Below are 54,667 nucleotides of genomic sequence, written 5' to 3'. Positions count from 1 at the left end.
GTTGCCGGCGCGATCCGGCTCATAGGTGAGCACACGCGTCAGTTTCAGGGTCTTCATGCCGACATCGATGCTGTCGCCGATCTTCAGATCCAGCGCGGTCAACAGACGCGCCTCGACCCAGGCTTCACCGGGTTGCGGTTCGCCGCCGACTTCTTCCTGGGCAAATGGCGCGGGCGCACTTTTCAGCTCGCCACGCAATGGATAGGCGCGGTCGACGGCTTTGATGCTCGACAGCTGAATGCCGTTGTCGGTGGCAATGACGCTGGAGAATTCCACCACTTGCGCATGCTTCAGGCGCAGTTCGGTGCCGCTGCGGATTTGCTCCTCGCGGGCCTGCGAGCTGCCTTCAAGAACCAGGTCGGCGCCAAGAAACTCGGTAGCGCGCAGCATCATCGCGCCGTTCAGGCGGGCACCGAAATAGCCAATCGCGGTGCTCGCCGCGACGGCCACCACCAGCGCAAAGAACAACACGCGCAATTCACCGGCGCGGGCATCGCGCATGAGCTGGCGCAGGGCAAGGCTGAACAGACGCAACAGCGGCAGACGTGCCATCAAGGCTCCAGAGGGGCGACCATCAGCCCGGCTTCAAGACGGATCAGGCGCCGGCAGCGATGGGCCAGGCGTTCATCGTGGGTCACCAGCACCAGGGTGGTGCCGCGTTCCTTGTTCAATTCGAACAGCAAGTCGCTGATGCGCTCGCCGGTGTGGCTGTCGAGGTTGCCGGTCGGCTCGTCGGCGAACAGCACGTCCGGTTCGGCGGCGAAGGCGCGGGCGATGGCCACACGTTGCTGTTCACCGCCGGAGAGCTGGCGCGGCGAGTGGGTCAGGCGCTGGCCGAGGCCGACGCGCTGAAGCAATTGCGTAGCGCGCTCGCGGGCATCTTTGCGGCCATCGAGTTCAAGCGGCAACATGACGTTTTCCAGCGCATTGAGGCTGTCGAGCAATTGAAACGACTGGAAGACAAACCCGACGTGCTCGGCGCGGATTCGTGCGCGCTGGTCTTCGTCGAGATTGCTCAGAGCCTGGCCGGCGAGGGTGACTTCGCCACTGCTCGGCAGGTCGAGGCCGGCGAGCAGGCCGAGGAGGGTGGATTTGCCGGAACCGGACGCGCCGACGATGGCCAGGCTGTCGCCCTTGTTCAGTTCCAGGCTGAGTTCGTGCAGGATAGTCAGTTCACCTTCCGCGCTAGGGACCACTTTGCTGAGGTTCTTCGCGGTGAGAATGCTTGCGCCCATGGAGAATCCGATGCGTGTATGGTTTTTGAGTGCTGGCCTGGCCTTGATGTGCATGGCCCAGAACGCAGCGGCGGGTACTGTCCTGATCGTTGGCGATAGTATCAGCGCCGGTTTCGGCCTGGATACCCGTCTGGGGTGGGTGTCGCTGCTCGAGCAGCGGCTCAAACAGGAGGGTTTCGACGATAAAGTGGTCAACGCCTCGATCAGTGGTGACACCAGCGCCGGAGGCCAGGCGCGGCTGCCGGCGCTGCTTGCAGAGCATAAGCCTGCGCTGGTGATCCTCGAGCTGGGTGGCAACGACGGCCTGCGCGGAATGCCGCCAACGCAATTGCAACAAAATCTTGCCTCGATGATCGACAGCTCACGCCAGAGCGGCGCCAAAGTGCTGTTGCTCGGCATGCAGCTGCCGCCCAATTATGGCAAGCGTTACACCGATTCGTTCGCCGAGGTTTACGGCAAGCTCGCCGAAGAGAAAAACATCCCGTTGGTGCCGTTTTTTCTTGAAGGCGTCGGCGGCCATGCGGACCTGATGCAGGCCGACGGTCTGCACCCGGCTGTCGGGGCTCAGGGCAAGTTGCTGGAAAATGTCTGGCCGACGCTAAAACCGCTGTTATGAGGCTTTTCTAGTGGCAGGCTTTCGGCTAATGTGGCGCCCCCGAATTTGGAGCCCCCGATGCCGCGTCCTGCCTGGTCCCTGTTTGCCTACCAACTGATCGAGCCTGACGAGCAGTTGGACCTGTTCGCCTGCCAGGAAGTGCGGGTGCATCTGGTGACGCGTCAGCTGGAACTCGGTGGCTCGGCCGATCGCACCCTTTGTGGCAGCCTGTTGCCGGCGCAACCGCGCTGGTCGAGCGTGGATCGCCGGGTGTTCCAGGATCAGCGTCTGTGCTCGCTGTGCCGGGCGATTCTCGAATCCCAGAAGCGCGGCACCTCGCCGATCTGGCCTGAGCTGCGTTTCGAGCTCTAAGATCAAAAGATCGCAGCCTTCGGCAGCTCCTACAGGGGGAATGCGTTCCAGATGTAGGAGCTGACGAGTGCAACGAGGCTGCGATCTTTCAGGGCGCGACACGGTCCATCGGCGTCTCTCCCGAATCCCCAAGCCGCGGTGTACAATCGCGCCCTTATACCCTTGATGATCATGCGAAGGATTTTCCGGATGTTGCCGCGCTTTCCTGCCGTCACCCGCTGCCTGTCACTTGCCGCCCTGTGTGTGGCCGGTCCCGTTGCTGCATTGGAGCTTCCCCTGCCACCGCCCGGCGAGGACATCGTCGGCCAGGTGCAGGTGATCAAAGCCAAATACGAAGACACCTTTGCCGATCTGGGTACCACCTACGATCTGGGCTACTCGGAAATGGTCGCGGCCAACCCGGGCATCGATGCCTGGCTGCCGGGCGCCGGTACCGAGATCGTCCTGCCGACGCGCTTCATCCTGCCACCGGGCCCGCGTGAAGGCATCGTCATCAACCTCGCCGAATACCGCCTCTATTACTACCCGAAAGGCCGCGACGTGGTGTACACGTTCCCGCTGGGCATCGGCCGCGAAGGCTGGGGCTCGCCGATCGCGCACACCTCGATCATCGCCAAGACGCCGAACCCGACTTGGACGCCTCCGGCCTCGATCAAGGCCGAGCACGCCGCTGACGGTGATCCGCTGCCGAATGTGGTGCCGGCCGGCCCTGACAACCCGCTGGGCCCGTTCAAGTTCACCCTCGGTACGCCGGGCTACCTGATCCACGGTTCGAACAAGAAGTTCGGCATCGGCATGCGCACCAGTCACGGTTGCTTCCGCATGTTCAACAACAACGTGCTGGAAATGGCCGGCATGGTCCCGGTCGGCACCTCGGTGCGCATCATCAACGACCCGTACAAGTTCGGTCGCAGTGGCGGCAAGGTCTATCTGGAAGCGCACACGCCGCTCGACGACAAGGGCAACCCGTCGGTGGTCGACAAGCACACGGCGGTGATCAACGCGATGCTCAAGCGTGAAGACATCACCAGCAACCTGCGCATGAACTGGGATGTGGTGCGTGATGTGGTCGCCGCCGAAGACGGCCTGCCGGTAGAGATCGCCGTGCCGAATACCTCGGCGCCAATGGTGAGCAGTGCACCGATCGATCTGCAGCAGTAAGAGCTGATTGAAAACCCGCCGATGCGTGCAGCGTCGGCGGGTTTTTTATTGCCAGCAGAAAAGCATCGCGCACAAAAAAGCCGACCCGGAAAACCGGATCGGCTCGATAACAATCCCGAGGGATTATTACTTGCGGCTAGCTTTTTCCAGCATGCGCAGAGCACGCTCGTTAGCTTCGTCAGCAGTCTGTTGTGCTTTTTGAGCAGCAGCCAGAGCTTCATCAGCTTTACGGTAAGCTTCGTCTGCACGAGCCTGGGAGCGAGCAGCTGCGTCTTCAGTAGCGGTCAGACGTGCTTCGGTTTCTTTCGATGCGCTGCTGCAACCGGTAGCCAGAACTGCGGCCAGAGCCAGAGCAGAGAATTTCAGAACGTTGTTCATCGTGTTCCCCTTCAAGGACTTTCAAATTAAGTGGCTGTCTCCTCACGATTGAGGAAATAGCCGGCGTACATACTACCCATTACTTGTAGTAAGTAAACTGACGTAGCGCAAGAAGCAAAAAAAATTGTAGGCGTTGATTCTTTTTCGAGCAACTTTTAACTGCGCTGTATAAAAAATATCCAGCTGCAAGCCCCGGCGTGAGCGACTCAAACGAAAAAAGTTCCCGCGCTCGCCTGCTGTTTTTGCGACTTCGGCTAAAGTCTTTCTAAATGAATCGTCCACACTTTTGTTGCGCTTCTGCGAACCGCTTCGCGTATCTTTGTTGATGTACGGGGTGACTTTAAAAAAGGTTACACGTCTTAAGTCTCAACATTCCGGCAATGTTCAGGCAAACGGCACGCAAGAGCGTCTTGCATGCCTGGCCTGCGAGCATCGAAGCCTTTGCGCCCAAACCGTGCGATGACAAGCGTACCTTGAGCATTTTTGCCAATGGTGCCTACTATTGAGCAGGTGTCAGGTAGCGCGAGATCGGTGTGGCTCTTCTCGGTGTCCATCAGGCACGGGGTGGCGTAGATGTTCCTTCGCCGGGAAAACATCGGTAAGGTAGGGGTCACAATTCAAGACCCGCGAGGAGTAGTGATGAGCGAGGCGTTGTCCATCCACCATGACCAGGCTGGTCATCAATTCGAGACCACTGTGGACGGTCACCGTGCTTACCTGACCTACATGGATCTGGGCAAGCAGACCCTGGATATCTATCGCACCTTCGTGCCCAATGCCCTGCGCGGCCGTGGCATTGCCGCAGCGCTGACCGAACGCGCGCTGCAATACGCTGACGAAATGGGCTACACGGTGATTCCATCCTGCTCCTACGTCGAGCGCTATATGGAACGCCATCAGCGCCGCGCTGCGAAAATCTGAATCGCACACACAAAAACGCCGGACAATGTCCGGCGTTTTTTTATGCCTGCAAAACCACGCTTACGTGCGCTGACGTTTCGGCAACACGTCCTTGAGCTTGGCGTGCATGCTGCGCAGGGTATTTTCGGTGGCGGACCAATCGATGCAGGCATCGGTGATCGACACGCCGTATTGCAGGTCGGCGAGGTCTTTAGGGATCGCCTGGCAGCCCCAGTTCAAGTGGCTTTCAACCATCAGACCGATGATCGACTGGTTGCCTTCGAGGATCTGGTTGGCGACGTTCTCCATCACCAGCGGTTGCAGGGCCGGGTCCTTGTTGGAGTTGGCGTGGCTGCAGTCGACCATGATGTTCGGCTTGATCTTCGCCTTGTTCAGCGCCTGCTCGCAGAGCGCAACGCTGACCGAGTCGTAGTTCGGCTTGCCATTACCGCCACGCAGCACCACGTGACCGTAGGCATTGCCTTTGGTGGTAACGATCGACACGCCACCTTCCTGGTTGATGCCGAGGAAACGGTGCGGGCTGGACACCGACTGCAAGGCGTTGATCGCCACAGTCAGGCCGCCGTCGGTGCCGTTCTTGAAGCCGACGGCCGAGGACAGGCCGGAAGCCATTTCGCGGTGAGTCTGCGATTCGGTGGTGCGCGCGCCGATGGCCGACCAGCTGATCAGATCCTGCAGATACTGCGGGGAGATCGGGTCGAGGGCTTCGGTCGCGGTCGGCAGGCCTTTTTCGGCAAGGTCCAGCAGCAACTGTCGACCGATGTGCAGGCCGTCCTGGATCTTGAACGAGTCGTCCAGGTACGGATCGTTGATCAGACCTTTCCAGCCGACGGTGGTACGCGGCTTCTCGAAATACACGCGCATGACCAGGTACAAAGTGTCGGAGACTTCCTCGGCCAGCACCTTGAGGCGATCGGCGTATTCGTGGGCAGCCTTGATGTCATGAATCGAGCACGGGCCGATCACGACGAACAGACGGTGGTCGGTGCCATCGAGAATATTGCGAATGACTTCGCGGCCCTTGGTGACGGTGCGCAGGGCGACGTCGCTCAGGGGGATATCACGCTTGAGCTGATCGGGAGTGATCAGGGTCTCGTTAGAGGCGACGTTTAGGTCGTTGATCGGTAAATCAGCCATCGTTTACTCGTCAGGTCACGGGTGCCGGCCGCCAGCGACCCCGCGCGGCGGAGCACAGCAGATTTAGCGCGTCGGGGGAGCCGAACCTTAGCGCGTCAGACGCGGCTCGACAATGGGCAAACCGTGCTTTAGTCCAGCGCTGGCTGCGCAAAAGCCTTGCAAAGGTTGTCGTGGGAGAACTCTTCGGCATGCTCCTCGACCCATTGCAGGGCCAGCGCCTGAATATCCTGCAGATCATTGTGGCTGTCCAGCATGCGCGAATAGCGTTCGATCTGACACACCTGCTCACCCATTCGCGCGCTGAACAGGGTCTGTTCGTCAGTGAAGGCAATGCCCACCAGATAGCCTTTTTTACGCCGCAGACACCAGGCCACATAGCCCGGATAACTGAAGTCGGCATTCAGCGTCGGCATGCGCACTTGCAGCGCGGTGCCGTGGCGCCAGGCGCGGTGGTAATTGCAAGCGATGCCGCCGAGGCTGATAGTGTGCAGCTGTTGTCTGGAAATGCATTCAGGCTTGAGTAACGTCAATTCAACCGGAACTTCGTCCGGATGAGGAATGAAACGTCCCATGAGCACAGACTCCCTGTGTCGGCCATCTGACATTGTTTCCCCCAGTATAGTGGGCGAATCCGAGCTGACCGACTTCGATGCCGACCAGCGGCTGCTGGCCATGGACGGTGTGTCGTTGGTGATTTTCACCAGCGTCGGCTGCGCCAGTTGTCGCTATGCCCGCGAGGTGTTGCCGGGCATGCCGCTGGCGATCGATCGGCTGTGCTGGATCGACGCCGGTAATAACGGCGGGCTGGTCGAGCGTTATCAGGTGTTTCATTTGCCGGCGCTGTTTGTGGTGCGCGACGGCGAGTTTTTTGGCGCAGTGCACGCTCGCCTGACGGTTGCTGAACTCAACCAGGCAGTGGCGCAGGCGCTGGGTCGATTTGCAGAGGAGTTGCCATGAGCGAGACAGCGAGCAAACCGGTGGTGGGGATTATCGGCACCGGGGCAATCGGCGGATTTTACGGGGTGATGCTGGCGCGTGCCGGTTTCGACGTGCACTTTTTGTTGCGCAGCGAATTTTCCGCGGTGGCGGAGCGTGGTTTGCAGATCAACAGTGCGGTGCACGGTGCGTTGACGCTGAATCCGGCCAATGTCTATCGCGCCGCCGAAGACATGCCGCCCTGCGACTGGCTGCTGGTCGGCACCAAGACCACCAGCAACGCCGGCCTCGCGCCAGCGATCATTCAAGCGGCCAAATCTGACGCAAAAGTGCTGTTGCTGCAAAACGGTCTGGATGTCGAAGACAGCCTGCGGCCGCTGCTGCCCGATTCGCTGCATCTGCTCGGCGGCCTGTGCCTGATCTGCGTGAATCGCGAAGGCCCGGGGCAGATTACCCATCAGGCCCTTGGCGCGGTAAACGTCGGTTACCACAGCGGTCCCGCGATCGATGAAGTGGCGCGCATGGCGATCGTCGAGGAGGGCGCCGGGCTGTTCCGCGCGGCCGGCATTGAGTCGCAGGCGATGGCCGATCTGCATCAGGCGCGCTGGCAGAAACTGGTGTGGAATATCCCGTATAACGGCCTTTCGGTGTTGCTCGGCGCGGGCACTGAAGTGCTGATGGCCGATGCCGACAGCCGCCTGTCGATTCAGGCGCTGATGGCCGAAGTGGTGCAGGGTGCCAAGGCCTGTGGATACGAAATCCCGCCCGGTTACGCCGAGTACCTGTTCACCATGACGGAAAAAATGCCCGACTATTGGCCGAGCATGTACCACGACTTTTCGCACAAACGCCCGCTGGAACTGGAGGCGATCTACGCCCGGCCACTGGCGGCGGCGAAAGCGGCGGGCTGCGAGTTGCCGCGCATCGAGGCGTTGTATCGCCATTTGGGTTTTATCGACCGACGCAATATTTGAGTCGGAGTCTTGGGGGCAGCATGGCCAATAACATCGATGACAAACTGGTGCTGGCGATTTCCTCGCGCGCCTTGTTCGACCTCAGCGAAAGCCACAAGGTCTACCTGTCGAGCGGCGTCGAAGCCTATCGGCAATATCAGATCGAGCACGAAGACGAAATCCTCGCGCCGGGCGATGCGTTCCCGCTGGTGGAAAAACTTCTGAGCCTGAACAGCCGCCTCGGCCGCGCGCGGGTCGAGGTGATTCTGGTCTCGCGCAACAGTGCCGACACCGGACTGCGCGTGTTCAACTCCATTCATCATTATGGTCTGGCGATTTCCCGCGCCGCGTTCGTCGGTGGGCGCAGTCCGTATCCGTACCTGAAAGCGTTTGGCTGCGACCTGTTTCTCTCGACCCACGCTGAAGACGTGCGTGCGGCGCTGGAGGCCGGGTTCGCCGCGGCCACGATTCTGTCCGGTGGCGCCAGCCGCGCGGCCAGCGATGAATTGCGCATTGCCTTCGACGGTGATGCGGTGATTTTTTCCGACGAGTCCGAGCGCGTCTATCAGTCTGGGGGGCTGGAAGCGTTTCAGGCCAAGGAGCGCGAATCGGCGCGCGAGCCGTTACGTGGCGGGCCGTTCAAAGGCTTTCTTGCAGCGCTGAATCTGTTGCAGCGCGAGTTTCCCGATGACGACTGCCCGATCCGCACGGCGCTGGTGACCGCGCGTTCGGCGCCGGCCCATGAGCGGGTGATTCGCACCTTGCGCGAATGGGATATCCGTCTCGATGAATCGCTGTTTCTCGGTGGCCTGACCAAATCGGCGTTCCTCGAAGCCTTCGCCGCCGACGTGTTCTTCGATGACCAGACCGGCCATTGCGAGCTGGCCCGTGAAGTGGTCGCCACCGGCCATGTACCCCATGGCATCAGCAACGAACCGCCGATCTAGAGCCTTTTCATTCAGGACGTTGCGTCGCCCGTCGCACTCGCCAAGGCACTGCTAAGCTGAATCAATCTCCGCCATCGTTGGCTCGCGAGGAGGTCCCGATGATTCGCTCAATGCTGTATGCCACCGACCTCGGTCTTTATGCACCGTTCGTGATGCAGCATGCCCTGGCGTTGGCGCGCACCTTCAATGCCGATCTGTATGTAGTGCACGCGGTGGAACCCATGGGCCTGTTTGCCGAGTCGGTGCTGCAGAGCTATCTCGACGAACAGGCATTGAACGAATTCCATAGTCAGGGTCTGAAAACAGTCATCGCCAATATCGAACAACGGGTGCTCGACAGCTTTCGTGAAGAACTGGGGGACGACGGCGAACAGGATTTGCAGCGCATTCGCGCAGTGCGCGTGCTGCAGGGCGATCCGTCGCAGGTGATTCTCGATCAGGTGCACAAGCTCTCGGTCGATCTGCTGATCGTCGGCAGTCACAGCCATGGCGTCGGCGCGGAAACACCGTTGGGGCGCACGGCGGCGCGGGTTCTGCAGCTGGCCAAGGTGCCGGTGTATCTGGTGCCCCTGATGGAGCGCCGGCGGCGGGAAGATCGTTGAAGCAGGAATAATGGCGTTTTGATAAAAAGTTCTAGATTTATTCTTCAAACCATTAATATAGTTATATACCGTCGCTGATGCCCGTGGCGTCTACCTGCTTTGAGGGATTGATATGAAGCTTCAACAACTGCGCTACATCTGGGAAGTGGCGCACCACGACCTCAACGTTTCCGCTACCGCCCAAAGCCTGTACACCTCGCAGCCGGGCATCAGTAAGCAGATCCGCCTGCTGGAAGACGAACTGGGCGTCGAAGTCTTCGCCCGCAGCGGCAAGCACCTGACCCGCGTAACCCCGGCCGGCGAGCGCATCATCACCACCGCCGGCGAGATTCTGCGCAAGGTCGAGAGCATCAAGCAGATCGCTCAGGAATTCTCCAACGAGAAAAAGGGCACCCTGTCGATCGCCACAACTCACACCCAGGCGCGTTATGCGCTGCCGCCGGTGATCAGCAATTTCATCAAGCAATACCCGGACGTGGCTCTGCACATGCATCAGGGCTCGCCGATGCAGATCGCCGAAATGGCCGCTGACGGCACCGTCGATTTCGCCATTGCAACTGAAGCGCTGGAGCTGTTCGGCGACCTGGTGATGATGCCGTGCTACCGCTGGAACCGCTGCGTGGTCGTACCCCACGGCCACCCGCTGACCAAGCTGCCGAAGCTGACCCTCGAAGCGCTGGCCGAATACCCGATCGTTACTTACGTGTTCGGTTTCACCGGCCGCTCCAAACTCGACGAAGCCTTCAGCCATCGTGGCCTGACCCCGAAAGTGGTATTCACCGCTGCTGACGCCGACGTGATCAAGACCTACGTGCGCCTGGGTCTGGGCGTGGGCATCGTCGCGAAAATGGCCGTCGATACCAAACTCGATAACGACCTGGTGGTGCTGGATGCCAGCGAGTTGTTCGAGTCGAGCATCACCAAGATCGGTTTCCGTCGTGGCACGTTCCTGCGTGGCTTCATGTGCGACTTCATCGAGAAGTTCGCCCCGCACCTGACCCGCGAAGTCATGGCCAAGGCCATTCAGTGCCACAACAAGCAAGAGCTCGAAGAGCTGTTCGACGGCGTCGAACTGCCCGTTCACTAAGTCCCTACTTCAAAGCACCTCGGTGACAGCGAACTGTTGCCGGGTGCCCGCCACCAGAATCTCCACCTCATCGCCCTCGAACTTGCCCAGCAGGCTTTTGCCCAGTGGCGAGCGCGGGGTGATGACGGTAACCGGCTGACCCACCACATCGACTTTCAGCCCCGCCGCATCCGGCGCCAGAAACAGCCATTGCTCGCGACCCCTTTCGTCTTCCAGACCGAGCAGAGCGCCGACTTCGATGCCGCGATTTTCATCGTAGGCACGCAACGTCAGGTTCTGGCACAGCGCCAGTGACTGACGGATCTCCTCAACCCGTTTCGCCTGACCGGCCGCCAGATACGACGCCTCCAGCCCTAGCGTGTCGTATTTGTTTTCGGCGATGTTTTCTTCGTGGGTCGCGGTTTCGTAAGCGGTTTGCGCGGCGCGCTCGGCAATGTCGAGGTCGATGCGCAGCTTGTCTAGGATCAATTGGTGGACGCTGTGTTTGTTCATGATCAATCGCAGAATTGCAAAACGTTGGCGCGGCTCTTTTCGGTCGGCGCGGTCTGGTCCTGCTGCAGCCAGAACTGGCATTTCGGATTGGAGGCATTGCGCGAATTGGCGCGCGCTTGATCCAGTCGGGCCTGCTGTTCATTCTTGCGCAGGTTTTCTTCGTACTGTTGGAACATCGGCGTTGGCGGCGGCGCAACCTCCGGTTGTGGCTCGACGGCTGCTGGTGGATTGACGCGCTGCTGCACCGCTTGCGCGACCGGGGCCAATTGCTCGGCAAAAAACAGACGCGAGAGCAGCCAGCAGGTCAGCGCAATCGCCAGGAACCCCAGCCACAGGCCCAGCGCAATGCTGCCGGTCAGCTGCAGCGCGCTAAGCTGAACAGGCAAGGGACGACGCGGATTCGGACGGTAGGGCATGGCGGCCTCCTGGCGGCTGGTTGCAGGCGATTGGCGATTGGCGATTGTCGCACGAAGATTAATCGCCGTCGGCTCTTCTGCGCGAGCGCATTTATGCGGACAATCGAGGTTTTTTGCCAACGGGAGAACGGCATGGCTGAAGCGAAACCCCGCTGGGATATTTTCTGCACCGTGGTCGATAACTTCGGCGACATCGGTGTGACCTGGCGCCTGGCCCGGCAATTGGTGGCCGAACAGGCGTTGCCGGTGCGCCTGTGGGTGGATGATCTGCGCGCCTTCGAGCGTATCTGCCCAGAGATCGATATCGATCTTGCGCAGCAGTGGCAGCAGGGCGTCGACGTGCGACAGTGGCCGAGCGAGTGGCCGCATGCGGACGCTGCCGACGTAGTCATCGCAGCCTTCGCCTGTCAGCTGCCCACTGATTACATGGACAGCATGGCCGCCCGGGAAACGCCGCCCTTGTGGCTCAACCTCGATTATCTCAGCGCCGAAGACTGGGTCACCGGTTGCCACGGCTTGCCGTCGGTGAAATACAAATCGGTGCAGAAGTTCTTCTTCTTTCCAGGTTTCAAGCCGGGCACCGGAGGCTTGCTGCGTGAGCACGGATTGCTCGAACAGCGTCGGCAGTTTCAGCAGGATCGACCGGCGCAGCGACAATTCCTGCAAGGCCTGGGCATCGATCCCGCGCCCGACGCGCAACTGATTTCGCTGTTTGCTTATGAAAACCCCGGGTTGGCCAGTTGGCTGGATGTGCTGGCCGCCGATGCACAGCCGACTCACCTGCTGGTGCCGGAAGGGCGAATTCTCGGCGATGTGGCGCGCTGGCTGGATGTGGAAACCCTGACGGTCGGCGCGATTCATATGTGCGAGTCGCTGACCGTGCAAGTGCTGCCATTCGTCCGTCAGGACCAATACGATCATCTGCTTTGGTGCTGCGATTTCAACGCGGTGCGCGGTGAAGACTCATTCGTGCGGGCGCAATGGGCGGGGCGGCCGATGCTCTGGCACATCTACCAGCAGGACGACGACATCCATCTGGACAAGCTCGATGCGTTTCTCGATCTCTACACCCAAGGCCTTTCGCCTGCTGCTGCGCAGGCGATGAACGGTCTGTGGCGCGCCTGGAGCGCCGGCCAACCGATCGGCGAGCACTGGCTGGCGGCGCGAAATCATTGGTCTGAACTCGAGGAAAATGCCGAGGCATGGTGTCTGGAACAGGCCTTGCAGGCGGATCTTGCCACGGCGCTGGTACAGTTTTATGTAAATTGGATATGATACGCGGCCTAGATTTTTGTAAATCCCATCCAAATTCGGATATCCGCAATGAAAACTGGTAAAGAACTCAAACCCGGTACCGTGATCCGTATCGACAACGATCCTTGGCTGGTTCAGAAAGCTGAATTCACCAAGTCGGGCCGTAACAGCGCGATCATGAAGACCAAGCTGAAGAACCTGCTGACCGGTTACAAGACCGAAACCGTTTACGGTGCGGACGACAAACTGGACGACGTGATCCTGGATCGTAAAGAAGCCACCCTGTCGTTCATCAGCGGTGACACCTACACGTTCATGGACACCACTGACTACACCATGTACGAGCTGAACGCCGAAGACATCGAAAGCGTTCTGCCTTTCGTTGAAGAAGGCATGACAGACGTTTGCGAAGCGGTGTTCTTCGAAGAGCGTCTGGTTTCCGTAGAGCTGCCGACCACCATCGTGCGTCAGGTTGACTACACCGAAGGCTCCGCTCGCGGTGACACTTCCGGCAAGGTGATGAAGCCTGCCAAACTGAAGAACGGTACCGAACTGTCGGTTGCCGACTTCATCGAAATCGGCGACATGATCGAGATCGATACCCGCGAAGGCGGTTCCTACAAAGGCCGTGCGAAATAAGCACAGCTTTTTGCGCAAAGAAAAAACCCGACCATTGCGTCGGGTTTTTTTGTGCCTGTTAGAAACACTCGGAACCCTGTGGGAGCGAGCTTGCTCGCGAAAGCGGTGTGTCATTCAACGGCATGTTGTCTGACAGGACGCCTTCGCGAGCAAGCTCGCTCCCACAATGGGACTGTGTTTATTTCAAGTGTTGCTTCAGTTCTTCAGACGCCTGCAACATCGCCGAGCGCACCGCTGGAACCTGGCTGACCACGTTGAGCAAACCGTAATCGTGGATCATGCCGTTGTACCGCACCGACGTAACCGGCACTCCGGCCTCGTCGAGTTTGCGCGCATAGGCTTCGCCTTCATCGCGCAGTACATCGGCGCTGGCCGTCTGCACCAGTGCAGGTGGCAGGCCTTTGAGCTGCGCGGTGGTGGCGCGCAGCGGTGAGGCGTAGATCTCGTTGCGCTGTTTGGCGTCGGTGGTGTAGTTGTCCCAGAACCACTTCATCATGTTGCGAGTGAGGAAGTGCCCTTCGGCGTACTGGTTATACGAACCGGTGTCGAAGTTGGCGTCGGTGACCGGCCACAGCAGCACCTGGAATTTGATCGCCGGGGTGCCCTTGTCCTTGGCCATCAGCGCAACCACTGCGGCCATGTTGCCGCCGACGCTGTTGCCGGCCACGGCCAGGCGCTTGCCGTCGACATTGATCTCTTTACCGTGTTCCGCCACCCATTTGGTCGCGGCGTAGGCCTGATTGATCGCCACCGGGTAATGCGCTTCCGGCGAAGGGGTGTAGTTGACGAATACCGCCGCCGCCCCCGAACCGACCACCAGATCGCGCACCAGGCGTTCGTGAGTCGGGAAGTCCCCCAGCACCCAGCCGCCGCCGTGGAAGAACATGAACACCGGCAGTTCACCCTTGACCCCGGCTGGCCGGACGATGGTCAGGCTCAACGGTTGGCCATCGACCTGCACGGTCTTCTCGCTGACATCGGCTTTGGGCAACGTCAACTTGACCCCGGACTGCGCGCCGACCAGCACGGCACGGGCATCCTTGGGCGACAGCTGCTCGATCGGTTTGCCGCTGCCGGCATTCAGCGCATCGAGGAATGCCTGGGTGTTGTGTTCGACATCACCGGCGAAAGCGCTGTGCACCGACAGGGCGAGAAGGGTACCGGTCAAGACTTTGCTGAAAGTGTTCATGTTCAATTTTCCTTGTTCGGGCCGGGGACTTGAGTGATTACACGGTCACGTGCAGACGGACATCGACGTTGCCACGGGTGGCATTGGAGTACGGGCAGACCTGGTGAGCAGCGTCGACCAGCGACTGCGCGTCGGCTTGTTCCAGCCCCGGCAGGCTGATGTGCAAATCGATGTCCAGACCGAAACCGCCAGGGATCTGGCCGATGCCGACGTGAGCGGTGATCGATGCGTCGTCAGGAATCTTGCGCTTGGTCTGGCTGGCGACGAATTTCAGCGCGCCGATGAAGCAGGCCGAGTAACCAGCAGCGAACAGTTGCTCGGGATTGGTCGCCGCGCCGCCAGCACCGCCGAGTTCTTTCGGGGTGGCCAGTTTGACGTCGAGGACGTTGTCGCTGGAGATCGCACGACCGTCACGGCCGCCAGTGGAAGTTGCGATTGCGGTGTAGAGAGTTTGCATGGTGTGAGCCTCATTGGTTGTGTTGTTGTGCGCTAATTGTTTGCGCGCTAAGTAGGTGTGAAGAGAATGTATAGCGCTAATGTTTGGCGCGCAAGATAAATTTTCGGAAAATGGTGCGCTTTGCTCAAGGGCATAGCGTGGTAGGGGCGCGTAAGGCTTGGTCTAGAGCGCTTGGCGAGGGAATTCAGGCGGGAAAAATATTTTTGTTGGCGCTGAAATCACTGTGGGAGCGAGCCTGCTCGCGAACGCGTCCTGTCAGGCGACACCCGCTTCGTCTGATGCACCGCTTTCGCGAGCAGGCTCGCTCCCACAGGGAAATGTGGCTTGGCTTAATTGAGGCTGTCTTGCAGATGTCCGCGCAGCGCTTGCAACTCGGCCTGCAACTTCTGCAAACGCTCAAGGGTGAAACCACTGGCGCCGAGAATGCACTGCGGCACGGTCTGCGCCTTGTCGCGCAAGGCGCGGCCTGCTGCGGTCAGTTCGACAATCACCACACGTTCATCTTCACGACTGCGGGTGCGGCTGAGCAGGCCTTCGCCTTCAAGACGCTTGAGCAATGGCGTCAGCGATCCCGGATCGGTCAGCAGGCGTGCGCTGATCTCTCCGACAGTCAAACCATCCTTCTCCCACAACACCATCATCGCCAGATACTGCGGATAGGTCAGGCCCAGCGCCTGCAATAGCGGCTTGTAGACCTTGGTCATCATCAGCGAAGTCGAGTGAAGGGCGAAGCACGCCTGATTGTCGAGCAGCAGGTCGTCGCAGTTGTCGCGTTGGGAAGTCATTGTCAAAGCCTTGATCGTTGATCGTTTTTTAATCTAGCGCTCGAATCTTTAAGGCGCCAGATAAATATGCCCGGCGTCAGTGCCGGGCGAATTGCCGTTGCAGTGCCAGATCCCATGGCGGCACCGGACTGAAGCGGGTTTTCAGATATTCCAGCAATAAACGACTGCGCGAATGAATCTGCTGTTCCATGCGCAGCGCATAAATGCCGGTGGACTCCGGTGGCGGCAGGCCGTTTTCGCAGAACAGCGGCACCAGCTCGCCCCGCAGCAGGTATTCACTGGCCAGCCAGGTCGGCAGGTGTGCGACGCCCAGACCCGCCGCCGCGCCACACGCCAAGGCTTCGGCGTTGTTGGCGCTCAGGCGCACGCGCGATGGCCGGTGCAATTGCAACTGCCCGTCCACGTCGAATTTCCAGGCAAAGGGCGGAGCGAGGCCTTCCCAGTCGAGGCCGTCGTGTTCGCTCAACTGCGCAGGATGACTGGGCACGCCGCGCTGTTTGAGATAGTCAGGACTGGCACAGGCCACGCGGACCATGCTTGCCAGTGGAGTAGCGACCAGGCGCGAGTCAGCCAACTGCCCGGTACGCAACACCAGATCGACCTTGCCCAGACTGGTGCCGGCCATGTCGATGAAGCTGTCGATCAGATGCATCTGCACATCGAGTCCCGGGTACAGCAGGAGAAAGTCGGCGATCACCGGCGCCAGATGCCGCCGTCCGAATGCCGCTGGCGCATCGATGCGGATCAAGCCTTCCGGCGCGCTGCTCAACGACACGGCCTCGGCGCGGGCCAACTGCAATTCGGCGATGATCCGCCGCGCCCGTTCGGCAAAGGCCAGCCCGGCCGAAGTCGGCAGCACGGCATGGGTGCTGCGCACGAACAGCTGACTGCCGACGGCACTTTCCAGGCTGTCGATGCGCCGGGCCACGGCGGAAGGCGTCAGTGGATGACGGCGCGACGCAGCAGAAAAGCTGCCACTCTCCAGCACATCGAGAAACAAACCGAGCTGATCAGTCAGTTGATTGGGATTCATGGAAAACCACGTTTATGCAAAATCGGCACAGCCATTGTGCGTTGCTGTGCGTTTCCCCGCTAGGCGCGAGTGCGTAGCATTGGCCGCCTGTCGTTAGAGGATTACGCTTGTGATGGATTTTCTGTTGTACCTGCTGTTTGGCGCCGCCCTTGGCACATTGGGCGGGATCTTTGGCATTGGCGGCGGTTTGATCGCGATTCCGCTGCTTGGCGTGTGGTTTGGGCTTGATCAGCAGATCGCCCAAGGCACGGCGCTGGTGATGGTGGTGCCGAACGTGATGCTGGCGCTGTGGCGTTATCATCAGCGCAACCGCATCGAATTGCGCCATGCGCTGCCGCTGGCAGTGATAGGCTTCTGCTTCGCCTGGCTCGGTTCGATCTGGGCGGTGGGTATTGATGCACAAACCATGCGTATTGGATTTGTCGCGTTTCTGGTGGCGCTGTCGGCCTACAACCTGTTGAAAATGTTCGGTCCGCGCCCTGCGCCGACTGCCGAAATGCGCTATTCATGGCCGTGGCTGGGCGTGCTTGGCGCGGCGTCAGGAACCATGGGCGGCTTGTTCGGCGTGGGCGGCGCGGTGGTCGCGACGCCGGTGCTGACCAGCCTGTTCGGCACCACGCAAGTGGTCGCTCAAGGTCTGTCGCTGGCGCTGGCTTTGCCGAGCACCGGCGTGACGCTGGTGACCTACGCCGTGCACCATGAGGTCGACTGGATGATCGGTTTGCCTCTGGCGGTCGGTGGTCTGCTCAGCATCAGTTGGGGCGTGAAAGTGGCCCACGCCATGCCGGAAAAGCTTCTACGCGGGCTGTTCTGCGGATTCCTGGTGCTGTGTGCGGTGATGCTCGCGTTTAAAGTTTGAAACCTTCGACGATGTGCTCGGCCAGGCACTCGGTGATCGGCGACGGGTTGTTCAGGTTGCGGATCAGCATGATGCTTGCCTCGGGCAACAGCGGCAGGTCTTCGGCGGCGCCGAGGATGCGCATGTCCGGGGTGATCAGGCTTTCCAGCTGCGCGGTGATCGCCAGACCCGCGCTGACCACGGCCATCAGCGCCGACAGGCTGCTGCTGTTGTAGGCGATGCGGTAATCGCGGCCCATCGCATCCAGCGCATTGCACGCCCACAAGCGGCAGAAACAATCACTGTTGAACATCGCCAGGGGCAGCGGCGTCTGTTCGTGGGCGCTGAAATTCTGCGCCTCGGCCCAGACAAAGCGCTCCTTGCGCAGCAACTGGCCGATCTCGTTGCCCGGCTCGCGGGTGACGATCGACAAATCCAGATCGGTGCGTTGCAGCAACTGCTTGCTCGACTCGCAATGCACCTCGATCTGGATCAGCGGATAGAACTGCGCAAATCGCGACAGAATCCCCGGCAGAAACCGCATCACATAATCATCCGGTGTGCCGATGCGCACAGTGCCGACCATGTGTGGCTCGCGCAGGGTGTTGAACACCTCGCTGTGCAGTTTGAGGATGCGCCGCGCGTAACCGAGCAGCACCTGGCCTTCAGCCGTCAGTCGCACCTGGCGACCATCGCGTTCGAACAGCTGGCGCTGCAACACGTCTTCTTCCAGGCGTTTCATCTGCATGCTCACCGCCGACTGGGTGCGGTTGACCATTTCGCCGGCACGGGTGAAACCGCCCTGATCGGCAATCGCGACGAAGGTGCGCAGGACATCGGTGTCGATACTGGGGTACGCGGACAATTGATGAATCTCCGTGATGCATGCCATCAGAAACATTCGTTGGATTGATCTTAGCGCTGGCGCGAGACTTGAGCCATCCACAAAAGGAGGCAAGACGATGAAAGGTCAAAGAGAGTATGTGAGTGAACAACAGCAGTCTGGCCACGGCCATATCGTGTCCGATCTGCTGCACAAGTTCAGCCGTTGGTATGAGCTGCACCGTGAACGGGAATTGCTCGCTGGTCTGAGCGACGAAGCGTTGAAGGACATCGGCATCAGCCGCGCCGATGTCGAACACGAAACCGTGCGGCCGTTCTGGGACGACCCGATGCATAAATGATGAGGCTATCGCTACACAAACCCCTTTCAGGTGAGGTAGGTTGCGAGCAGACATGGAGGAATCAATGCCCGCGACAGTGTCCTTTTCCCTCAAACAGGCGCGACGTCTGGCGCTGGCTGCCCAAGGGTTCAATGGGCGCCAGCCGCCGACCGTCAACGCCAGCCACCTCAACCGGCTGATCGAACGGCTGGGCCTGCTGCAAATCGATTCCGTCAATGCCGTGGTGCGCTCGCACTACCTGCCGCTGTTTTCCCGCCTGGGTTCCTATTCCTTTGATTTGCTCGACCAGGCTGCCTGGAGTTCCGGGCGTCGGCGCACGCTGTTCGAATATTGGGGCCACGAAGCGTCGCTGCTGCCGCTGACGATGTATCCGTTGCTGAACTGGCGTATGCAGCGAGCCAAACGTGGCGAGGACATCTATCAGCAACTGGCAAAGTTTGGTCGCGAACAACAGGACACCATTCGCCGCGTGCTGGCCTCGGTTGAAGAGCGGGGCGCACTGGGCGCCGGCAGTTTGTCGACCCGGGAGGACAAAGCAGGACCCTGGTGGGACTGGAGTGCCGAGAAACACGCGCTGGAATGGCTGTTCGCCGCTGGCGAGGTGACGGTGGCGGGGCGCCGCGGTTTCGAGCGTTTGTACGATCTACCCGAGCGGGTCCTTCCGGCAGCGGTCCTGCAGCAGCCGCTGCCGGATGAGACTGAAGCGCAACGCAGTCTGCTGTTGCACGCGGCGCAGGCATTGGGCGTCGGTACGGAAAAAGACCTGCGCGATTATTTCCGCCTGAATCCTACGGATGCGCGGCCGCGTCTGGCTGAACTGGTCGAGGCGGGGCAATTGCAGCTGTGCGAAGTGGGCGATTGGCGGCAGATCGCCTATTGCCTGCCGGAGCCCAAAGTGCCGCGAAAAGTCGTTGCCAGTGCGCTGTTGTCGCCGTTCGACTCATTGATCTGGGAACGCAGCCGCACCGAGCGCTTATTCGATTTTCGCTATCGCCTGGAGATTTACACACCGCAACCCAAGCGGGTCTATGGCTATTACGTGCTGCCGTTTTTGCACAACGAACGGATCGCCGCACGGATTGATCTGCGTGCCGAACGGGCGGCGGGGCAATTGGCGGTGCATGCGGTTCACGAGGAAGAGCCGGGGCTGGACGAGGAGGGGATGCTGGGGCTGGCGCTGAATCTGCGGCGGATGGCGCAGTGGCTGGGGCTGGCGCGGGTGCAGTTGAATTGTCAGCGCGAGAGTGCGGCTCGGCTCAGGCTGGCATTGGCGCAACTGGATGGCACCGGCTCCCTGTAGGAGCTGCCGAAGGCTGCGATCTTTTGCTCTTGTTTTGAAGATCAAGATCAAAAGATCGCAGCCTTCGGCAGCTCCTACACGGGGCCGGTCTAGCGTCGGACTTGCTTCAACGTCTCGGCAATCAAAAACGCCAACTCCAGCGACTGATCGGCATTCATCCGTGGATCACAATGGGTGTGATAACGATCGGACAACCCATCCTCGGTAATCGGCCGCGCACCGCCAATGCACTCGGTGACGTTCTGCCCGGTCATCTCGATATGGATGCCACCGGCATAACTGCCTTCCGCTTCGTGCACCTGGAAGAACTGCTTCACCTCGCCAAGGATCTGCGCAAAGTCGCGGGTCTTGTAGCCGCTGCTGGCCTTGATGGTGTTGCCGTGCATCGGGTCGGAGCTCCACAGCACGTGCTTGCCTTCGCGCTGCACCGCGCGGATCAATGCCGGCAGATGATCGCCGACCTTGTTCGCGCCCATCCGCGCGATCAGGTTCAGACGGCCCGGATCATTGTCCGGGTTGAGCACGTCGATCAGGCGGATCAGGTCATCGGGGTTCATGCTCGGGCCGACCTTGACGCCGATCGGGTTGTTCACCCCGCGCAGGAATTCGACATGCGCGCCGTCGAGCTGACGGGTGCGGTCGCCGATCCACAGCATGTGCGCCGAGCAATCGTAGTAATCGTTGGTCAGGCTGTCGCGGCGCACGAAGGCTTCTTCGTAGTTCAGCAGCAACGCTTCGTGGGCGGTGAAGAAACTGGTTTCGCGCAGTTGCGGCGAGCTGTCCATGCCGCAGGCGCGCATGAATGCCAGGGTTTCATCGATGCGGTCGGCAAGGTGGCTGTACTTCTCGGCCAGCGCCGAATTGGCGATGAAATCCAGATTCCACTTGTGCACTTGATGCAGGTCGGCAAACCCGCCCTGAGCGAAAGCGCGCAACAGGTTCAGGGTCGCCGTGGACTGATGGTAGGACTGCAGCAGGCGTTCCGGGTCCGGTACGCGGCTCTTTTCATCGAAGCCGATGCCGTTGACGATGTCGCCACGATAGGCCGGCAGGGTCACGCCGCCGATGGTTTCGTCGTTGGCCGAACGCGGCTTGGCGAACTGGCCGGCCATGCGTCCGACCTTGACCACTGGGCAACCGGCGGCAAAGGTCATGACGATTGCCATTTGCAGCAACACTTTAAAGGTGTCGCGGATCTTCGCTGCGGAGAATTCGGCAAAGCTTTCCGCGCAATCGCCGCCCTGCAACAGAAACGCCCGGCCCTGGGTGACTTCGGCGAACTGACGGCGCAGCTCGCGCGCTTCGCCGGCGAACACCAGCGGCGGATAGCTGGCCAGTGTCTGCTCGACCTGGCGCAGGTGCGCGGCGTCGGGGTATTGCGGTTGTTGCTGGATCGGCAGGGCGCGCCAGCTGTCAGGGCTCCACGGTTGGCTCATCATGGTCTCGAAGTTCATACGCAGGGGAGCGCCATGTTAGCAGCAATTAGTGCGTGACCTGTTCCCGCCCCATCGCCGACAATCGCTGCTTTGCCACGGTGCCACAGCGGCGCCATCGCGTCACCGCGCCCGGTGACCATCAGGAGACGAAATGACTGAGGAGCGCGTCGAGCATCTGCTCGCCGAAGTACAGGATGAGTTCGGCGTGATTCGCGTGCTGGAAGTGGCCGATTACCGCTTTCTCGAGTTCGGCGATGCGATCGAGCAGAGCTGCGTGTTCACCGCCGACCCGAGCTGGCTCGAATATGATTACACCCGCGCGATGCTGATCGGTGCGTTGTGCCATGAGCAGCCGGAGAGCGCGCTGTTTCTCGGGCTCGGTGCCGGTACGCTGACCCAAGCCTGTCTCAAATTCCTGCCGCTGGAAGACGTCGAAGCCATCGAACTGCGCCCGGACGTCCCGCGTCTGGCCATCGAATATTTGGGCCTGGATGACGATCCGCGTTTGTACATCCGCGTCGGCGATGCGCTGGAATTGCTGCCGACTGCCGAGCCGGCGGATCTGATTTTCGTCGACCTGTACACCGATGTCGGCCCGGGTGTAGGGCATCTGGCCTGGAGTTTTCTCGGCGATTGTCAGAAGCGCCTGAATCCGGGCGGCTGGCTGGTGATCAACCAGTGGGCCACCGATGACGGCAAACCGCTGGGAGCGGCGTTGTTGCGCGGGCTCTATCACCGGCACTACTGGGAATTGCCGGTGAAGGAGGGCAACGTGATTCTGATCGTCCCGGCGGATCTCGATCAGGCACTGGACATGCAGGCGCTGACCCAACGGGCCGAAGCGCTGGCGCCGCAGCTGGGGTATTCGTTGCAGTCGTTGATCAACAGCATTCGCCCGGCCACCTGAGTGGCGACTCGGTCAACTGTAGGAGCTGCCGAAGGCTGCGATCTTTTGATCTTGATTTTTTGAAGATCAAAATCAAAAGATCGCAGCCTTCGGCAGCTCCTACAGGGGGGCACTCATCAGATGCCTTTGAAGATCCCTGGCCGCCGCTCCACCAGCGACCGCACCCCCTCCCTGGCATCCTCAGTGGCGAGCAATTTCTTCACCAGTGCCGGTAACGCCTGCGCCGCCGCCGTCTCACCTTCATACCGAGCCTGTCGCGCCGACAGCAATGTCGCCTGCACACCCAGCGGTGCCTGCCGGGCAATCCGCTCGGCCAGCTCGATCGCCCGGGGCATCAGGTCTTCACTGGCCATCACCTCCTGCACCAGGCCCAAACGCAACGCATCGTGGGCATCAAACTCATCGCCGGTGAGCAACCAGCGCATCGCATTGCCCCAGCCGGCGATTTGCTGAAAACGCAAAGTCGCGCCGCCAAAAGGAAAGATCCCACGCTGCACTTCCATCTGCGCGAAGCGGGTATTGCTCGCGCACAGGTTGATGTCTGCCGCCAGCATCAACTCGATGCCAATGGTCAGGCAGTAACCTTGCGCGGCGACGATCACCGGTTTGCTCACCCGGGGCCCGACGAAAACACCCCAGGGATCGCAACCGCCGGGCGGCACCTGCCAGCCTTCGGCCAGGGCTGCGCTGGCATTGACCAGATCGAGCCCGGCGGTGAAGTGTTCGCCATGGCCGAACACCACGGCGACCCGCGCTTCGCGGTCGGCTTCGAACTCGCCGTAGGCCAGGCTCAGGTCGTTGAGCAGGTCGAGGTCGAAGGCGTTGCGCTTGGCCGCCCGATCGAGGCCGATGAGGTGCAGGTGACCACGACGTTCTCGGCTGACGCGGCCGGCGCAGGGCTGGTTCATGGCGAAATCCTCAAGCGGGAAGGGCAAAGGCGCGGCGCTTTGCCGCAGCTCGGTGAATCGTTTTAGCGGCATCGCCCGCAGGGCCGGGCCCTTGCAAAATAGACCGTGGCGCGATTATCCGCAAAACCCCGTTGCACGGCGGTGACACGCGGATTGTGTCGTTAAAAAAAGCTCCCTTTTCGGGCGAAATCCGGTATAGTGCGCGCCGGCCTTTAACCGGGCCGCGTTTAGGTAGCGCATTTCCCGAAGTCCGCTTCGGCTGCACGTCCGCATTGCGGGCTCTTCCTTGACGATTCATCTTCATTCATTCGTTTTCGCAAATCCCCGCCGACAAAGCTGCCAGGGCGACTCTTGAGTCTCAACACGGCATGCGCAGCTTTGGAGCATGGGTCTTTGCGGATGCACTTAGAGGCAGACCCATGACCCAGGAAACCGGCGGATTCGCCGCTTTTAATCTCAACCCGAATATTCTTGCAGCCGTCGCAGCGACTGGCTACGAAGAGCCTTCGGCGATTCAGCAGCAATCGATCCCGATCATCATGGCCGGCCAGGACATGATTGGCCAGGCGCAAACCGGTACCGGTAAAACCGCCGCGTTCGCACTGCCTATTCTGCACCGCATCGATCCTGCCAAGCGCGAACCGCAAGCCCTGATCCTTGCGCCAACCCGAGAGTTGGCGCTGCAAGTAGCAACCGCTTTTGAAACCTACGCCAAGCAAATGCCAGGCGTTACCGTCGTGGCCGTTTACGGCGGCGCGCCGATGGGCCCGCAACTCAAGGCAATCCGTAATGGCGCACAGATCGTTGTCGCCACTCCGGGTCGTCTGTGCGACCACCTGCGTCGCGACGAGAAAGTCCTGTCGACCGTGAACCATCTGGTTCTCGACGAAGCTGACGAAATGTTGAAGCTGGGCTTCATGGATGACCTGGAAGTCATCTTCAAGGCTCTGCCAGCGACCCGTCAGACCGTTTTGTTCTCGGCGACCCTGCCGCAGTCGATCCGCGCCATTGCCGAACGCCACCTGCGCGATCCGCAACACGTCAAGATCCAGACCAAGACCCAGACTGTTACCGCGATCGAACAGGCTCACCTGTTGGTTCACGCTGACCAGAAAACCTCGGCCGTGCTCAGCCTGCTGGAAGTCGAAGACTTCGACGCCCTGATCATGTTCGTGCGCACCAAACAGGCCACCCTGGACCTGGCCAGCGCCCTCGACGCCAAAGGCTACAAAGCCGCGGCGCTGAACGGTGATATCGCCCAGAACCAGCGTGAGCGTGTTATCGACTCGCTGAAAGATGGCCGTCTGGACATCGTTGTCGCAACCGACGTTGCTGCCCGTGGTCTGGACGTTCCGCGCATCACTCACGTGTTCAACGTTGACATGCCGTACGACCCGGAGTCCTACGTGCACCGTATCGGCCGTACCGGTCGTGCTGGTCGCGAAGGTCGTGCGCTGCTGCTGGTGACTCCACGTGAGCGCCGCATGCTGCAAGTGATCGAGCGTGTGACCGGTCAGAAAGTTGCTGAAGTCCGCCTGCCGGACGCTCAGGCTGTGCTCGATGCCCGCATCAAGAAACTGACCAACAGCCTGTCGCCGCTGGTTGCTGATGCCGAATCGACTCACGGTGAACTGCTCGATCGCCTGACCGCCGACATCGGTTGCACCCCGCGTGCACTGGCCGCTGCACTGCTGCGCAAGGCTACCAACGGTCAAGCGCTGAACCTGGCGGCGATCGAGAAGGAACGTCCACTGGTGCCGAACAACGCACCGCGTGGCGACCGTCCTGAGCGCACCGGTGATCGTCCGGACCGTGGTGACCGCGAGCGTCGCGCGCCAATGCCTTTGGGCGAAGGCCGTGCTCGCTGCCGTACCGCGCTGGGCGCGCGTGACGGTATCGCTGCGAAAAACCTGCTGGGCGCCATCCTCAACGAAGGCGGTCTGGCCCGTGAAGCGATCGGTCGCATCCAGGTGCGTGACAGCTTCAGCCTCGTCGAGCTGCCGGAAGAAGGTCTGGAAAAGCTCCTGACCAAACTGAAGGACACTCGCGTGGCCGGTAAGCAGCTCAAGCTGCGTCGCTACCGCGAAGATTGATCCGCCCTTGGGCTGATTGATCGCAAATAAAAAATCCCCGACTGGTTCAGGGATTTTTTTTGCCTGCTCTCAAGATCAAAAGATCGCAGCCTTCGGCAGCTCCTGCATTTTGGAATGTGATCCACCTTAGGAGCTGCCGAAGGCTGCGATTTGTTGCTGTTAACCGAAACGATAAACATCCATACCCAGCGCGCCCATCGTAAAGCCCTGGTGCGCCACGCTGAAATCCCCGCCGGCACCGCGCGCAAAATACAACGGCAACAAATGCTCATCACTCGGGTGACTGCGCACGGCATTCGGCGCCTGCCGACGATAATCGTGCAGCGCCGCCTTATCGTCGGCTGCGAGCCTTTCGATTACCCAGTCACGGAAGTCCCGCGCCCATGGTTCAACGCTTTCCGGCCCGGCATGCCAGTCCAGCTCGCGCAGGTTATGGGTGATGCTGCCGGAGCCGATCAACAGAATGCCCTGTTCGCGCAGGCTCGCCAGCGCACGGCCAACCTGCGTCTGCAACGCCGGCCCGCCGCGACTCGGCAACGAGACTTGCACCAACGGAATATCGGCCTGCGGATACATCAGCGACAACGGCACCCAGACGCCATGATCGAACGGTCGTTGCGGATCGAAGCGCGACGGCAGGTCATTGTTGTTCAGCAGCTCAGCCACCTCGGCTGCCAGTTGCGGATTGCCCGGCGCCGGATATTGCACTTCGAACAACGCTCGCGGAAAACCACCGAAGTCGTGCCAGGTCTCCGGGTGCGGATGGCTGCCCACCAGCAGCTCGTGGCTTTCCCAATGTGCCGAGACGATGACGATGGCTTTGGGGCGCGGCAGTTCGGCAGCCAGTCGCGCCAGTGCCGGGCCGCTGGCACCGGGTTCCAGCGCCAGCATCGGTGAACCGTGGGAGATAAACAGGCTGGGCAACATGGACGGACTCCTCAGCGTTAAGATGAGCCATCATCAGTCAGGTCATCGATCTGAATCCAATATAAGCTTCTGCGGTTTTTCATCGGTTTTTCGGGAGTGAGCCATGCAGCCTGAGTTTTGGTACAAGAAATGGGATTCCAACCAGATCGGCTTTCATCAGCCCGAGGCCAACCCGTATTTGCAGCGCTACTGGCCGGATCTGGCAATTGCACCGTCAGCGCGTTTGCTGGTGCCGCTGTGCGGCAAGAGTCTGGACCTGCTCTGGCTCGCCGGGCAGGGGCATTCGGTGCTCGGGGTTGAACTGTCGGAAAAGGCTGTCGAGGAGTTTTTCAGCGAACATCAGTTGCAGCCGCAGATCAGCGATCAGGGCGCATTCAAGGTTTATCGCACTGGTGCGTTCGAATTATGGTGCGGTGATTTTTTTGCACTGACGGCAGAGGACGTCGCAGATTGCGCTGCGCTGTACGACCGCGCGGCGTTGATTGCCTTGCCGGAGGCGATGCGCGAGCGCTACACGGGGCATCTGCAGCGGTTGCTGGCGCGGGAGATGAAAGGGCTGCTGATCACCCTGGATTACGATCAGACGCAGATCCCGGGGCCGCCGTTTGCGGTGAGTGATGATGAGGTGCAGCGGTTGCTGGGCGAGGCTTGGCAACTGGAGAGGCTGGAAGAGCGGGATGTCTTGGCCGAAAGCCCGAAGTTTCTGCAGGCTGGGGCTGAATGGCTGGTGGAGCGGGTTTACCGGGTTTCCTCCAGATAGTTGTTTGTTAACAGTTCCGGCGTCTTCGCGAGCAGGCTCGCTCCCACAGGGGAATGCATTTCAAAGGTGGGAGCGAGCCTGCTCCGAAAGGGTCGGCACTGCCAGCGCATAATTGTCGGACACAAAAAAGGCCCGCATCACTGCGGGCCTTCTTTTTATTGCGATCAAATCAACCGCGACGACGCAATGCGTCAATGCGCTCTTCCAGCGGCGGGTGGCTCATGAACATGCGGGCGAAGCCCTGTTTGATGCCACCGTTGATGCCGAAGGCGTTCAGGGTGTCGGGCATGTGCACCGGCAGGCCCTGTTCGGCACGCAGACGTTGCAGAGCGCCAATCATCGCGCTGGTACCGGCCAGGCGGGCGCCGGCTTCGTCGGCACGGAATTCGCGCTTGCGCGAGAACCACATGACGATTGCGCTGGCGAGAATGCCCAACACCAGTTCGGCGAAAATGGTCGCCACATAGTAGGCGATGCCCTGGCCTTCTTCGTTCTTGAAGATCACCTTGTCGACGAAGTTACCGATGATCCGCGCGAAGAACATCACAAAGGTGTTCACTACGCCCTGGATCAGCGCCAGAGTCACCATGTCACCATTGGCGACGTGACCGATTTCGTGGGCCAGTACGGCTTTCACTTCATCGGGCGAAAAACGCTCGAGCAGGCCCTGGCTGACGGCGACCAGCGCGTCGTTCTTGTTCCAGCCGGTGGCAAAGGCGTTCGCTTCGTAGGCCGGGAAGATACCGACTTCAGGCATCTTGATTCCGGCTTCACGGGACAGTTGCTCGACCGTTTGCAGCAGCCATTGCTCATGACGGGTGCGTGGCTGGCTGATGATTTGCGTACCGGTGCTCATCTTCGCCATCCACTTGGAGATGAACAGCGAAAACAGCGAACCGGCGAAACCAAAGACCGCACAGAAAACCAGCAGCTGACTGAGGTCAAGGTCGACCCCGTTGGCCGCCATGAACCCGTTGAAGCCGAACAGGCTCAGGGTGATGCTGGCTATCAGCACGACCGCCAGGTTAGTGGCCAAAAACAGCAGGATGCGCATCATGGTTGTAGAACTCTCCTCAAGCTAAAGACGTAGCGTACTGCGGGGTATATAAGGTGCGGCACCGGGGTATTCAACCGAGTGACTATTTCAAACTGTGTCCTACAGCAGTTTCCTGAGGGAAAAGAAAATTCCCACCCTTGATTCCGATACGGATGACACACCCTTTCGTCCCGCCGCCATTAGGTCAGACACGTCTGCACGGCTCGCATCGCAAGTGTAGAAGGGCTGCAAGGGCGCGGATCAAAGATGTGTTGCTGAATCAGACAGTGCGCAACAGCCAATCCGTTGCGCACTGCTGGCCCATTACTGGCGGTAGGACTTGAGGAAGTTGCCGATGCGGCCGATGGCCATTTCCAGATCATCGACGCGGGGCAGGGTGACTACACGGAAGTGATCCGGCCACGGCCAGTTGAATGCCGTGCCCTGTACCACCAGCAGTTTCTCGGAAAGCAGCAGGTCGAGAACGAACTTCTCGTCGTTATGGATCGGGCAAACCTTCGGGTCGATTTTCGGGAACGCATACAGCGCGCCCATCGGCTTGACGCAGCTGACGCCGGGAATGTCGTTGAGCAGCTCCCACGTGCGGTTGCGCTGTTCCAGCAGGCGACCCTGCGGCAGCACCAGATCGTTGATGCTCTGGTAGCCGCCCAGTGCCGTCTGGATCGCGTGCTGGCTCGGCACGTTGGCGCACAGGCGCATGTTGGCCAGCATGTCGATGCCTTCGATGTAGCTCTGCGCGTTGTGTTTCGGCCCGGAGATGGCGATCCAGCCGGAGCGGAAGCCGGCCACGCGGTAGGATTTCGACAGCCCGTTGAAGGTCAGGCAGAGCAGGTCCGGCGCCAGCGAAGCGGTGCAGATATGCACGGCGTCATCATAGAGAATCTTGTCGTAAATCTCGTCGGAGAACACCACCAGGTTGTGCGCGCGGGCGATTTCCAGCATGCCCAGCAACACTTCTTTCGAGTAAACCGCGCCGGTCGGGTTGTTCGGGTTGATGATCACCATGGCTTTGGTGTTCGGGGTGATTTTGGCCTTGATGTCGGCCAGATCCGGGAACCAGTCAGCGCCTTCGTCGCACAGGTAGTGCACCGCGTTACCACCGGCGAGGCTGACGGCAGCGGTCCACAGCGGATAGTCCGGCGCTGGCACCAGCACTTCGTCGCCGTTGTTGAGCAGCGCCTGCAGCGACATCACGATCAGTTCGGAAACGCCGTTGCCCAGGTAGATGTCTTCGATGCCGACACCTTCGACCTGCTTCTGCTGGTAGTACTGCATCACTGCCTTGCGCGCGCTGAACAGGCCTTTGGAGTCGCTGTAGCCTTGTGCGGTCGGCAGGTTGCGGATCACGTCCTGAAGGATTTCGTCCGGCGCTTCGAAACCAAACGGCGCCGGGTTGCCGATGTTCAGCTTGAGGATGCGCTGGCCTTCCTCTTCCAGTCGTTTGGCGTGCTTGAGCACCGGGCCGCGAATGTCGTAGCAGACGTTGGCGAGCTTGTTCGATTTGCTGAACTGCATGGCGATGTGATCCCGAAAATGAACGATCCAGGCGGCGGATGGACAACCGTACTGGGATTGCTGCGTCTTCGCACAGGCGGAGGTCTGACGCTTATGCGCTCAGAATCCGTTTGAATGCGCCCGGTCTGGCTGCCAGACTGGCGCGTGACGAGGCGCAATCATACGTGCCGCCCGATCCGTGGAAAAGGTACAGATCGGGCTTTTTCAGCCGCAGAGGTGTGATGATGGAAAAGTTGCAGAAAACCCTGGAAGAGTGGAAGGCCATGCTCGACCCCGAGCAGTACAACGTCTGCCGTCTGAGTGCCACCGAGCGCCCGTTCTCCGGCAAATACAACGACACCAAAACCGCCGGTGTCTACCACTGCGTCTGCTGCGACGAGCCGCTGTTCGACTCCAAGACCAAGTTCGACTCGGGTTGCGGCTGGCCAAGCTTTTACGCGCCGATCGGCGAAAGCGCGATGACTGAGATTCGCGACACCAGTCACGGCATGATCCGCACCGAAGTGAAATGCGCGCGCTGCGATGCGCATCTGGGGCACGTGTTCCCGGACGGCCCACCACCGACCGGCCTGCGTTATTGCATCAACTCGGTGTGCCTGGATCTCAAGCCCCGCGAATAAACAGAACAGGCGACATTGCGTCGCCTTTTTATCCGGCAATTAGATTGCACACAATTCAATTGCTCGTTATGTTTACGCTTTCCCGACCATTGCGGAGCCGTCCCATGAGCGACAACCTGCTGAATATCCCGTGCGCCACCATCAAGGGTGAGCAAAAGACCTTGGCCGATTTCGCCGGCAAAGCAGTGCTGGTGGTCAACACGGCGAGCAAGTGTGGCTTCACGCCGCAATACAAAGGCCTCGAAGAACTCTGGCAGACCTACAAGGACCAGGGGCTGGTGGTATTGGGTTTCCCCTGCAATCAGTTCGGCAAACAGGAACCCGGTAATGAGGGCGCCATCAGTGAGTTCTGCGAGCTGAATTTCGGCGTCAGCTTCCCGCTGTTCAAGAAGATCGATGTCAACGGTGCCGATGCTCACCCGCTGTTCGTGCAGTTGAAGAAGCGCGCCCCTGGGTTGCTTGGCTCGCAAGGCATCAAGTGGAACTTCACCAAATTCCTCATCGGCAAGGACGGCCAGGTGGTCAAGCGTTTCGCCCCGACGACCAAGCCGCAGGATCTGAGCGGCGAGATCGAAGCTCTGCTGAAATGAGCCTGGCGGTTGATTCGCTGAAGCTCGACAGCCAGTTGTGCTTCAAGCTTTACGCAGCCTCGCGGGCGGTGATTCGCGCCTACAAGCCGATGCTCGATCAATTGGGCCTGACTTACCCGCAGTACCTGGCGATGCTGGTGCTCTGGGAATGGCAGGACGCTGCACCGGAGCAGCCGACGGTAAAAGCCTTGGGCGCACGTCTGGCGCTGGACTCGGGCACGTTGACGCCGTTGCTCAAGCGTCTGGAGCAGTTGCAACTGGTGCAGCGGCGGCGCTCGGCGCGGGATGAACGCGAAGTGCATTTGAGCCTGACGCCTGCCGGGCAGGCGTTGCGCGAGCGGGTCGGGCCGCTGAAGGCGCGCCTGCTGTGCGACAGCGGCGTGGATCTCGACCGGCTCAATGATTTACGCGCCGGTCTCGATCACCTGCTCGGGCAGATCAAAACGCTGGCGTAGTCGGCATCCACTGATCCAGCAACGCGGCCAGCTCTTCGCGACGAAACGGTTTGGCCAGGTAGTCGCTCATGCCTGCGGCGCGGCAGCGTTCGCGCTCCTCGGACATCGCATTGGCGGTCAGCGCGACGATCGGCAGATTCGGCCAGCGCCCGCTCTGACGAATCTGTCGACTGGCTTCATAGCCATCCATCACCGGCATGTTGCAGTCCATCAACACCAGATCGAAATCGGCAAACTCCAGTTGGTCCAGCGCCTCGGCGCCATGGCCCGCCACCACTACATCGCAGCCAAGCTTGCCGAGCATGCCTTTGGCGACCAGTTGATTGACCGGGTTGTCCTCGACCAGCAGCACCTTGCCCCGACGTGCGGACGGCGAAGCATCCGCTTGCGCTTCACTGAGGGTGGCGACGTCCGGCTGCAGAATCCGTCGCAAATGTTGATAGAGCGCGTTGCGCGCCAGCGGACGGGCCTGCTGCTGCAAGGGGGCGAGGGCGGCGGCTTCTTCGCTGGGCAGGAAACTTCCGTAAGCAGTCACCAGCAGAATCGGCGCGGTGATGTTCGGGCGCAGACCGAACAGGCACTCGGGGCAATCAGTGATCAGTACGTCCGGGTTCAGGCCCAGCAGCGAATCATCGATGGTGCGCTGCGTGTATTCCAGCCCCCACACCGGCAACAGGCTTTTCAGCAGCTCTGCCAGACCACTGCTGGCGGCCGTGATGGCGAGGACCTTGCCGCGTAATGGCACCGGCGCCAGGGCGCGGGTGTGGCAGGGCAGTGGCAGCTCGGCACAGAACTGGCTGCCAAAACCGCTTTCGGAGCTGATGGTCAGCCGACCCTGCATCGCTTCGCACAGGTTGTACGTCAGCGCCAGCCCGAGCCCGGTGCCGCCGTACTGACGGGTGATGCCGGCGCCGGCCTGGGTGAACGGCTGGAAGATTTTCAACTGTGCTTCCTGGGCGATGCCGATGCCGGTGTCGCAGACTTCGATGCGCACGCCACCCTTGTACGCCGACAGACGCACATCGACCCGACCGAAGCGGGTGAATTTCAGCGCATTGGACAAAAGGTTACTGACAATCTGCCGTACGCGCGTCGGGTCGCCCAGCACCAGCGCTGGAAAGTGCGGTTCGATCAGACAGGTCAACTCGACGCTTGGCGCGGCGTTTTGCGAGAGCAGGTTGGCGGTGTCCTCGATCAGCGAACCGAGGTCGAACGGGATGTTTTCCAGCTCCAGTTGCCCGGCGTCGAATTTCGACAGGTCGAGAATATCGTTGAGCAGTTCCACCAGCACCTTGCCCGAGTCGTGGGCAATCGACAGTTGTTGCTGCTGCTCGGCATTCAGTGGGCCGTCCAGCGACAGCGCGATCATTCCGAGCAAGCCGTTGAGCGGCGTGCGGATTTCATGGCTCATGTTGGCCAGAAAGGCCGAACGCGCTTCGGCCATGTCCAGCGCCGTGCGGCGTGCCGCTTCGAGTTCTTCGTTGGATTGACTGAGACGGGCATTGATCGCCTTGAGCTCGGCGGTACGCGCCGAGACGATGTCTTCAAGTTGCGCCAGATATTCGGTCAGACGGTTTTCCGCCGTACGCCGTTGCTGGATTTCGGTGGCAATGTTCTCGAACTGCTGATTGGCGACTTTGACCAGCACGCCGATTTCATCGTTGCCATGCCCGGCCGGGCACTCAAGCGTGGTCGGCTCGGCGCTGCGCGGATCGCGGCCACTGAGTTCACGAATGACCCGCACCAGCGGTTTGGTCAGCATCACATAGAACAGCGCCAGCAGGATCCCGGTCAGCAGCAGGCTGCGGGCGAAACCGTTGAGCAGGGTGACTTCCGCGCGTCGCAGGAAGCGGCTGCCAAAGGCATAGGTGTCGACTTCCAGCTTCAGGACGCCGAGGGATTCGTTGGGCAAGTGGTCAAGGTACAGGCGATCTTCGAAATGCCGCTTGGCGCCGAACAGGAAGTCGCTGATCAGCCGATAGTTGCTCTGCAGCTCCGGGCGTTTGACGCTGGCCAGCACGGTTTCGTTGTTGTCGATCAGTTGCGCGGCGATGATCGCCGGCGAGCGCAACAGGCCGAGAGTGAGTTCCTGCGCCAGTTCGGCGTCGATGTTGTAGGCGATGCGCGAAGCCGGATTGTGGCTGATTTCCAGCAGCGCGAGGATTTCCCGGTTGATGGAAGCGTCTTCGCTGGCATAATCGATGCCGATCTGCAGCAGACTGAGCAGGGTGCCCAGAATGAACCCGACCAGCACGGTAAGCCTGGCTTGCTTGTATGACAGCCGGTGGGTGAATTTGATATCCATGGGGTGTTGAACCACTTCCGTTTCCCTTCGCTGCTCAAGCATAGTCGATCATGTATGGATACCGAGGTTCCCGAATCGCCTTGTAACAAGGCTTGCTGAGGTGATTTTACCTGTGTGTCGTCGCTCGATAGTCATCATCACTGTGAAAGTGCCCGAGGAGAAGACGTGGATTCCCGATTGAATGCTTTTCTTGAACGCGCCGAGTCGGTTCTGGCGCGGATCGAACCGCTGTTGCCGGCACCACGTCCTGTCATTGACTGGAACACATGCCTGGCAGCGCGCTGGCAGCGTGACGGTCGCAGCGGTTACCTGTTGCCGCTGGAAGTCAGCCTCGACATGCGCCTGTCCGACCTGATCGGCGTCGACCGGCAGTTGGAGCAGTTGGGGCGCAACACACAACAATTTCTTGATGGCATGCCCGCCAACCACGCCTTGCTCTGGGGCTCGCGCGGTACCGGCAAGTCTTCGCTGGTGCGTGCGTTGCTCGCCGAGCACGCCGGTGCCGGCCTGCGTCTGATCGAGATCGAACGCGATCACTTGGCCGACTTGCCACGGGTGGTCGAGCAGATTGCCAAGTTGCCACAACGTTTCGTGCTGTTCTGCGACGATTTGTCGTTCGAATCCGGTGAAGGCGACTACCGCGTGCTGAAAAGCGTGCTCGACGGATCGCTCGAGCAGGCCCCCGACAACGTCTTGCTGTACGCCACTTCCAACCGCCGTCACCTCGTCCCGGAAAAGGAAAGCGACAATGAAAACTGGAAGCGTGTCGACGGTGAACTTCACCCTAGCGAAGCGGTGGAGGACAAGATTGCCCTGTCGGACCGTTTCGGTCTGTGGCTGTCGTTTTATCCGTTCACGCAAGAGCACTTCCTCAATGTCGTCGAACACTGGATCGGCCAGTTGGCCGCCAGGGCCGGCCTGAGCTGGCAGCGCGACGAAGCACTGGACATCCTCGCCGTGCGCTGGGCCACCGGCCGCGGTAATCGCAACGGACGTTGCGCGTATCAATTCGCCCGCTACTGGGTGGGACTGAAATTGCTGGAGCACAAGGCATGATTGATTTGCAACACAGCGGCCAGGGCCTCGAAGGCTACGGTATGTTGGCCGCGCAACTGGAATCGCTGCTGGCGGACGAACGCGATTTCATCGCCAATGCCGCGCAGTTTTCCGCATTCCTGTTCAACCAGCTCGATGATCTGAACTGGGCCGGTTTCTACCTCAATCGCAACGAAGAGCTGGTGCTCGGCCCGTTTCAGGGCCAGATCGCTTGCGTGCGCATCCCGTTCGGGCGCGGTGTGTGCGGCGCTGCTGCTGCCAGCCTGCAAACCCAGCGCGTCGAGGATGTACATGCCTTCCCGGGCCACATCGCCTGCGACAGCGCGTCCAACAGCGAACTGGTGGTGCCGTTGGTCAAGGACGGACGCCTGATCGGTGTGCTCGACCTCGACAGCCCGAAACTGGCGCGTTTCGGCGCCGAAGATCAGGCAGGTATCGAGCAGCTGGCGGCGATTTTCCTGCGCCTGACCGACTGCTGATCAGCCGCTGAGGCCAGCCTTGTGCAACAGGCTGGCCGTATCCACGCTGTCGATTTGCGCGGGATCGAGAAACCGCGTCGCGTACTTCATGTACACCCCTTCGCTGATGAACAAGCCGAACAGCGGCGCATCGATGTGTGCTTCGCGGCACATGGTCGCCATGATTCCCAGGGCCTCGCTCAACGGCTTGGCTTTCTTGTAGGGGCGATCAGCCGCTGTCAGCGCTTCGAAAATATCGGCAATCGCCATCATCCTGGCGGGCAGGCTCATTTCCTCGCGTTTCAGGCGTTTGGGGTACCCGGTGCCGTCCATTTTTTCATGGTGGCCCCCAGCGATCTCGGCAATGCTGTCGAGGTGACCGGGGAAGGGTAGATGGCTGAGCATCATGATGGTCTGCACCATGTGGTGATTGATGATGTAACGCTCTTCGCGGGTCAGCGTGCCGCGAGCGATCTTCAGGTTGTACAGCTCGCCGCGGTTGTATTTGTATTCGGGCACATCCAGTTTGAATCCCCACGGATTGTCTTGCGGAATCAACTCGCTCTTGTCGCGCTCGATCAAGTGTTCGGGTTTGTCCGCCAGGAGTCTTTCGCTGACGGGTAGCGTGGGCGGCGAAGTTTTTGCCTGACGGCGGTTTTCTTCCCACGACACGCCCAGACGATCATCCAGCGTGCGCATCCAGGTGCGTTGGGCGACTTGATCGAGGCGTTGCAGATCAGCCTCGGCCATGGCTTCGCCACCAAGATTGCAGCGGGCGACAAAGGCAAAGTCGTCGTCGAGCATCAGCAACTCACTGTCGCGCGCGCGGGCCAGCGCAGCCTCGTCAGCACCGCTCGCCAGCGTTTGCCAGTAGTTGATCCAGACATCACGCTTGAGTACTTCGAAGCGGGTACGGATTTCGTGGATGCGGTCGTTGATGGTCTCGAGTTTGGTGGCTTTGTCGACCACGTATTCCGGCGTCGTGACCTTGCCGCAATCGTGCAGCCACGCAGCGATGTGCAGGGCCTCCCACTCATCCTCACTGGGCTGGTAGGCGCTGAACGCCGGGTCGTGGCTGCCGGCAGCGGCCTGGGCGAGCATTAGTGTCAGCTCCGGTACGCGCTGGCAATGTCCCCCGGTGTACGGGCTCTTGGCATCGATCGCGCTGGCGAGCAATTGAATGAACGCATCGAGCAACTGTTTTTGCCGAGCTTGCAGGCGCTGACTTTCGATGCTCACCGCCGCCGCGCCGGAGACCGCTTGCAAGAAGGCTATACGGTCGGGCCGCAGCTTTTCCAGATCACTCGGCGCGCCGCTGTCATTGACCAGCAGAATCAACAGACCGATGGTCTCGTCGTGCTGGTTGTGCAGGCGGATACCGATCAGGTGGATGCGCGGTGATTGCATGGCCAGCAGAATTTTCTGCAAGTCGCCGGCTTGATCGAAGCCCAGATGGCTGACTGTATTGTCGGCGCTGGCCAATTGTTCGAACCACGCCGGCCCGTTGTTTTTATGCAGCTCTCGTCCCTGAATATCGAACGCTTCCAGCGCCTGCGGTACGCCATCAATTACCAGTCCATAAGGTTCCATGCGCGCACCGTCGGCTTCACGCAGATAGATCAGACCGGCCTGCGCCTGGGCGATCTGTACGGTTTCGAACAGCACGCGTTCGAGCAGCGGGGCGAAACGCGTTTCGGCGCACAGGCTATCGGTGATGCGGAAGAAACTTCCCAGCGTCTCTTTCATCCGCGCCATCGACAGGCTCAATTGGTCGACTTCCAGTACGAGAGAGCGTCGCGCCAGTGGAAAATTGAAGTCGAAGCTGCGAATGGCATCGGCTTCCTTGACCAGTGCGTGCAGCGGCTTGACCAGAATCCGCGAAATCACCCAGCCCAGTGGCAGGCACAGCAACAGTATGGCCAGAGTGATCAGCGCGCCCTGCCAACGCATGCGAAAAGCGTCCGCCAGCAACTCGTCTTCGGGCACCAGCAGCGCGAGTTGCAGGCCTTTCGGCCCGCCTTCCTCAATGCTTGTGCGCGCAACAATCCACTGTCGGTTGTTTACCTGTAGACGCTTGCCGATAGTGTCGGAGGTGAGCAGCGCGTTCAGCTCTGGGCTCAAATCGGACGCTCTGGCCAGCCGTGCGCTGCGATCATCGACGATCAGGCGATGGCTGTCGGGGTAGGCCACGGCATTGCCGCCGGCGTCGTATAACGCGATCTCTGTCGAAGGTGTAACGCGATGCTTGCCGAGGGCGGTCGACAGCGAAGCGAGAGTCAGGTCGGCGCCAATCACGGCGTTCTCGCTGCTGCGCCGGGCCAGTGTGGTGCCCACGTTGTGAGTGGAGAAAAATACGTAGGGTTCGGTGGTGATCTGTCCGGCCTGGTGCAGGGCATCGTTAAACCAGGCTCGGCTGCGTGGATCGTACAAGTCTTGGAGATGATCGCGACGGCTGATCGGCGTCAGTGCCTGATCGAAGAACAGCGATTGCGAGCGCGCCACGCCCTGCAAGTCATGTTCAATGCTCCAGACCTGATATGCCGCGGCTTGCGGTGCCTGGAGCTGGGCCTTGAGGGCCACCGTACGTAGCGCACGCACCATGAAGAAATCGCCATTGGCGTAACCCAGATACAGCGAAGCCAGTGCCGGGTTGTCGGTGAGTGACTGGCTGAACGGCTTGAGCAGGGCCAGACGTTGTTCAAGATCGGCAGACTGAGCGGCCGGCGTGTCCGCCAGCAGACTCAGCAGATGACGGATCGGTTGGTAGGTAGCCTGCAGGTCCAGGCGCACATCCTGTTCGATACGATCGAACAGTTTCTCGCTGCTCGACAGGATGATTTGCGTGGTCTGGTGATAATTGAACAGGCCCAGCACCACGCCGGTGAGCAACAAGAGAAAGGTGAACATGACGCTGATGTGCACATGCAGCGGCAAGCGGCGCTGCTCGTGGCGCAGTGGGCTGGGCATTTCAGGCTCTCCATGAATGTTCGACTCACTGCTCAGCGCCCAAGCATAGTTAAGACTCGCTCAGTGTGCCTTGATCAGCCAGCGACAATTGATGCTGCAGAGCCTGTTCCAGGTCGAGCATCGCCTGACTTGTGGCCGCACAGCGGCGGGCGATCTCCTGCGTGGCGAGCGCGTGCAGGCAAGCCTCTTCGAGGGCATCGCAACATTCGATCAACCGCGTGGCCTGCGCAATGCGTGCCGCGCCCTTGATCTTGTGGGCGACCACGGCCAGCGCTTCGCGATCGTCCTCGGGCGACAGCGCGAGCAGTTCCTGGCGGTCGAGGCGGCTGCTTTTGAGCAGCTCCACGAGCATGCGGCGCGTCTGCGCCGGGTTGCTGCCGGTCAGCAGGCTCAGGCTCTGCAGGTCGAAGACCGGTGCGGGCGAAGTCGGCGTGATCCCGTCGATCCACTGCCCGAGCAAGGTCAGACTCAGCGGCTTGAACAGGCAATCATTCATGCCGGCGAGTTTGCAGCGCTGGACTTCCTCGGGCTGAGCATTGGCGGTGAACCCCAGTACCGTGCACGGCGGTCGGCGATTTTGCAGCTCCAACTGGCGAATCGCACGGGTCATCTCGTAACCGTTCATCAATGGCATGTTGCAATCGACGATCACCAGGTCGAACTGCGCGGTTTTCCACAGTTCCAGGCCATTGCAGCCATCCTCGGCAATGCTGAACCGATGCCCGAGGAACTCCAGCTGTTGACACATCAGCAAGCGGTTGGCCGGGTGGTCGTCGACGACCAGTACATGCAGAGGCGTTGCAGAAGGCTTGATCACGGCCTCGTTTCTTGCCGGAGTGACCTGCGCTGGCAGGCTGTCCAGCGGCAGCGACACACAGACCTGAGTGCCAATGCCCAGCTGGCTGCTCAGCTGCATCTTTCCGCCCATCATCTCGCAGAGGTTGCGGCTGATGACAAGTCCCAGTCCTGCGCCGCTTCTGGCTTGAGGGCTGGCATTTTCCGCCTGGGCAAACGGTTCGAACAAGCGTTGCTGATCTTCGGCACTGATACCAACGCCGCTGTCCTGCACGGTCAGTTGTACCAACGCCCGTGCCGGTGTATCCGACGTCATCAGATCCAGAGTAATCCGCACGTGCCCGTGCTCGGTGAACTTGATCGCGTTGCTGACCAGATTGGACAACACCTGCTTGAAGCGCAGCGGATCCAGGTGTACATCCACAGCCGGATCAGGCGGGTTGAAGACGACTTGCAGGATAAGGTTTTTCTGCCGCGCGAGGCCGTCGAAGATGCGCGCGACGGACGTCACCGTGTCGACCAGATTGATCCATTCCGGGCACAGGCTCAGCCGCCCGGACTCAATCCGGGCAATGTCGAGAATATCGCCAATCAGCCCTAACAGATCCTTGGCCGAATGGTACGCGGTGTCGATCGACGGGCGATCCGGATGCTGCGGCTCAATGCGTTTGAGGGTCAGTTCGAGCATGCCGATCACGGCGTTCATCGGCGTACGGATTTCGTGGCTCATGGTCGCCAGGAACGTGCTCTTGGCCCGATTCGCCTCGTCCGCCCGCTCTTTTGCCGCGCGCAGTTCTTCAAACAATTGGCGGCGTTCGCTGATATCGATCCAGCCACCAATGATCCCTTTGACCACGCCGCTGGAGTCGCGATAGGGAAGGATCCAGTGGTAGATCGTCAAGCGGCGGTTGCCGATGTGCAAGGGGCGGTCGAGTATCAGAGGAATGCCTTCGGCAATGACCCTCTGATAATCGGCCTGAAACGCCTGAGCTTCGAAGGCATTGCTCAGCGTGCCCTGCATGACGCCTTTGCCAATGATGTCTTCGCGTCTGGCGTTGAATACTTCGAGATAACTGTCGTTGCAACTTTGCAACAGGCCCTGTCGGTCCCGCACGTAAATCGGATGCGGCGTGCCGTTGACCAGCGAACGCATGAACTCCAGCTGATCGTTCAACGCGCGTTCGGCTGCCTGGCGCTGTTTGATCTGGTGGCGCATGTAGGCGTTCCAGGTGAGTAACAGCAGCAGGATCAGCCCGGCGGCGGCGATCACTTGGTAGAACAGGCGCTGGTAGTTTTGCCAGATGTTCTGCGAAGCGGTGGAGTAACCACGCCAGCGACCGTTGATCACACCGAGTTCTTCCGGAGCGATGCTCAGCAGTGCCTTGTTGATGATCGAGGCGAGTTCGGTGTTGTCACGCGCAGTCGCCAGCGAGAAGGCGGCCTGGCCGGTGCCGATCGTGGTGGTGATCTGCAGGGGGCGGGCAAAGATGCGCGATGAAATGAAGTAGTTGGCGATCACCAATGAGTTCACGGCACCGTCGACGTGATTTTCCGCGAGCATCGACACGGCGCTGAAAGTGTCAGGTGTTTCAATCAATTCGATGCCCGGGTGTTCTTGTCGCAGGCTTTCTATGAGCGGGTTGCCTTGAGCGATTGCCAACCGCTTGCCTTTGAGTTGCGCCAGGTTGGTCGGGCCGTCGGCGCTTTTGCGCGTCAGCAGCACATAGGAATTTTCCAGATAAGGACGGCTGAAACTCAGGTTTTTTTCGCGTTCGGCACTTGGCAGCAAGGCAGCGATCAGATCGGCTTTGTGCTCGTTGATCTGCCTGATCATTTCCGCATCGTTGCGACTGCGCTGAATCTCGAAACGCAATCCGGTCCGCAAGCGGATCAGCTCGAGGAGATCGGCACTGATGCCGCGAAAATTGCCGGCGCTGTCGAAGAAGGTCAGCGGCGCATAGGCCTCATTGACCACCACGCTGACGACGGGATGCTGCTTGAGCCACTTCTCCTCACGATCCGTCAGCTGGAGTTTTCTGTCGGTGAGCAGCAGGTCGCTGCCGGCGCTCCAGCGTTTGGCGATGTCCTCGCGCTGACTGCCAGGGATTGCTTCGAGCACCGTGTCGATAATGCTCAACAGCTGTGGATTGGCGCGCCGCACGGCGAAGCTGAACCCCTGGGCTTCCTGCTTGCCGAAATTGGCCATTCGCACATTGTTGAGATACCCCTTGTTGATCATGTAATGGGTGGAAAGGGTATCGCCGAGAAACACGTCGGCCTGATCGAAGGCGACGGCATTGATTGCGTTCTGATAGGACGGATAGCAGGTAATCAGCGCCTTGGGATACAGCGCTTTGATCTCGGGCAGCGGCAGATAGTGATACACCATGCTCAGGCGCAGTCCGGCGAGGCCGTCGGTTAAAGAGCGGGTTTCATCCTCGCGGGTCACCAGTACTGGCTGATCGACCGCGTAAGGTCTGGAGAGCGCGAGATTGGCGTTGCCCGCTTCGTAACCGTTCGCTGTGCCAAGCAGGTCGATCTGGCCGTCGACCAAGGCGCGAATTGCAGCATCGCGAGAAGGGAAACGTCGCACCCGGATCGGTAGTCCGATGGCCTGGCCGAGGATACCTGCGTAGTCGGCGGTGAGCCCTTCGTAGTCCTTGCCACTGACGGTCATGTCGAACGGCGGATAGTCAGGTGCGGAAGCGCCCAGTATCAGTTCACTGCGGGCCTGCCGCCATTGCTGTTGAGGCGGTTGCAGAACGATCTGGACGGCTTCGGTTGCCGAGCGGCTGAGCAAGGCGTAGTCAGGTGAAGCGCCTGACGTGGCAGATGCATTGGCGCTCAGGCACAGGGCTGCGCTCAAGGCAATCAAGTATTCCTTTAGACGGCTGGGCATGCGGGGTCTCACACAAGTGCGTTGCGTTTGGCCATCTCGATAAGTTCTACAAGGGATCTGGCTTTGAGCTTTTGCATCAGGCGTTTTTTGTAAGTGCTGACGGTCTTGTTACTTAGAAACATGCCCTTGGCGATTTCCTTGTTGGTGCGCCCCTGCGCAAATAACTGCAGCACCATCAATTCGCGATCATTGACGGATTTGAATAATTCAAGTTCGGCATATCGAATGTCATCGCTGCGAACCGGATTGAGTGCCTGGCTGGGGAAATAGTTATAACCGGAGAGTACTGCTTTTATTGCGCTGACCAGTTCGCTCAAGTCTTCCTGCTTACAGACATATCCCGATGCTCCGGACTGCATACAGCGAATGCCGAACAGCGTAGGGCACTGTGCTGTCAGAATCAGGATCTTGAAGTTCGCGCCCATGGTGTTGAAGCGGGCCAGGACTTCAAGGCCGTCCAGTTTGGGAATACTGATATCGAGGATCACCAGGTCGGGCATGGATTCACGGACCATCTGCATGGCATCGACACCGTTATCGGTCTCACCGACGACCTTGTAACCTTCATGTTCCAGGAGCATTCGCACGGCGAGGCGGATCACCGGATGATCGTCGACAATAAAAACGGAGTTCATAAATAGAGTCCCATGCAAGCATGAATAAAGCGCGCACCTTAGCTCAGATGCATGAACACTCGCATGGACTGGTAGTGTCGCGACTACGTTATCGGATTAGTCCTACGTGTAATGAGGAAATGGACTACGTCAAAATTAGGTTTGGCGTAAGGAAGTGCGGGGCTGTCGCTGGCTATGAATAGAAATTCATCCGTGGCCAATAAGCGATCTTCAAATATTTTGCCAGTGTTTAAAGTTGTGTTTAACGCAGCGCTGTTTGTTGTATTTAGATGCCTTCAGCGAAATTGCACTTGGGCAGGATTAAAAAGGTGCGTTACAGACGTTTATGTTGGAAGACGTCACTCGGCATTCAGCCGGCCTGATCAACAGCCGGCTGAATGCGGTGATGGTCAATGGCTCGAACGCCCGGTCATTTCCAGCGCCATGTCACTGGCGTAACTGTCAGTCATACCTGCAATGAAATCGATCATGCGCAGAAACGAACTGTGCAGCGAGCCCTGCGGGTCCGGCGCGTTGTTGCCGAGCAAGTCAAGGATGCGCCTGCTCTTGAACGACGGCGTGCGACCGTTGTGCTGCTCCAGCGCAGCGCCGCAGAACGAATTGAGCAGAATCTCCAGCGTCGTGTACGCGCCTATTTCATGCAGCGTCTTGCGTTTGTCCTGGAAGATCTTCTTGCGGGCGATGTCCTTGGCGTTCAACACGCAGCGCTTCGCCGGCCCATGCATATGCTCGACCAGATCGCCGTGCAGCGTGCCGGCAAGCAGAGCATCGTGCTGTTCGACAAACGCCCGCGCCGCCGCGTTGGTCAGGTGTTCGATGGCTTTGCCGCGCAGGATCGCCAGTTTGCGCCGGCGGGAATCCTGCGGTCCGAGCTGACGATAGGTTTCCGGCAAGTCGTCGCCGACCAGGCCGAGCAGCAACGACTCGACTTCGGCGTATTCGAGCAGCTCCATTTCCAGACCGTCTTCGAGATCGATCAGCGCATAGCAGATGTCATCGGCCGCCTCCATCAGGTAGACCAATGGATGGCGTGCCCAGCGCTGGTCTTCGATTTGCGGCAGGCCGAGCTTGTGAGCGATCTGTTCGAGCAGCGGCAGCTCGCTCTGATAGCAGCCGAACTTGTGTTTCTTGTAGCCGAGGGAATCAGCGTGGCGCGCGGTCCACGGGTACTTCAGATAGGTGCCCAGCGTCGCGTAGGTCAGGCGGGTGCCGCCATCGAACTGGTGATATTCCAACTGCGTCAGCACGCGAAAGCCTTGAGCATTGCCCTCGAAATTGAGGAAGTCACCGCGCTCGGCTTCGCTCATGCCATCGAGCCAGCCGCGCCCGGCGGCTTGTTGAAACCAGTGGCGAATGGCGTCTTCGCCGGAATGGCCGAACGGCGGGTTGCCGATATCGTGAGCCAGGCAGGCCGATTGCACGACCATGCCCAGGTCGGCCGGGTCGCACCATTCCGGCAGCGCACTGCGCAAGGTTTCACCGACACGCATGCCCAGCGACCGCCCGACGCAGCTGACTTCCAGCGAGTGGGTCAGGCGCGTGTGAATGTGATCGTTGCTGGTGACCGGGTGGACCTGGGTCTTGCGCCCGAGGCGGCGGAACGCGCCGGAGAAAATGATGCGGTCATGGTCTTTGTGGAAGGGGCTGCGGCCGAGTTCTTGCGGGCTGTGCAGCGGCTTGCCGAGGCGTTCGCGGTTAAGCAGGGTAGGCCAATCCAAGGCTGATTCTCTCCGTCTGGTGACTGATCGCCCTAGCTTCCCGGTTCGGCCCCGTGCCTGCAAGCAGAACTACAGGCCCGCTGCGTCGATATCGATCAACAGCAGGCGTTCACCGTTGTCGAAGAACTGCCCGGCGGTCAGGCAATACTGGTTGCTGGTGGCATCGCGATAGGTACTGGACAGGGTCAGGCGGCGTTCTTCCCAGCCTTCGGCGAGCAGATGGTAGAAGTACGGTCGCCACGACCAGTTATGCCCCAGGTAGCGATCATCGGCGAACCAGCCGTCGTGATGCCATTCCAGGTTGGGTGTCAGCTGGGTGCCGTGACGATCACACTGATAAAAACGCAGCAGCCACGGAAACGCCTGCAGTTGAGGTAGCGCGCTAAGCGGCGCGCGGGCCTGCGCCCATTGCTGCAGAATCGCCATCAACTCGCTGAGCTGTTGGCGCATCTGCATCAGCCGCCCTCGCTCGCTGAGTTTCTGATTCACGTAGCGTTGTCGCAATTGTGCGAAATGTGCGACGAAAGCATCCGTAGCGAAGAACTCTTCTTGCGCTCGGGCGAAGAGAAATCCCTGCACGTAGCGCGAGCCGCATTCCAGAGCGAAATTCAGCTGCGCTTCGGTTTCGACGCCTTCAGCGATGATCCAGCAGCCGGTTTTCTCGGCCATCTGCGCGAGCGCTTTGACCACATCGCTGCTCGGACCGCCAAGAGCAGCAGCCTGAAACAGGCGCATGTCGAGTTTGAGAATGTCCGGTTGCAGGGCCAGCACCCGATCCAGCTGCGAATAGCCGGCGCCGAAATCGTCAATGGCGATTCTTGCTCCAGCCTCGCGGTAGCGCGCGACCACGTCGGCCAGGCGTTCGCTATTGCCACCCAGTTCGGTGATTTCAAACACAATCCGCTGCGGATCAATGTCGTGTTGCGCCAGTTGCTTGAGACTGGGCAAGGCCTGGTCGGCGCGCAGGCGGCTGATCCAGCGTGGCGACATGTTCAGGCTGAGAAACCACTCGGCTGGCGCTTCATGCAGACGGCTCAGTGCGTGGTCACGGATCTGCCGGTCGAGACGGCGCAGGGCAGTGGCCGGGGTGCGCGGATCGGCGAACAATGGTCCGACGGAGTTCAATTGACCATCGTTCTGGCGCAAGCGACCGAGTGCTTCAACGCCTGCTATGCGTCCGGTGGCGGTATCGATGAAAGGCTGAAAGCAGGCGAGCGGGTGCCCGTCGATCACGGCAAGTCCTTAATCTTATTGTTCGTTGGGCCGCGTCTGTCGGACAGGCACGCGGGATTGAACCCCCGATAAGGAGATTCATCCCGCCGCTATTGCAAGATTGTAGCCAGAGACGTCGACTCAGCGTTTGCCCGAGCTGTGCATGACCAGTTTGATCAGCGGTCCGAGCGTGGAGCCGAGACGCAGGAGTCGGGTCAGACCGCCACCGCCGCTGCGTTTCGAGCCTTTGCCGGTAAGGAAGCCCAGCAGCGTTACCGCCGCCACGCCCCACAACGGCGCATGCTTGATACCGAAACCGTCCTGCACGTTCTGCTTCATGCCACGCATGCGCTGTAACGGCAGGAGCACTTGCGCAGTTTCGTGACGGATTTCCTGACGGTGCATTTCCATGCGCAGGCGGATCAGTGCCTTGCGCATTTCCCGGCGCGAGCTGTTGTGCGGAAGTTCAGGCAGGCTCATGGCAGCAGACGCTCCCGGTCGTTGGCCAGCTCTTCGAGCGTGCCGTGGAAAGGCGAGGACTCATCGAAAATCGCGGCTTTGAGACGCAGGCCGCAGAAGATCGACGCCAGCGTATAGAAAACGCACAAGCCGATGATCGCCGCCAGGCGGTAGGTGTCCCAGAAGATGATCATCACCAGCGTCGACAGACCCACCAGTAACAGCAGGGCGAATACCAGTGCCAGACCGGCGAACAGCAGCAGGCTGACAGTGCGTGATTTCTGCTCCTGCAATTCGATGCCGAACAATTCGACATGACTGTGCAGCAGGCCCAGAACGGCGGCGCCGAGACGACGCGTGGAGGAGGCGGTGCCCGCAGTCGGGCCGGATTCACCGATCGACATGATCAGCGCCGAGTGGCCAGCAGGCCGATCAGGAAACCGACACCGGCAGCGATGCCCACCGACTGCCATGGGTTGGCCGACACATAATCTTCAGTAGCGGTGACCGCCGCCTGGCCGCGTTCGCGCAGCGTGTCTTCAGTCACTTTCAGAGTTTCCCGGGCGCGCAACAGGCTGTCGTGGATCTGTGCGCGCAGCTCATCGGCCTGGTCTCCAGCGAGGGTCTTGGTGTGCTCGAGCAAGCGTTCGGTGTCGGCGACCAGGGTCTGGAAGTCGTTCATCAGGATTTCTTGAGCAGTCTTTGCCTTGATGCTGGCCATTGGTGGATCTCCGTAGGTGGCGTTGAAGCGTTCGAGTATGAGCCTTGCGTGAAGGTTCAGTGCAAATGCCTGGTACAACTTTTGCTGTGTCGTGGTGCGTCGCCAGGTGTGAGTGCGCTGTTGCCGGGCGTTCGAGCAGAAAAACTCTAATTCATTTGCCGGCGGTTCGTGTTCGGACATCGATTCATGCGCCAAATGAGTTCATCGACCCTGCCGTTGAATGACTGGTGAGTCGTAATTTGGTGCATGAAATGCCCGCACGAACCGCTTTGGTGCCTTTTAGCCTTGGGTCTGCCTCCTCATGGAAAATCTGCAAAGCGCTGTGGACACGCTGGTTCACAGCTCCAATACGTTGTTCATTCTGATCGGCGCGGTCATGGTACTGGCGATGCACGCCGGTTTCGCCTTTCTCGAAGTCGGCACGGTCCGGCAGAAGAATCAGGTCAACGCATTGTCGAAAATCCTCAGCGATTTCGCTGTTTCGACCCTGGCCTATTTCTTTATAGGCTATTGGATCTCCTATGGCGTCACCTTCATGCAACCGGCTGCAGTACTTACAGCCGACCATGGCTATGGACTGGTGAAGTTTTTCTTCCTGCTGACCTTCGCTGCCGCGATCCCGGCGATCATTTCCGGCGGCATTGCCGAGCGCGCGCGTTTCGTCCCGCAGTTGTGTGCGACGGCGCTGATCGTGGCGTTTATCTATCCGTTCTTCGAGGGCTTGATCTGGAACGGCAACTTCGGTTTGCAAGGCTGGCTGGCGGCGCAGTTTGGCGCGGCGTTCCACGACTTCGCCGGTTCGGTGGTGGTGCATGCCATGGGCGGTTGGCTGGCATTGGCCGCTGTGTTGCTGCTCGGGCCGCGTAATGGTCGTTATCGCGATGGGCGCCTGGTCGCGTTCGCGCCGTCGAGCATTCCATTTCTGGCATTGGGTTCGTGGATCCTGATTGTCGGCTGGTTCGGCTTCAACGTGATGAGCGCACAGACGCTGCAAGGTGTCAGTGGCCTGGTCGCGGTCAACTCGCTGATGGCCATGGTCGGCGGCACCGTCGCGGCGTTGATCGTCGGGCGCAATGACCCGGGCTTTCTGCACAACGGCCCGTTGGCCGGTCTGGTGGCGATTTGCGCCGGTTCCGACCTGATGCATCCGGTCGGTGCGCTGGTGACGGGGGCGATTGCCGGGGCCTTGTTTGTCTGGTGCTTTACCGCTGCGCAAGTCAAATGGCGTATCGATGATGTCTTGGGTGTATGGCCGTTGCACGGCCTGTGTGGCGCCTGGGGCGGGATTGCCTGCGGCATCTTTGGTCAGACCGCGCTGGGTGGCCTCGGCGGGGTCAGCCTGATCAGCCAGATGATCGGCACCGCGCTCGGCGTCGCGGTGGCGCTGGTTGGCGGCTTTGTCGTTTATGGCGCGATCAAGGCATTGCATGGGCTGCGCCTGAGTCAGGAACAAGAGTATTACGGCGCCGACCTGTCGCTGCACAAGATCGGCGCGGTGAGTCAGGACTAGATTTCCTCATCGTTGGCTCCGGGATAGAAACCATGGAGCAGGCGATAGCGATCGATGCGCACCTGATCGACTTTCTCCTGCACTTTATGCGCGGGCAGGCCAAGCATGATCAGCGCGTGTGAAGCGAGCATCAGGCTCGACTCCAGAAGCTCCGGCACCACCTCGGTGGCGCCGGCCGCTCTCAACTCGGCCGACTGGCTGTCGTCGCGGGTGCGCACCAGAATCGGCACCTGTTGGTTGAGTCGGCGGGCTTCGCGAAGTATGCGCAACGCCACATCACTTTGATCGACGGCAATCACCAGCAGCCTGGCGCGTAACAGGCCCACCGCAACAAGCAGGTCGCCACGCGCCGAGTCGCCGTAATGCACGTCGCTTTCTGCGGACGCGGCTTCCTGTACCCGCACCGGGTCGTTGTCCAGCGCGACATAGGATTGTCCCGCGTTGCCCATAAAGCGCCCGATGGACTGGCCAACCCGACCGTAGCCGCAGATCACCACATGCTGGTCGAGATCGGCGTTGAGCGCGCTGATCTGTTCGATCTGCGCTTCCTGATTGGGCTTGTGATGCAGCGCGGCGGCAATGCGCGGCGCCGCGCGCAGAAGCAGTGGCGTGAGCAGCATCGAGCAGAAGGTCGCCGCGAGCAGCAGGGCACCCGGTTCGGCCGGTAGCAGGCTGTTCTGCTGCATCTGCGCCATCAGCGCAAAACAGAACTCGCCGCCCTGGGCCAGCGCCAGGCCGCTGCGCCACGCGGTTTCGCTGTCACTGCCACGCCACTTCACCAGCAGCGCCACCACGATGCCCTTGATCAGCATCAGGCCAAGGGTCAGGGCGATGATCAACAGGCTGTGGCTGACGAACAGTTGCAGGTCGATCAGCATGCCGATGCTGACGAAAAACACCCCGAGCAGGATGTCGCGGAATGGCCGGATGTCAGCTTCGATCTGGTGCCTGTAGTGGCTTTCACCAAGCAGCATGCCCGCGAGAAACGCGCCGAGGGCGGGTGACAGACCCAACAGGTGCGTGAGCCAGGCGGTGAGCAGCACGATCACCAGTGCCAGTAGAACGAATAGCTCCGCCGAGCGGGACGCCGCCACTTCATGAAACAGCCGTGGCAGCAACCAGCGACTGGCGAGCAGCAGGCCGAAGAACAGCACCATGGTTTTGCCCAGTGTCAACGGCAAGGCCCAGTACCAGGGCTGGGCGCTGGTGCCGGCGAATACGGGCACCAGCGTCAGCAGCAACACCGCGACGACGTCCTGAAACAGCAATACACCGACGGCGTTCTGACCGTGGCTGCTGAACACTTCACCGAGACTGCCCAGCTCCTTGGTCACAATGGCCGTGGATGAAAGTGATAAACCGGCACCGAGCAACAGCGCTGGCATCAGCGGCATGCCCAGCCCCATCAAAAGTGTGCCGAGCAGCGCTGTACTGATCAGCACTTGCTGACTGCCCAGGCGGAACACCACTTGGCGCAGCGCAATCATCTTCGACAGGGAAAACTCCAGGCCCAGCGAGAACAGCAGAAACACCACGCCCAGCTCAGCGACATCCGGCAGATGTTCGCTCTCGTTGACCCAGTCGAACGCGTTCGGTCCGACCAGTAATCCCACGCACAGGTAACCCAGCACCGGCGGCAGTCGCAGGCGGCGGAACAGGGCGATCACCACCAGCGACGAGGCGAGAATGATCAACAGATTTGCAAACACGGGACACTCCGCTATCAGGGCGTTGGCCTCTGAAGCGTAGAGGCAAAAAGTCCGCGAGGATGACGCAATTGCAAATTGCGCCGAATGATTTGCGTCAGGATTTTGCGCCAGCAGCGTTGCCTCCTTTGGGCGGCGGTGGGTCGACGAGGATTCGGGGCCGTCCTAGAATGGGCTCACCTGTTTTCCGGTAACGCCGTCATGCCTCCTGAATGTCAGCTGTTCGGCACCCTCGGGTGTCATCTGTGTGAAGTCGCCGAAGCCGAGCTGATGCCCTTCGTCGAGCATGGTCTGCTGGTTGAACTGGTGGACATCGCCGAAGATCAATTGTGGTTCGAAAAGTACAGCTTGCGCATTCCGGTACTGCGGCGGGTCGACACTGGCGCGGAGCTGGATTGGCCGTTCAGTGGCGATGAAATCGTAGCGTTTTTACGCTGACGCAGATTTAGTTGGTCTATTCCGCTGGTCGCAGCAACCCATCCTTGCGTTGGCACTCCCTGGCATCTTCGGTTACTGTATGTCCATACAGCAATCGAGTCAGAGGGATGAACCGTGGTCAATGTCGAACAGTTGAAGAGCAGCGTTAACCGGATGTCGGTCGACGTGGTGCGCGAGGCCGTCCTCGAATTGCGCCTGGACGGGCTGGTCACGGAAGGCAAGACGCCGTTCAACAAGCTGCATTTCAATACCTGCTTTGCCGAAATCGAAGCCCTGTTTCAGCGGGCCGGTTATCACAAGCAACTGGATGTGGTCGGTTATCAGGGCCTGCTGTACGCCTTGTACGATCCGGGTCGCTGGGAAGCGGTCGACGTGTTGCGCTGGCTGAAGGAGTTCACCGAAGCGGCGGCCCTAAATCGATTCCGGCTTGAAGAAACTGCGCTAGGTGGCCGTGCCTCGATGTTGGATAATGCCGGCCTGCATTGAGGATTCCTGTTTCGTATGTCCAGTCCCGTTTTTTCCGCTGCGCACAATCAGGCCAGCACGTTGTACTTGCCGCCCGGTCCCTGGCTGACGGTACTCGATTGCCTGTGCGAGCACTTCAGCGCCATCGGGCGCGAGCAGTGGCTCGACCGGATTGTTCGGGGGCGGGTGCTGGATGCGCAGGGCCAGCCGATTGCGCTGGACCTGCCTTACAAGGAAGGTCTGCGCATCCATTATTTTCGCGAAGTGCCGGACGAAAAACCGATCCCGGTGGTCGAGTCTATTCTCTACGCCGATGAACATCTGGTGGTGGCGGACAAACCTCATTTCCTGCCGGTGACGCCGGCCGGGGAATATGTCGAACAGACCCTGCTGCGGCGGCTGATCCGTCGCCTTGACAATCCGCATCTGGTGCCACTGCACAGAATTGATCGGCACACCGCAGGGCTGGTGATTTTCTCGGCCAATCCGCAAACCCGCTCGGCCTATCAGTCACTGTTTCCGACACGGCAGATCGACAAGCGCTACGAAGCGATTGCCCCGGCGCTGCCCGGGCTGAATTTCCCGCTGGTGCACAAGAGCCGCTTGGTCGATGGCGAGCCTTTCTTCCGTATGCAGGAAGGACCGGGTGCCAGCAATACCGAAACGGCAGTCGAGGTGCGCGAGAAAAACGGCGATCTGTGGCGCTATGGTCTGTTTCCAGTGACGGGCAAAAAGCATCAACTGCGTGTGCACATGACCGCGCTGGGCGCGAGTATCTGCAACGATCCTTTTTATCCGACTGTGCTGAAAGATGTCGAGGACGACTACGCCAATCCGTTGAAGCTGCTCGCGCAAGGCTTGCGCTTCATTGACCCGGTGACGGGTGAGGTACGGGAGTTCGAAAGCCGGATCACCTTGCAGTGGTGAAAACTGATGCACTTTTGCTGCGCCCATGAAAAAGCCCGCATCGCAATGCGGGCTTTCTGTATCCGGTATCGACCCGGAGCCTTACAGCTCTTTGACGGTACGAACCTGATCCTTGTTGATGCGGGTCTCTTTGCCGTCCAGTTGCTGGAACTCGTAGAAGCCCGAATCATCATCGTATTTCGGGGTGTCGACGGCCTGGATTTCGCGACCGTCATTCAAGGTGATCACTGTCGGCGAGGAGCAACCGGCGAGGGTTGCCAAGCCCAGTGCGAGCATGAAAGTGGCGAGGGTCCGTTGAGTCATGAGTGTGTCTCCGAATGGGAAATCTTCTGGTTACTGAGCTTGAGACGTAAACAAGGCGTGAGAGTTCCTTGGATAATGTCAGTCTGACACAGTGTTATGCAGATGTAACAATTCGGGGGTGTTGAGGTTGGCCAGTCGCGGATCATTGTCGGGGCATTGCAATGCGACCGCGTCGAGACTGCGCATCACCCGTCCGGGACTGCGTTCACCAGCGTACCAGGCCGTTTCGAAGGCCGGTGACAAAGCTACCGGAATCACACACAGTAGCGGTTCCCAGTGCTCGCCGTGGCGCAGCATTAAAGGTTTTTCACGTTGCTGATCGGCAGTGAAGAGCATGTCTTGCAGCAAGGCCTTGTCGATTCGCGGCACATCACACGGCAACACCAGCAGATGCGCATGGCGCGCCGCTTTCAGCCCTGCACGAATACCGGCCAGGGGACCCGGAAAATCGCCTTCGTCATCCATGACCAACTGATCGGCAAACGTGGCATAACGCTCGCGGTTACGGTTGCACGAAATGATGAGATCGTCGGTCAACGGCCGCACCTTGCGCTGCAAATGCGCGATCAGCGGCTCGCCCAGCCATTCGATAAGTCCCTTGTCCTGACCGCCCATGCGTTGACCGCGTCCACCGGCCAGAAGCAGGACGGAGCAGGGCGGCAATAGGCTGTTCGGGGGCATGACGACTCTCCAGAGGGGCGGCGGAAAAATGGGCCGCTGTGATATAACACCGGGCTGTTTCCCCTACAACTGGAAGAGCCTATGAAAGCCAAGGCTGATGTACCTTTCGTGCCGCTCAATATTGCGGTGCTGACTGTCAGCGACACCCGAACCCTGGAAACCGATACCTCCGGCCAGGTCTTCGTCGATCGCTTGATCGCGGCCGGTCACGCGCTGGCGGAGCGCGTTCTGCTTAAAGATGATCTGTATAAAATTCGCGCGCAAGTCGCCAACTGGATTGCCGACGATGTGGTTCAGGTTGTGCTGATCACTGGCGGCACCGGCTTCACCGGGCGTGACAGTACACCCGAGGCGGTAGCATGCCTGCTGGACAAGCAGGTCGACGGATTCGGCGAACTGTTCCGCCAGATCTCCGTGGCCGATATCGGCACTTCGACCGTGCAGTCCCGTGCCCTGGCAGGTCTGGCCAACGGTACGCTGGTCTGCTGCCTGCCTGGTTCGACCAATGCGGTGCGCACCGGATGGGATGGCATCCTCGCAGAGCAACTGGACGCCCGTCACCGCCCGTGCAACTTCGTCGCGCATCTGAAGCAGGCGGCGCCTTGTGAATCCCGTGGGTAAGCCAGGCAAGACCGGCAGTTTGCTGCCCGTCGAAACGGCGCTTGAGCGTTTGCTGGACATGGCCGATGCGTCGCGCATTGTCGAGTGCGAGCACTTGCCGCTGGCTCAAGTCGAAGGACGGGTACTGGCTGAAGATCTGATCTCGACACTGGATCTGCCGCCGTGGCCGAACAGCGCGATGGACGGCTACGCCTTGAACCTGGCCGACTGGCAAGGCGAGCCTCTGCCGGTCAGTCAGAAAGTATTCGCCGGACAGTCTCCGGAACCGCTCGAGCCTGGTACTTGCGCGCGGATCTTCACCGGGGCACCGCTGCCATCGGGTGCCGACTGCGTCGAGATGCAGGAAAACGCCGATGTTCAGGCCGATGGCCGGGTGCGTTTCCTCGAGCCTTTGAAAGCCGGGCAGAACATTCGTCCGCAAGGCCAGGAAACCACAGTCGGTGAAAGGGTTCTGCAGGCAGGCACCCGATTGGGACCGATTGAACAGGGCTTGGCGGCTTCGCTTGGCTGTGCTGGTCTCAACGTCGTGCGCAAGCCGCGTGTAGCAGTATTGTCCACCGGTGATGAACTGGTTGAACCAGGGAAGCCGTTGGGGCCGGGCCAGATCTACAACAGCAATCGCGTGCTTCTGTGCAGTTGGCTACAGCGTCTTGGATGTGAAGTCATCGATGGCGGAATCCTCCCGGACGATCTGGCTGCCACTCGGGCCCGGCTCGGTGAGTTGCAAAATGTCGATCTGATTCTTTCTACCGGCGGTGTTTCGGTCGGTGAGGCTGATTTTCTCGGTATCGCATTACGCGAAAAAGGCGAGCTGGCCCTGTGGAAACTGGCCATCAAGCCGGGAAAACCACTAACGGTCGGGTATTTCCGCAATGTGCCGGTCATCGGTCTGCCTGGCAATCCTGCTTCCACACTGGTGACGTTCGCATTGCTGACGCAGCCTTATCTTTTGCGACGCATGGGTGTGCAGGACGTCGAACCTCTCAGGTTTGCCGTGCCTGCGGGCTTTGTCTGGCCAGTGGCCGGAAACCGCCGCGAATATCTGCGCGGGCGTCTGGAAAAAGGACGGGCCACCATTTATCGCAACCAGAGCTCTGGCGTGCTGCGTAGCGCGGCGTGGGCAGACGGATTGGTGGAAGTTCGAGAGGGCCGTACGCTGAGCGAGGGTGAAGAAGTGAGCTTCATTCCGCTGAGTGATCTGCTGGGATAGCCGGCCTTGCCATGCACGCGTCGGCTGCAACAGGCGGCGCGTGCAACGATTCATTCGGTCAGTTGCTGATCAGCGTGACCAACTGGTCGAATCGGCTGTTGCCCACCCAGCCGAGCAGACCCAGCAGTACAGCCGTTGCACCCGCCGAATACGCCAGACGGTGTTTTATAGTTCGAACATCATTGAGCACTTCGTCCATGTCGCGGCGCATATATTTGAAGTGGGTTTCCAGCTCGCTGACACGGGGTTCCATATCAAACTCTCCAGTGGGCTTGGCGCTGTTACAGAAATCGGATTTTTTATTGGCACGACTTTCGGAGAGAGCGGCGACCGGGCTCACCGGTGCCTTGGTTTCATGGTTTTGCATGAAAGTACTCGCCGAACGCCTCAGTTGTCTGTTTG

At 60.1% G+C, this 54,667-nt stretch carries 58 protein-coding genes (1 of these 58 running past the window's edge); 28 read left to right on the top strand and 30 right to left on the bottom strand.

The genetic code is table 11. The features are described 5' to 3' along the window. Together AC0Z4S_RS23115 and AC0Z4S_RS23110 are read right to left on the bottom strand one after the other, a co-directional pair. Positions 1-552 carry the start of an ABC transporter permease gene (locus tag AC0Z4S_RS23115; RefSeq protein ID WP_485624727.1) on the bottom strand. 1,953 nt of this gene lie to the left of the window's left edge, so the window shows 552 of its 2,505 coding nt (coding positions 1-552); the start codon lies at positions 550-552; its stop codon lies beyond the left edge, outside the window. Then, positions 552-1,235 (bottom strand): ABC transporter ATP-binding protein, encoded by a 684-nt coding sequence (locus AC0Z4S_RS23110; protein WP_485624726.1) that lies wholly within the window; start codon positions 1,233-1,235, stop codon positions 552-554. Before AC0Z4S_RS23110 ends, AC0Z4S_RS23115 begins: the two co-directional genes overlap by 1 nt. A 10-nt stretch (positions 1,236-1,245) precedes the next feature. Between AC0Z4S_RS23110 and AC0Z4S_RS23105 the strand changes: the two genes are divergently transcribed. The 3 genes from AC0Z4S_RS23105 (at position 1,246) to AC0Z4S_RS23095 (ending at position 3,363) form a co-directional block, all read left to right on the top strand. Beyond that, entirely contained in the window at positions 1,246-1,851 is a 606-nt protein-coding gene (locus AC0Z4S_RS23105; protein WP_485624725.1) for an arylesterase, read from the top strand. A 57-nt stretch (positions 1,852-1,908) separates the two neighbouring features. After that, a complete protein-coding gene (locus tag AC0Z4S_RS23100) occupies positions 1,909-2,202 on the top strand; it encodes a hypothetical protein (RefSeq protein WP_003226812.1) in 294 nt (97 codons plus the stop codon). Positions 2,203-2,391: 189 nt separating this feature from the next. Beyond that, positions 2,392-3,363, top strand: coding sequence for a L,D-transpeptidase family protein (locus AC0Z4S_RS23095; RefSeq protein WP_024013783.1), 972 nt, complete (start codon positions 2,392-2,394; stop codon positions 3,361-3,363). Positions 3,364-3,489: 126 nt separating this feature from the next. On the opposite strand, the gene oprI is transcribed toward AC0Z4S_RS23095, so the two are convergent. Next, a complete protein-coding gene (gene oprI, locus AC0Z4S_RS23090) occupies positions 3,490-3,741 on the bottom strand; it encodes an outer membrane lipoprotei OprI (RefSeq protein WP_003183784.1) in 252 nt (83 codons plus the stop codon). A 639-nt stretch (positions 3,742-4,380) separates the two neighbouring features. Between oprI and AC0Z4S_RS23085 the strand changes: the two genes are divergently transcribed. Continuing rightward, complete coding sequence (locus AC0Z4S_RS23085; RefSeq protein WP_253504085.1) at positions 4,381-4,662, top strand: GNAT family N-acetyltransferase; 282 nt, start codon at positions 4,381-4,383, stop codon at positions 4,660-4,662. A 60-nt stretch (positions 4,663-4,722) separates the two neighbouring features. Here AC0Z4S_RS23085 and AC0Z4S_RS23080 read toward each other — a convergent pair whose 3' ends face one another. Both AC0Z4S_RS23080 and AC0Z4S_RS23075 read right to left on the bottom strand, forming a co-directional pair. Then, the gene (locus AC0Z4S_RS23080) at positions 4,723-5,799 is read right to left on the bottom strand and encodes a 3-deoxy-7-phosphoheptulonate synthase (RefSeq protein WP_471878149.1); all 1,077 of its coding nucleotides are present in this window, start codon (positions 5,797-5,799) and stop codon (positions 4,723-4,725) included. 128 nt (positions 5,800-5,927) lie between these two features. Continuing rightward, positions 5,928-6,371: a PilZ domain-containing protein gene (locus AC0Z4S_RS23075; protein WP_485624724.1), complete on the bottom strand. Its 444-nt coding sequence runs from the start codon at positions 6,369-6,371 to the stop codon at positions 5,928-5,930. Here AC0Z4S_RS23075 and AC0Z4S_RS23070 point away from each other — a divergent pair. The 5 genes from AC0Z4S_RS23070 to cysB all read left to right on the top strand — a co-directional run bounded on the left by AC0Z4S_RS23070 (position 6,370) and on the right by cysB (position 10,324). Beyond that, on the top strand, positions 6,370-6,756 hold the full coding sequence (locus AC0Z4S_RS23070) for a thioredoxin family protein (RefSeq protein ID WP_485624723.1): 387 nt from the start codon (positions 6,370-6,372) through the stop codon (positions 6,754-6,756). The genes AC0Z4S_RS23075 and AC0Z4S_RS23070 overlap by 2 nt on opposite strands. Then, positions 6,753-7,709, top strand: coding sequence for a putative 2-dehydropantoate 2-reductase (locus tag AC0Z4S_RS23065; RefSeq protein ID WP_485624722.1), 957 nt, complete (start codon positions 6,753-6,755; stop codon positions 7,707-7,709). The genes AC0Z4S_RS23070 and AC0Z4S_RS23065 overlap by 4 nt, the downstream gene beginning before the upstream one ends. 20 nt (positions 7,710-7,729) lie before the next feature. After that, entirely contained in the window at positions 7,730-8,635 is a 906-nt protein-coding gene (locus AC0Z4S_RS23060) for a 5'-nucleotidase (RefSeq protein ID WP_485624721.1), read from the top strand. Between the two features lie 98 nt (positions 8,636-8,733). Continuing rightward, complete coding sequence (locus AC0Z4S_RS23055; protein ID WP_016770874.1) at positions 8,734-9,237, top strand: universal stress protein; 504 nt, start codon at positions 8,734-8,736, stop codon at positions 9,235-9,237. 112 nt (positions 9,238-9,349) lie between these two features. Then, entirely contained in the window at positions 9,350-10,324 is a 975-nt protein-coding gene (gene cysB / locus AC0Z4S_RS23050) for an HTH-type transcriptional regulator CysB (RefSeq protein WP_016770873.1), read from the top strand. 9 nt (positions 10,325-10,333) lie between these two features. Here cysB and AC0Z4S_RS23045 read toward each other — a convergent pair whose 3' ends face one another. Then, a complete protein-coding gene (locus AC0Z4S_RS23045) occupies positions 10,334-10,816 on the bottom strand; it encodes a GreA/GreB family elongation factor (protein ID WP_471878146.1) in 483 nt (160 codons plus the stop codon). A gap of 2 nt (positions 10,817-10,818) precedes the next feature. Further along, positions 10,819-11,232: a hypothetical protein gene (locus AC0Z4S_RS23040; RefSeq protein ID WP_253504071.1), complete on the bottom strand. Its 414-nt coding sequence runs from the start codon at positions 11,230-11,232 to the stop codon at positions 10,819-10,821. 132 nt (positions 11,233-11,364) lie between these two features. Between AC0Z4S_RS23040 and earP the strand changes: the two genes are divergently transcribed. Both earP and AC0Z4S_RS23030 read left to right on the top strand, forming a co-directional pair. Then, complete coding sequence (gene earP, locus AC0Z4S_RS23035) at positions 11,365-12,507, top strand: elongation factor P maturation arginine rhamnosyltransferase EarP (RefSeq protein ID WP_485624720.1); 1,143 nt, start codon at positions 11,365-11,367, stop codon at positions 12,505-12,507. Between the two features lie 48 nt (positions 12,508-12,555). Beyond that, positions 12,556-13,125, top strand: a complete 570-nt coding sequence (locus AC0Z4S_RS23030; RefSeq protein WP_003226785.1) for an elongation factor P — start codon at positions 12,556-12,558, stop codon at positions 13,123-13,125. Between the two features lie 178 nt (positions 13,126-13,303). Here the strand turns inward: AC0Z4S_RS23030 and AC0Z4S_RS23025 are convergent, their stop codons facing one another. From AC0Z4S_RS23025 to AC0Z4S_RS23010, 4 genes are all read right to left on the bottom strand, one after another. Then, positions 13,304-14,314, bottom strand: coding sequence for an alpha/beta hydrolase (locus tag AC0Z4S_RS23025; RefSeq protein WP_485624719.1), 1,011 nt, complete (start codon positions 14,312-14,314; stop codon positions 13,304-13,306). Between the two features lie 37 nt (positions 14,315-14,351). Next, positions 14,352-14,771: an organic hydroperoxide resistance protein gene (locus AC0Z4S_RS23020; protein ID WP_007940002.1), complete on the bottom strand. Its 420-nt coding sequence runs from the start codon at positions 14,769-14,771 to the stop codon at positions 14,352-14,354. 329 nt (positions 14,772-15,100) lie between these two features. Further along, the gene (locus tag AC0Z4S_RS23015; protein WP_471878143.1) at positions 15,101-15,556 is read right to left on the bottom strand and encodes a MarR family winged helix-turn-helix transcriptional regulator; all 456 of its coding nucleotides are present in this window, start codon (positions 15,554-15,556) and stop codon (positions 15,101-15,103) included. A gap of 76 nt (positions 15,557-15,632) precedes the next feature. Continuing rightward, positions 15,633-16,589 carry a LysR family transcriptional regulator gene (locus AC0Z4S_RS23010; protein WP_485624718.1) on the bottom strand — a complete coding sequence of 319 codons (957 nt, stop codon included), beginning with the start codon at positions 16,587-16,589 and terminating at the stop codon, positions 15,633-15,635. A gap of 112 nt (positions 16,590-16,701) precedes the next feature. On the opposite strand from AC0Z4S_RS23010, the gene AC0Z4S_RS23005 reads away from it, so the two are divergent. Next, the gene (locus AC0Z4S_RS23005) at positions 16,702-17,448 is read left to right on the top strand and encodes a sulfite exporter TauE/SafE family protein (RefSeq protein ID WP_485624717.1); all 747 of its coding nucleotides are present in this window, start codon (positions 16,702-16,704) and stop codon (positions 17,446-17,448) included. Here AC0Z4S_RS23005 and AC0Z4S_RS23000 read toward each other — a convergent pair. Further along, the gene (locus AC0Z4S_RS23000; RefSeq protein WP_172667885.1) at positions 17,438-18,292 is read right to left on the bottom strand and encodes a LysR substrate-binding domain-containing protein; all 855 of its coding nucleotides are present in this window, start codon (positions 18,290-18,292) and stop codon (positions 17,438-17,440) included. The genes AC0Z4S_RS23005 and AC0Z4S_RS23000 overlap by 11 nt on opposite strands. 97 nt (positions 18,293-18,389) lie before the next feature. On the opposite strand from AC0Z4S_RS23000, the gene AC0Z4S_RS22995 reads away from it, so the two are divergent. Continuing rightward, positions 18,390-18,611, top strand: a complete 222-nt coding sequence (locus tag AC0Z4S_RS22995) for a DUF1127 domain-containing protein (RefSeq protein ID WP_253504056.1) — start codon at positions 18,390-18,392, stop codon at positions 18,609-18,611. Positions 18,612-18,675: 64 nt separating this feature from the next. Then, a complete protein-coding gene (locus AC0Z4S_RS22990; RefSeq protein ID WP_485624716.1) occupies positions 18,676-19,911 on the top strand; it encodes a winged helix-turn-helix domain-containing protein in 1,236 nt (411 codons plus the stop codon). An 89-nt stretch (positions 19,912-20,000) separates the two neighbouring features. Here AC0Z4S_RS22990 and AC0Z4S_RS22985 read toward each other — a convergent pair whose 3' ends face one another. Then, positions 20,001-21,347, bottom strand: a complete 1,347-nt coding sequence (locus AC0Z4S_RS22985; protein WP_042607881.1) for a class II 3-deoxy-7-phosphoheptulonate synthase — start codon at positions 21,345-21,347, stop codon at positions 20,001-20,003. 151 nt (positions 21,348-21,498) lie between these two features. Here AC0Z4S_RS22985 and AC0Z4S_RS22980 point away from each other — a divergent pair, with 151 nt between their 5' ends. Continuing rightward, the gene (locus AC0Z4S_RS22980) at positions 21,499-22,254 is read left to right on the top strand and encodes a spermidine synthase (RefSeq protein WP_039759897.1); all 756 of its coding nucleotides are present in this window, start codon (positions 21,499-21,501) and stop codon (positions 22,252-22,254) included. Positions 22,255-22,370: 116 nt separating this feature from the next. On the opposite strand, the gene AC0Z4S_RS22975 is transcribed toward AC0Z4S_RS22980, so the two are convergent. Continuing rightward, positions 22,371-23,162: a crotonase/enoyl-CoA hydratase family protein gene (locus AC0Z4S_RS22975; protein ID WP_485624715.1), complete on the bottom strand. Its 792-nt coding sequence runs from the start codon at positions 23,160-23,162 to the stop codon at positions 22,371-22,373. Positions 23,163-23,581: 419 nt separating this feature from the next. On the opposite strand from AC0Z4S_RS22975, the gene AC0Z4S_RS22970 reads away from it, so the two are divergent. Then, positions 23,582-25,255 (top strand): DEAD/DEAH box helicase, encoded by a 1,674-nt coding sequence (locus AC0Z4S_RS22970; RefSeq protein WP_253504044.1) that lies wholly within the window; start codon positions 23,582-23,584, stop codon positions 25,253-25,255. Positions 25,256-25,414: 159 nt separating this feature from the next. On the opposite strand, the gene AC0Z4S_RS22965 is transcribed toward AC0Z4S_RS22970, so the two are convergent. Further along, a complete protein-coding gene (locus AC0Z4S_RS22965; protein ID WP_485624714.1) occupies positions 25,415-26,182 on the bottom strand; it encodes a DODA-type extradiol aromatic ring-opening family dioxygenase in 768 nt (255 codons plus the stop codon). Positions 26,183-26,285: 103 nt separating this feature from the next. Between AC0Z4S_RS22965 and AC0Z4S_RS22960 the strand changes: the two genes are divergently transcribed. Next, entirely contained in the window at positions 26,286-26,942 is a 657-nt protein-coding gene (locus AC0Z4S_RS22960; RefSeq protein WP_485624713.1) for a thiopurine S-methyltransferase, read from the top strand. A 169-nt stretch (positions 26,943-27,111) separates the two neighbouring features. On the opposite strand, the gene htpX is transcribed toward AC0Z4S_RS22960, so the two are convergent. Both htpX and AC0Z4S_RS22950 read right to left on the bottom strand, forming a co-directional pair. Continuing rightward, complete coding sequence (htpX, locus tag AC0Z4S_RS22955; protein WP_007908619.1) at positions 27,112-27,999, bottom strand: protease HtpX; 888 nt, start codon at positions 27,997-27,999, stop codon at positions 27,112-27,114. A gap of 303 nt (positions 28,000-28,302) precedes the next feature. Then, a complete protein-coding gene (locus tag AC0Z4S_RS22950; protein WP_016770856.1) occupies positions 28,303-29,514 on the bottom strand; it encodes a pyridoxal phosphate-dependent aminotransferase in 1,212 nt (403 codons plus the stop codon). 224 nt (positions 29,515-29,738) lie between these two features. Between AC0Z4S_RS22950 and msrB the strand changes: the two genes are divergently transcribed. The 3 genes from msrB to AC0Z4S_RS22935 all read left to right on the top strand — a co-directional run bounded on the left by msrB (position 29,739) and on the right by AC0Z4S_RS22935 (position 31,179). Next, on the top strand, positions 29,739-30,134 hold the full coding sequence (gene msrB, locus AC0Z4S_RS22945) for a peptide-methionine (R)-S-oxide reductase MsrB (RefSeq protein WP_471878137.1): 396 nt from the start codon (positions 29,739-29,741) through the stop codon (positions 30,132-30,134). A gap of 104 nt (positions 30,135-30,238) precedes the next feature. Then, positions 30,239-30,724 (top strand): glutathione peroxidase, encoded by a 486-nt coding sequence (locus tag AC0Z4S_RS22940; protein WP_471878136.1) that lies wholly within the window; start codon positions 30,239-30,241, stop codon positions 30,722-30,724. After that, positions 30,721-31,179: a MarR family winged helix-turn-helix transcriptional regulator gene (locus tag AC0Z4S_RS22935; protein WP_485624712.1), complete on the top strand. Its 459-nt coding sequence runs from the start codon at positions 30,721-30,723 to the stop codon at positions 31,177-31,179. The genes AC0Z4S_RS22940 and AC0Z4S_RS22935 overlap by 4 nt, the downstream gene beginning before the upstream one ends. Here AC0Z4S_RS22935 and AC0Z4S_RS22930 read toward each other — a convergent pair. Continuing rightward, on the bottom strand, positions 31,163-33,484 hold the full coding sequence (locus AC0Z4S_RS22930) for a hybrid sensor histidine kinase/response regulator (protein ID WP_253504027.1): 2,322 nt from the start codon (positions 33,482-33,484) through the stop codon (positions 31,163-31,165). The genes AC0Z4S_RS22935 and AC0Z4S_RS22930 overlap by 17 nt on opposite strands. Positions 33,485-33,649: 165 nt before the next feature. On the opposite strand from AC0Z4S_RS22930, the gene AC0Z4S_RS22925 reads away from it, so the two are divergent. Together AC0Z4S_RS22925 and AC0Z4S_RS22920 are read left to right on the top strand one after the other, a co-directional pair. Then, the gene (locus tag AC0Z4S_RS22925; RefSeq protein WP_485624711.1) at positions 33,650-34,540 is read left to right on the top strand and encodes an ATP-binding protein; all 891 of its coding nucleotides are present in this window, start codon (positions 33,650-33,652) and stop codon (positions 34,538-34,540) included. Next, positions 34,537-35,019, top strand: coding sequence for a GAF domain-containing protein (locus AC0Z4S_RS22920; protein WP_039759879.1), 483 nt, complete (start codon positions 34,537-34,539; stop codon positions 35,017-35,019). Before AC0Z4S_RS22925 ends, AC0Z4S_RS22920 begins: the two co-directional genes overlap by 4 nt. Here AC0Z4S_RS22920 and AC0Z4S_RS22915 read toward each other — a convergent pair whose 3' ends face one another. From AC0Z4S_RS22915 to AC0Z4S_RS22880, 8 genes are all read right to left on the bottom strand, one after another. After that, on the bottom strand, positions 35,020-37,965 hold the full coding sequence (locus AC0Z4S_RS22915) for an HD-GYP domain-containing protein (protein WP_485624710.1): 2,946 nt from the start codon (positions 37,963-37,965) through the stop codon (positions 35,020-35,022). A gap of 49 nt (positions 37,966-38,014) precedes the next feature. Next, a complete protein-coding gene (locus tag AC0Z4S_RS22910; RefSeq protein WP_485624709.1) occupies positions 38,015-41,659 on the bottom strand; it encodes a transporter substrate-binding domain-containing protein in 3,645 nt (1,214 codons plus the stop codon). Positions 41,660-41,667: 8 nt separating this feature from the next. Then, complete coding sequence (locus AC0Z4S_RS22905) at positions 41,668-42,294, bottom strand: response regulator transcription factor (protein WP_253504014.1); 627 nt, start codon at positions 42,292-42,294, stop codon at positions 41,668-41,670. Between the two features lie 389 nt (positions 42,295-42,683). Continuing rightward, the gene (locus AC0Z4S_RS22900) at positions 42,684-44,012 is read right to left on the bottom strand and encodes a deoxyguanosinetriphosphate triphosphohydrolase (RefSeq protein ID WP_485624708.1); all 1,329 of its coding nucleotides are present in this window, start codon (positions 44,010-44,012) and stop codon (positions 42,684-42,686) included. Between the two features lie 69 nt (positions 44,013-44,081). After that, positions 44,082-45,245: an EAL domain-containing protein gene (locus AC0Z4S_RS22895; protein WP_485624707.1), complete on the bottom strand. Its 1,164-nt coding sequence runs from the start codon at positions 45,243-45,245 to the stop codon at positions 44,082-44,084. A gap of 120 nt (positions 45,246-45,365) precedes the next feature. Then, positions 45,366-45,704 carry a hypothetical protein gene (locus tag AC0Z4S_RS22890; protein ID WP_485624706.1) on the bottom strand — a complete coding sequence of 113 codons (339 nt, stop codon included), beginning with the start codon at positions 45,702-45,704 and terminating at the stop codon, positions 45,366-45,368. After that, on the bottom strand, positions 45,701-46,087 hold the full coding sequence (locus AC0Z4S_RS22885; protein ID WP_008079909.1) for a phage holin family protein: 387 nt from the start codon (positions 46,085-46,087) through the stop codon (positions 45,701-45,703). The genes AC0Z4S_RS22890 and AC0Z4S_RS22885 overlap by 4 nt, the downstream gene beginning before the upstream one ends. A 2-nt stretch (positions 46,088-46,089) precedes the next feature. Further along, the gene (locus AC0Z4S_RS22880) at positions 46,090-46,404 is read right to left on the bottom strand and encodes an ElaB/YgaM/YqjD family protein (RefSeq protein WP_016770842.1); all 315 of its coding nucleotides are present in this window, start codon (positions 46,402-46,404) and stop codon (positions 46,090-46,092) included. A 301-nt stretch (positions 46,405-46,705) separates the two neighbouring features. Between AC0Z4S_RS22880 and AC0Z4S_RS22875 the strand changes: the two genes are divergently transcribed. Further along, a complete protein-coding gene (locus AC0Z4S_RS22875; RefSeq protein WP_485624705.1) occupies positions 46,706-47,914 on the top strand; it encodes an ammonium transporter in 1,209 nt (402 codons plus the stop codon). On the opposite strand, the gene AC0Z4S_RS22870 is transcribed toward AC0Z4S_RS22875, so the two are convergent. Beyond that, positions 47,911-49,623, bottom strand: coding sequence for a cation:proton antiporter (locus AC0Z4S_RS22870; protein WP_485624704.1), 1,713 nt, complete (start codon positions 49,621-49,623; stop codon positions 47,911-47,913). The two genes, AC0Z4S_RS22875 and AC0Z4S_RS22870, sit on opposite strands and share 4 nt — an antisense overlap. Before the next feature lie 198 nt (positions 49,624-49,821). Here AC0Z4S_RS22870 and AC0Z4S_RS22865 point away from each other — a divergent pair, with 198 nt between their 5' ends. The 3 genes from AC0Z4S_RS22865 to AC0Z4S_RS22855 all read left to right on the top strand — a co-directional run bounded on the left by AC0Z4S_RS22865 (position 49,822) and on the right by AC0Z4S_RS22855 (position 51,450). Continuing rightward, positions 49,822-50,058, top strand: a complete 237-nt coding sequence (locus AC0Z4S_RS22865; RefSeq protein ID WP_485624703.1) for a glutaredoxin family protein — start codon at positions 49,822-49,824, stop codon at positions 50,056-50,058. 114 nt (positions 50,059-50,172) lie between these two features. Next, the gene (locus AC0Z4S_RS22860) at positions 50,173-50,544 is read left to right on the top strand and encodes a transcriptional regulator (RefSeq protein WP_485624702.1); all 372 of its coding nucleotides are present in this window, start codon (positions 50,173-50,175) and stop codon (positions 50,542-50,544) included. A gap of 15 nt (positions 50,545-50,559) precedes the next feature. Then, positions 50,560-51,450, top strand: a complete 891-nt coding sequence (locus tag AC0Z4S_RS22855; RefSeq protein WP_485624701.1) for a pseudouridine synthase — start codon at positions 50,560-50,562, stop codon at positions 51,448-51,450. 81 nt (positions 51,451-51,531) lie between these two features. Here the strand turns inward: AC0Z4S_RS22855 and AC0Z4S_RS22850 are convergent, their stop codons facing one another. Next, entirely contained in the window at positions 51,532-51,753 is a 222-nt protein-coding gene (locus AC0Z4S_RS22850; protein ID WP_016770600.1) for a YgdI/YgdR family lipoprotein, read from the bottom strand. 78 nt (positions 51,754-51,831) lie between these two features. Continuing rightward, on the bottom strand, positions 51,832-52,434 hold the full coding sequence (gene mobA / locus AC0Z4S_RS22845) for a molybdenum cofactor guanylyltransferase MobA (RefSeq protein ID WP_485624700.1): 603 nt from the start codon (positions 52,432-52,434) through the stop codon (positions 51,832-51,834). 81 nt (positions 52,435-52,515) lie between these two features. On the opposite strand from mobA, the gene moaB reads away from it, so the two are divergent. Together moaB and AC0Z4S_RS22835 are read left to right on the top strand one after the other, a co-directional pair. After that, the gene (moaB, locus tag AC0Z4S_RS22840; protein ID WP_485624699.1) at positions 52,516-53,055 is read left to right on the top strand and encodes a molybdenum cofactor biosynthesis protein B; all 540 of its coding nucleotides are present in this window, start codon (positions 52,516-52,518) and stop codon (positions 53,053-53,055) included. Further along, positions 53,039-54,265 carry a molybdopterin molybdotransferase MoeA gene (locus AC0Z4S_RS22835; RefSeq protein ID WP_485624698.1) on the top strand — a complete coding sequence of 409 codons (1,227 nt, stop codon included), beginning with the start codon at positions 53,039-53,041 and terminating at the stop codon, positions 54,263-54,265. Before moaB ends, AC0Z4S_RS22835 begins: the two co-directional genes overlap by 17 nt. Before the next feature lie 58 nt (positions 54,266-54,323). Here the strand turns inward: AC0Z4S_RS22835 and AC0Z4S_RS22830 are convergent, their stop codons facing one another. Beyond that, positions 54,324-54,632 carry a hypothetical protein gene (locus AC0Z4S_RS22830; RefSeq protein WP_471878121.1) on the bottom strand — a complete coding sequence of 103 codons (309 nt, stop codon included), beginning with the start codon at positions 54,630-54,632 and terminating at the stop codon, positions 54,324-54,326. Positions 54,633-54,667: the final 35 nt, after the last annotated feature.

It is taken from the genome of Pseudomonas sp. 1L-B-1-E-C1, assembly GCF_057291835.1.
This window is presented reverse-complemented; position numbering and strand designations above follow the sequence as displayed.

Bases quoted from the DNA above. Each gene is read 5' to 3' on its own strand.
- AC0Z4S_RS23110 (WP_485624726.1), bottom strand. From the start codon at position 1,235: ATGGGCGCAAGCATTCTCACCGCGAAGAACCTCAGCAAAGTGGTCCCT.
- AC0Z4S_RS23105 (WP_485624725.1), top strand. From the start codon at position 1,246: ATGCGTGTATGGTTTTTGAGTGCTGGCCTGGCCTTGATGTGCATGGCC.
- AC0Z4S_RS23100 (WP_003226812.1), top strand. From the start codon at position 1,909: ATGCCGCGTCCTGCCTGGTCCCTGTTTGCCTACCAACTGATCGAGCCT.
- AC0Z4S_RS23095 (WP_024013783.1), top strand. From the start codon at position 2,392: ATGTTGCCGCGCTTTCCTGCCGTCACCCGCTGCCTGTCACTTGCCGCC.
- oprI (WP_003183784.1), bottom strand. From the start codon at position 3,741: ATGAACAACGTTCTGAAATTCTCTGCTCTGGCTCTGGCCGCAGTTCTG.
- AC0Z4S_RS23085 (WP_253504085.1), top strand. From the start codon at position 4,381: ATGAGCGAGGCGTTGTCCATCCACCATGACCAGGCTGGTCATCAATTC.
- AC0Z4S_RS23080 (WP_471878149.1), bottom strand. From the start codon at position 5,799: ATGGCTGATTTACCGATCAACGACCTAAACGTCGCCTCTAACGAGACC.
- AC0Z4S_RS23070 (WP_485624723.1), top strand. From the start codon at position 6,370: ATGAGCACAGACTCCCTGTGTCGGCCATCTGACATTGTTTCCCCCAGT.
- AC0Z4S_RS23075 (WP_485624724.1), bottom strand. From the start codon at position 6,371: ATGGGACGTTTCATTCCTCATCCGGACGAAGTTCCGGTTGAATTGACG.
- AC0Z4S_RS23065 (WP_485624722.1), top strand. From the start codon at position 6,753: ATGAGCGAGACAGCGAGCAAACCGGTGGTGGGGATTATCGGCACCGGG.
- AC0Z4S_RS23060 (WP_485624721.1), top strand. From the start codon at position 7,730: ATGGCCAATAACATCGATGACAAACTGGTGCTGGCGATTTCCTCGCGC.
- AC0Z4S_RS23055 (WP_016770874.1), top strand. From the start codon at position 8,734: ATGATTCGCTCAATGCTGTATGCCACCGACCTCGGTCTTTATGCACCG.
- cysB (WP_016770873.1), top strand. From the start codon at position 9,350: ATGAAGCTTCAACAACTGCGCTACATCTGGGAAGTGGCGCACCACGAC.
- AC0Z4S_RS23045 (WP_471878146.1), bottom strand. From the start codon at position 10,816: ATGAACAAACACAGCGTCCACCAATTGATCCTAGACAAGCTGCGCATC.
- AC0Z4S_RS23040 (WP_253504071.1), bottom strand. From the start codon at position 11,232: ATGCCCTACCGTCCGAATCCGCGTCGTCCCTTGCCTGTTCAGCTTAGC.
- earP (WP_485624720.1), top strand. From the start codon at position 11,365: ATGGCTGAAGCGAAACCCCGCTGGGATATTTTCTGCACCGTGGTCGAT.
- AC0Z4S_RS23030 (WP_003226785.1), top strand. From the start codon at position 12,556: ATGAAAACTGGTAAAGAACTCAAACCCGGTACCGTGATCCGTATCGAC.
- AC0Z4S_RS23025 (WP_485624719.1), bottom strand. From the start codon at position 14,314: ATGAACACTTTCAGCAAAGTCTTGACCGGTACCCTTCTCGCCCTGTCG.
- AC0Z4S_RS23020 (WP_007940002.1), bottom strand. From the start codon at position 14,771: ATGCAAACTCTCTACACCGCAATCGCAACTTCCACTGGCGGCCGTGAC.
- AC0Z4S_RS23015 (WP_471878143.1), bottom strand. From the start codon at position 15,556: ATGACTTCCCAACGCGACAACTGCGACGACCTGCTGCTCGACAATCAG.
- AC0Z4S_RS23010 (WP_485624718.1), bottom strand. From the start codon at position 16,589: ATGAATCCCAATCAACTGACTGATCAGCTCGGTTTGTTTCTCGATGTG.
- AC0Z4S_RS23005 (WP_485624717.1), top strand. From the start codon at position 16,702: ATGGATTTTCTGTTGTACCTGCTGTTTGGCGCCGCCCTTGGCACATTG.
- AC0Z4S_RS22995 (WP_253504056.1), top strand. From the start codon at position 18,390: ATGAAAGGTCAAAGAGAGTATGTGAGTGAACAACAGCAGTCTGGCCAC.
- AC0Z4S_RS22990 (WP_485624716.1), top strand. From the start codon at position 18,676: ATGCCCGCGACAGTGTCCTTTTCCCTCAAACAGGCGCGACGTCTGGCG.
- AC0Z4S_RS22985 (WP_042607881.1), bottom strand. From the start codon at position 21,347: ATGAGCCAACCGTGGAGCCCTGACAGCTGGCGCGCCCTGCCGATCCAG.
- AC0Z4S_RS22980 (WP_039759897.1), top strand. From the start codon at position 21,499: ATGACTGAGGAGCGCGTCGAGCATCTGCTCGCCGAAGTACAGGATGAG.
- AC0Z4S_RS22975 (WP_485624715.1), bottom strand. From the start codon at position 23,162: ATGAACCAGCCCTGCGCCGGCCGCGTCAGCCGAGAACGTCGTGGTCAC.
- AC0Z4S_RS22970 (WP_253504044.1), top strand. From the start codon at position 23,582: ATGACCCAGGAAACCGGCGGATTCGCCGCTTTTAATCTCAACCCGAAT.
- AC0Z4S_RS22965 (WP_485624714.1), bottom strand. From the start codon at position 26,182: ATGTTGCCCAGCCTGTTTATCTCCCACGGTTCACCGATGCTGGCGCTG.
- AC0Z4S_RS22960 (WP_485624713.1), top strand. From the start codon at position 26,286: ATGCAGCCTGAGTTTTGGTACAAGAAATGGGATTCCAACCAGATCGGC.
- htpX (WP_007908619.1), bottom strand. From the start codon at position 27,999: ATGATGCGCATCCTGCTGTTTTTGGCCACTAACCTGGCGGTCGTGCTG.
- AC0Z4S_RS22950 (WP_016770856.1), bottom strand. From the start codon at position 29,514: ATGCAGTTCAGCAAATCGAACAAGCTCGCCAACGTCTGCTACGACATT.
- msrB (WP_471878137.1), top strand. From the start codon at position 29,739: ATGGAAAAGTTGCAGAAAACCCTGGAAGAGTGGAAGGCCATGCTCGAC.
- AC0Z4S_RS22940 (WP_471878136.1), top strand. From the start codon at position 30,239: ATGAGCGACAACCTGCTGAATATCCCGTGCGCCACCATCAAGGGTGAG.
- AC0Z4S_RS22935 (WP_485624712.1), top strand. From the start codon at position 30,721: ATGAGCCTGGCGGTTGATTCGCTGAAGCTCGACAGCCAGTTGTGCTTC.
- AC0Z4S_RS22930 (WP_253504027.1), bottom strand. From the start codon at position 33,484: ATGGATATCAAATTCACCCACCGGCTGTCATACAAGCAAGCCAGGCTT.
- AC0Z4S_RS22920 (WP_039759879.1), top strand. From the start codon at position 34,537: ATGATTGATTTGCAACACAGCGGCCAGGGCCTCGAAGGCTACGGTATG.
- AC0Z4S_RS22915 (WP_485624710.1), bottom strand. From the start codon at position 37,965: ATGCCCAGCCCACTGCGCCACGAGCAGCGCCGCTTGCCGCTGCATGTG.
- AC0Z4S_RS22910 (WP_485624709.1), bottom strand. From the start codon at position 41,659: ATGCCCAGCCGTCTAAAGGAATACTTGATTGCCTTGAGCGCAGCCCTG.
- AC0Z4S_RS22905 (WP_253504014.1), bottom strand. From the start codon at position 42,294: ATGAACTCCGTTTTTATTGTCGACGATCATCCGGTGATCCGCCTCGCC.
- AC0Z4S_RS22890 (WP_485624706.1), bottom strand. From the start codon at position 45,704: ATGAGCCTGCCTGAACTTCCGCACAACAGCTCGCGCCGGGAAATGCGC.
- AC0Z4S_RS22885 (WP_008079909.1), bottom strand. From the start codon at position 46,087: ATGTCGATCGGTGAATCCGGCCCGACTGCGGGCACCGCCTCCTCCACG.
- AC0Z4S_RS22880 (WP_016770842.1), bottom strand. From the start codon at position 46,404: ATGGCCAGCATCAAGGCAAAGACTGCTCAAGAAATCCTGATGAACGAC.
- AC0Z4S_RS22875 (WP_485624705.1), top strand. From the start codon at position 46,706: ATGGAAAATCTGCAAAGCGCTGTGGACACGCTGGTTCACAGCTCCAAT.
- AC0Z4S_RS22865 (WP_485624703.1), top strand. From the start codon at position 49,822: ATGCCTCCTGAATGTCAGCTGTTCGGCACCCTCGGGTGTCATCTGTGT.
- AC0Z4S_RS22855 (WP_485624701.1), top strand. From the start codon at position 50,560: ATGTCCAGTCCCGTTTTTTCCGCTGCGCACAATCAGGCCAGCACGTTG.
- AC0Z4S_RS22850 (WP_016770600.1), bottom strand. From the start codon at position 51,753: ATGACTCAACGGACCCTCGCCACTTTCATGCTCGCACTGGGCTTGGCA.
- mobA (WP_485624700.1), bottom strand. From the start codon at position 52,434: ATGCCCCCGAACAGCCTATTGCCGCCCTGCTCCGTCCTGCTTCTGGCC.
- moaB (WP_485624699.1), top strand. From the start codon at position 52,516: ATGAAAGCCAAGGCTGATGTACCTTTCGTGCCGCTCAATATTGCGGTG.
- AC0Z4S_RS22830 (WP_471878121.1), bottom strand. From the start codon at position 54,632: ATGCAAAACCATGAAACCAAGGCACCGGTGAGCCCGGTCGCCGCTCTC.